Genomic DNA, 57,671 nt, shown 5'->3' with positions numbered 1-57,671 from the left:
GCAGCCTTCCATGATGGAGACGAAGGCGGTCGGGCCATCGGCTCGCGGCTCCGGCAGACGGTCAAATTTTTCGATTTCCGGGAAGCTGACGTCAACGACCGGGCTACGGTTGCCACGAACCTGATTGATCATCTCAGGCAGACGGTGCAGGGTCTGAGGGCCAAAGACGATGTCCACATACGGGGCTCTCTGGCGGATCAGCTTGCCTTCCTGCGACGCGACGCAGCCGCCCACGCCGATGATCAGGTCCGGATTTTTTCGTTTGAGAAGTTTCCAGCGGCCTAACACATGAAAGACTTTTTCCTGCGCTTTTTCACGAATTGAACAGGTGTTCAGCAGCAGCACATCGGCTTCTTTCGCATTTTCAGTCAGCTGGTATCCGTGGGTGGTATCCAGCAGATCGGCCATCTTGGATGAATCGTATTCGTTCATCTGACAGCCCCAGGTTTTTATATGGAGTTTTTTAGTCATCGACTTGCTCAGCTCAGGATTGCAAGCCGCGTATTGTAATGCTTTGGTGGGGTTGTGACCAGTATGAAGGTTATGTGTCTCAGGACCGCAAAAATCCGGTAAACTTAAGGGATTCTCCAATAAGGAAAATTGACCATGACACTCCAACACACCGAAGTTGCCGTTGTCGGCGGCGGTATGGTCGGCGGCGCGCTGGCGCTGGGGCTGGCACAGCAGGGATTTGAGGTAACGGTAATCGAACAGGCGGCTCCGCCAGCCTACGATCCCACCAGCAAACCGGACGTGCGCATTTCTGCGATCAGCGCGGCATCCGTCGATCTGCTGCGCGGGCTGGGCGTCTGGGAGGCAGTGCAGGCGATGCGCGCGCACCCTTACAGCCGCCTCGAAACCTGGGAGTGGGAAAATGCCCACGTCGCGTTTGATGCCGCAGAGCTGAAGCTGCCGCGCCTGGGGTATATGGTGGAAAACAACGTGCTCCAGCGGGCGCTCTGGCAGGCGCTGGAGGCGCATCCGAAGGTGACGCTGCGCGTGCCTGCGTCGCTTAAGGCGCTGCATCCTCACGAGCGTGGCTATCTACTGACGCTCGACAATGGCGATGAGCTGGCCGTGAAGCTGGTCATCGGGGCGGACGGCGCTAACTCGCAGGTCAGACAGATGGCGGGGATCGGGGTTCATGCCTGGCAGTATGAACAGTCCTGTATGCTGATTACCGCCGAGTGTGAGAATGCGCCGGGCGAAAGCACTTGGCAGCACTTTACGCCGAACGGCCCGCATGCCTTTTTACCGCTGTTTGATAACTGGGCGTCGCTGGTGTGGTACGACAAACCGGCGCGCATTCGTCAGCTGCAGGGGATGAACATGGAACAGCTGCAGCGCGAGATCCTGCTGCACTTCCCGAGCCGTCTGGGGCACGTCACGCCGGTCGCCGCCGGGGCGTTCCCACTCACGCGTCGTCATGCGTTGCAGTATGCCCGCGCAGGCTTAGCGCTGGTGGGGGATGCGGCACACACCATTCATCCGCTGGCCGGGCAGGGCGTGAACCTGGGATATCGTGACGTCGATGCCCTGCTGGATGTGCTGGGCAACGCCCGCGGACACGCGGAAAACTGGGCCAGCCATCAGGTGCTGAAGCGTTATCAGACGCGGCGTATGGCGGATAACTTCATCATGCAGTCGGGGATGGATCTGTTCTATGCCGGGTTTAGCAATAACGTAGCGCCAGTGCGTATTCTGCGTAACATAGGCCTGATGGCCGCGGAACGTGCCGGTGGCCTGAAGCGTCAGGCCCTGAAGTACGCTCTCGGACTCTAAACTTTTTTCCCTCTCCCCGTGGGAGAGGGCCAGGGTGAGGGCATCAGGCCGCACAATTCTGTACAAAAACAAAAAAGCCCGCAGAGCGGGCTTGTTTGTTTTAAGTGGCTGGGGTGCAGGGATTCGAACCCCGGAATGCTGGTATCAGAAACCAGAGCCTTACCGCTTGGCGACACCCCAATTGCGTTAAACAAGCTGCTTAACGACTTTGTAAATTGGCTGGGGTACGAGGATTCGAACCTCGGAATGCCGGAATCAGAATCCGGTGCCTTACCGCTTGGCGATACCCCAACAATTTTTTCTCATTACCGAAATCGATCGATAATCTCAATTTGGTGGCTACGACGGGATTCGAACCTGTGACCCCATCATTATGAGTGATGTGCTCTAACCAACTGAGCTACGTAGCCAGTACTGCAATCTTCGATGGCTGGGGTACCTGGATTCGAACCAGGGAATGCCGGTATCAAAAACCGGTGCCTTACCGCTTGGCGATACCCCAATACCGCGGAGAACCGCAAAATCGAAGAAATATGGCTGGGGTACCTGGATTCGAACCAGGGAATGCCGGTATCAAAAACCGGTGCCTTACCGCTTGGCGATACCCCATCCGTGCAACGCTTACCCGGGAATGGTGCGGGAGGCGAGACTTGAACTCGCACACCTTGCGGCGCCAGAACCTAAATCTGGTGCGTCTACCAATTTCGCCACTCCCGCAAAAAAAGATGGTGGCTACGACGGGATTCGAACCTGTGACCCCATCATTATGAGTGATGTGCTCTAACCAACTGAGCTACGTAGCCATCTTTTTTTCGCGTTACCTTATCGGCGTTGCGGGGCGCATTATGCGTATAGACCCTTGCAGCGTCAACACCTTTTTCAACGAAAATAGCCGGAATGTGACTGTTTGGTTAGGTTGCGAACAGCGTGACCGATTATTCGGCAATTATTGGTTATTAATCGGTTTTAGCTGTGCAAAAGCGGGGCAAAAAAAATCAGGCCCCGCAGGGCCTGAGATGAAATGCGTGATTATTTGTAGGCTGACTGGTGAACGCCTACCGCACGTCCTGACGGATCGTTCATGGATTTGAACGATTCATCCCATTCAATCGCTTTGGCAGACGAGCAGGCGACGGATGGACCACCCGGCACACACTCTGCAGCGCTCGGTACCGGGAACAGTTCTTCAAAAATTTCACGGTAGAGGTACGCTTCTTTCGAGCCCGGCGTGTTGTACGGGAAGCGGAAGCTTGCGGTTTCCAGCTGTTGGTCAGAAACCTGTTTCGCCGCCACCTCTTTCAGGGTGTCGATCCAGCTGTAGCCTACGCCGTCAGAGAACTGCTCTTTCTGACGCCATGCCACGCTCGCCGGCAGGTAGGATTCAAAACATTCGCGCAGGATATGTTTTTCCATCTTGCCGTTGCCGCACATTTTATCCTGCGGGTTGATGCGCATCGCCACGTCGAGGAATTTCTTATCCAGGAACGGTACACGCGCTTCGACACCCCATGCCGACATCGCTTTGTTGGCACGCGCGCAGTCAAACATATGCAGCGCCTGGAGTTTACGCACGGTCTCTTCGTGTAGCTCTTTGGCATTTGGCGCTTTGTGGAAGTACAGGTAGCCGCCAAACACTTCGTCAGAACCTTCACCGGAGAGCACCATTTTGATGCCCATCGCCTTGATCTTACGCGACATCAGGTACATCGGCGTGGAGGCGCGAATTGTCGTTACGTCATAGGTTTCAATGTGATAGATCACATCGCGGATCGCATCCAGGCCTTCCTGCACGGTGAAGTGAATTTCATGGTGCACGGTGCCGAGGTGGTTTGCCACTTCCTGCGCGGCTTTCAGATCCGGCGCGCCTTCCAGGCCCACGGCAAAGGAGTGCAGCTGTGGCCACCAGGCTTCTGAGCGCTCCTGATCTTCCACGCGACGCGCCGCAAATTTCTTGGTGATGGCAGAGATCACGGAGGAGTCCAGACCGCCGGAGAGCAGCACGCCGTAAGGTACGTCTGACATCAGGTGGCTTTTCACGGAATCTTCCAGCGCCTGACGCAGCTCGGCTTTGTCCGTCACGTTGTCTTTTACCGCGTCGTAGTCGAACCAGTCGCGCTGGTAGTACGGACGGATCTCGCCGTCTTTGCTCCACAGGTAACTGCCTGCCGGGAACTCTTTGATGGTGCGGCAGACCGGCACCAGGGCTTTCATTTCAGACGCAACGTAGAAGTTGCCGTGTTCATCGTGGCCCATGTACAGCGGGATAATACCGATGTGGTCGCGGCCAATCAGGTAGGCGTCTTTTTCGCTGTCGTACAGGGCGAAGGCAAACATACCCTGCAGGTCGTCCAGAAACTCGGGACCTTTCTCCTGATACAGCGCCAGGATCACTTCACAGTCGGACCCGGTCTGGAACGCGTAGCGGTCGCCGTACTCGGCGCGCAGCGCCTGGTGGTTGTAGATCTCACCGTTGACAGCCAGCGCGTGCGTTTTTTTCTCGTTATACAGCGGCTGTGCACCGGCGTTGACGTCAACAATAGACAGACGTTCGTGAGCCAGAATTGCTTTGTCACTGGCGTAAACGCCTGACCAGTCCGGGCCGCGATGGCGCATCAGGCGGGACAGTTCGAGTGCCTTTTTACGCAGTTCGCCCGCGTCAGTTTTAATATCCAGTACGCCAAAAATTGAACACATAACCTTCTCCGTTAACCCTGTTGCTTTGTAATGTTGCTTGCTTATGAAAATGCCGCAAAGGGGCAGGGCGCGCAAGCGTTTTACGGGCGAAAACGGAAATAGTGCAATGGTGGTTGCAGATCGGTGAAAAACGCGTATGCCATGACCACTTTTATTGAAGATTATGCAATGAAAGTGCTTTTTCGTTAGATGTGGTCGTGTTTTGCAGGTGAGAAAATAAAAAACCACGCCCTGAGGCGTGGTTCGGTATCAGATGATGTCAATTTCATCGACGGAGGGATAAATCCAGCTTGGGCGGAACGGCATTGAGTCAATGTCATCAAGCTGAGAGACCCCAGAGAGCACCAGAATCGTCTCCAGACCGGCCTGGAAACCGGCCAGAATATCGGTGCGCAGGTTGTCGCCGACAATCACGGTCTCTTCAGAGTGGGCCTGCATCTTGTTGAGCGCGGCGCGAATGATCCACGGGCTGGGCTTGCCGACATAGAACGGCTTGCGCCCGGAGATCTTCTCGATACCGGCACACAGCGCGCCGCAGGCCGGATAAAAACCGCGACCGTGGGTATCCGGGTTGGTCGCAATAAAGCGCGCGCCGTTAGCCACAAAGAAGGATGCCTTATGCATCATCTCCCAGTTGTAGGAACGCGTTTCACCTACAATCACAAAGTCCGGGTTGACGTCGGTGATGGTAAAGCCCGCTTTATACAGCTCATGGATCAGCGCGCCTTCACCGACCACATAGGCTTTTTTTCCTTCCTGACGCTTCAGAAAATCCGCCGTGGCCATCGCCGAGGTATAAAACACGCTGTCCGGGACGTCGACCCCCGCCGTGGCAAAGCGGTTTGCCAGATCCTGACCGGTCTGAGAAGGGTAGTTCGTGAGAAGAACCAGAGGCATTCCCTTGTCGATGATGCGGTGAAGAAACTCCGCAGCACCCGGCACGGCAACGTTGTCGTGCATCAGCACGCCGTCGATATCACAAATTACATTCTTAATGGTCATGGACAGTCCGACATTAAAAAAAAGAAGGCGTTACTATAAGGTCCGATCAACTTTCCAGCAAATGCTGCAGCAGAATTCCGTTGAGCATGGCGCGTTTGACCAGCGCGAACGCGCCAATCGCCGAACGATGGTCAAGCTTTGAACGAACCACCGGAAGATTCTGGCGGAATGCTTTCAGCGCCTGGGTGTTAATACAGCCTTCAATCGCGGGGAGCAGCACCTTTTCCGCCTCCACAATTTCACCGGCGATCACCACTTTTTGTGGGTTAAACAGGTTAATGGCGATGGCGATGGTTTTCCCCAGATGGCGCCCCACCTGCTCGATCACTTCACAGGCCAGCGCGTCGCCTTTATTAGCAGCTTTGCAGATGGTGCCTATCTTGCAGTCATCCAGCGTCACGCGGCTTTGGTAACCCTGTTCAAGCAGATGGCGAACGCGCTGCTCGATGGCGGTGTTGGCGGCAATGGTTTCAAGGCAGCCAAAGTTGCCGCAGTGGCAGCGCTCCCCGAGCGGTTCAACCTGAATGTGGCCGATCTCACCGACGTTACCGTTGCGACCAATAAAAATTCGGCCGTTAGAGATAATGCCTGCGCCCGTACCGCGGTGAACGCGCACCAGAATAGAGTCTTCACAGTCCTGGCTCGCACCAAAGTAGTGCTCTGCCAGCGCCAGAGAGCGAATGTCATGGCCCACAAAGCAGGTCACTTTAAAGCGCTTTTCCAGCGCGTCGACCAGCCCCCAGTTTTCAACCTGAATGTGCGGCATATAGCGGATCACGCCGCTTTCCGGGTCGACCAGACCGGGCAGAATCACCGAGATGGCGATGAGTTCGCGGATCTTGCGCTGACAGCTTTCAATAAACTGCGCGATGGTATTCAGCAGCGCATGCTCCAGCGTCTCCTGGGTGCGTTCCGGAAGGGGATAGTGCTCTTCCGCAATGGCTTTGCTGCTCAGATCGTACAGCGTGAGCGTGGTGTCATGACGGCCCAGACGGACGCCAATTGCCTGAAAATTGCGGGTTTCGGTAATAATGGAGATAGCGCGGCGGCCCCCGGTGGAGGCCTGCTGATCGACTTCTTTGATCAAACCGCGCTCAATGAGCTGGCGGGTAATTTTTGTCACGCTGGCGGGAGCAAGCTGGCTTTGTTCGGCTATCTGAATACGTGAGATTGGCCCGTGTTGGTCAATCAGGCGATATACCGCCGCGCTGTTAAGCTGTTTAACGAGATCGACATTACCGATTTGAGCTTGTCCGCCAGGTGTCATACTTTTACTTACTCAGTGACGACCTCGTTACCATTAACGATGGTCTTAATAATTTTATAATCGTGTGTGAATGCCGTCAGGTTTGCAACCATACCTGGTGCAATTCCGCCAAGCTGTTTATCCACGCCGATAGCGCGCGCAGGATAAAGGGTGGCCATGCGCAGGACTTCATCAAGCGCAATTCCGCAATGCTCAACCAGGTTACGCACCCCTTCAATCATGGTCAAAGAGGAACCGCTCAGCGTACCGTTTTCATCCACACACAGTCCATTGCGGTAGTATATTGTTTTACCGGCAAAAATGAACTGCTCAATATTTGCACCTGCCGGTGCGGTAGCGTCCGTTACCAGGCAGAGCTTGTCACCTTTCAGCCGCTTGGCGTTGCGAATGTTGGTGTAATCAACGTGTAAGCCGTCCGCGATAATGCCGCAGTAAACGTCTGGCTCATCCAGAATCGCGCCAACCAGACCCGGTTCACGACCTGTGATGTATGGCATGGCGTTATACAGGTGCGTCGCAAAGGTAATGCCCGCACGGAAACCGGCTTTCGCTTCTTTCAGCGTGGCATTTGAGTGGCCCGCTGAAACCACAATTCCGGCGGCGGCCAGCTTGCTGATGACGTCCGTGCCGGTCATTTCCGGTGCCAGCGTCACCTTGGTGATCACATCGGCGTTGGCACACATGTAGTCAACCAGCTCCGCATCAGGTTTACGCACGTAGTCCGGGTTATGCGTTCCTTTCTTGACCATGTTCAGCCATGGCCCTTCCAGGTGCAGACCGAGCGCCTGATTCGGATGTTTGGCCAGGTATTCGCGCATCACGCGGATACCCTGCTTCATCAGGTCATCACTGCTGGTGATGAGCGTTGGCAGATAGCTGGTGCAGCCCGATTTCTCGTTTGCTTTCTGCATGATCTCCAGCGTTTCGACCGTTACCGCATCGGCGGTATCATTGAATTGCACACCGCCGCAGCCGTTGAGCTGTACGTCGATGAAACCGGGGGAGATTACTGCTCCATTGAGTGAGCGCTGTTCAATCTCCGGCGGCAGTTCTGCCAGCGGGCAAACACGTTCAATCAGGCCATTCGCGATAACAATCGCGTGGTCATCCAGAATTTCATGGCCGGTATAAATCCGACCGTGGGTTAAAGCGTACATAACGACCCCCGGTTAAAAAAAGCGGCCGCCTCTTGAGAAAGAGGCGGTTATTCAATTACAGACCTTTGATGTTCTCGGCTTCTAACTCGTTGAAGTATTTCAGCGTTTTAACCTTCAGCTCCATCGTGGACGGTTCGTCACAGACGATGACGGATTTAGGATGCAGCTGCAGACAGCTGATGGTCCACATATGGTTAACGTTGCCTTCAACAGCAGCCTGGAGCGCCTGCGCTTTCACGCCGCCCAGCACCAGAATCATCACTTCTTCAGCATCCAGCAGGGTGCCTACGCCTACGGTCAGGGCGTATTTTGGAACCTGGTTAACGTCACCGTCAAAGAAGCGGGAGTTCGCCACGCGCGTGTCATGGGTCAGCGTTTTAATACGGGTACGGGAAGCCAGAGAGGACGCCGGTTCGTTAAACGCGATATGACCATCATTACCTACACCACCCATGAACAGGTGGATTTTACCGTAGGAACGGATTTTTTCTTCATACTGACGGCATTCTGCGTCAATATCCGGCGCGTTTCCATTCAGCAGGTTAATATTTTCAGCTGGGATATCAACGTGATCAAAGAAATTGCGGTGCATAAAGCTATGGTAGCTTTCCGGGTGGTCTTTCGGTAAGCCAACGTATTCATCCATATTGAAGGTCACAACATGTTTGAAGCTAACCTGGCCTGCTTTATGCATCTCAACCAGCGCCTTGTAAGCGGTCAGCGGTGTGCCGCCGGTTGGAAGGCCCAGAACGAAAGGACGATCGGCGGTCGGTTTGAACGCGTTAATGCGGTTTACGATATGGCGAGCGGCCCATTTACCAACTTGTTCTGCAGTTGCCAGGGGAATCAGTCTCATTGTTCACCTCAAAGTTTAAGTAGAAGAGTGGGCGGATGGCTTCGGAACCTGATACTAAAGCGTAACCTGGAAACTTTCAGGCCGGATCAATCCGTCTTGATTTTTTGAATGATAAAATAAGTTTTCACTGTTAGCCAGTGTAAGGGAGGGCTGAATACGATATTTGGTGACAAAAATCACAAAAAATAGGTGTTTAATTTGCGATACGAATTAATTTTTCACACACTCAGACTGCCAGTGAATTATCAACGGTATCTATCGTTCGTGACACAATAAAAACATAGTTTATGCGCGAGCCTGAAAATGGGTCTCGTAGGGGGAATAGGATGAATATTTTAGGTTTTTTCCAGCGCCTCGGTAGGGCTTTGCAGCTCCCTATCGCCGTGCTACCGGTTGCAGCGCTGCTGCTGCGATTCGGGCAACCCGATCTTCTTAACGTACCGTTTATTGCTCAGGCTGGCGGTGCCATTTTTGACAACCTGGCGCTGATTTTCGCCATCGGTGTTGCCTCTAGCTGGTCAAAAGACAGCGCGGGTGCCGCAGCGCTGGCAGGGGCAGTCGGTTATTTCATCCTGACGAAAGCGATGGTAACCATTAACCCAGAAATCAACATGGGCGTGCTGGCAGGTATCATTACCGGTCTGGTCGGTGGTGCTGTGTACAACCGCTGGGCAAACATTAAGCTGCCAGACTTCCTGAGTTTCTTTGGCGGCAAACGTTTCGTGCCGATCGCGACAGGTTTCTTCTGTCTGGTTCTGGCTGCTATCTTTGGCTACGTCTGGCCACCGGTACAGCATGCGATCCATGCGGGTGGTGAGTGGATTGTTTCAGCGGGTGCACTTGGCTCAGGTATCTTTGGTTTTATCAACCGTCTGCTGATCCCAACCGGTCTGCATCAGGTGCTGAACACTATCGCATGGTTCCAGATTGGTGAGTTCACCAATGCTGCGGGCACCGTATTCCACGGCGACATCAACCGCTTCTACGCGGGTGACGGCACCGCAGGCATGTTCATGTCTGGCTTCTTCCCAATCATGATGTTTGGTCTGCCGGGCGCTGCGCTGGCAATGTACCTGGCTGCGCCAAAAGCGCGTCGCCCAATGGTTGGCGGCATGCTGCTGTCCGTTGCGATTACCGCGTTCCTGACCGGTGTAACCGAGCCGCTGGAATTCCTGTTCATGTTCCTGGCGCCGGTGCTGTACCTCATGCATGCGGTCCTGACCGGTATCAGCCTGTTTGTGGCGACCCTGCTGGGTATCCATGCTGGCTTCTCCTTCTCTGCAGGCGCGATCGACTACGTGTTGATGTACAACCTGCCGGCGGCAAGCAAGAACGTCTGGATGCTGGTGGTAATGGGTCTGGTCTTCTTCGTCATCTACTTCGTGCTGTTCACTGCGGTTATTCGTATGTTTAACCTCAAAACGCCGGGCCGCGAAGACACCAAAGATGAAGTGGTCACCAACGAAGCCAACAGCAACACCGAAGAGGGTCTGACCCAGCTGGCGACCAGCTATATCGCTGCCGTCGGGGGGACTGACAACCTGAAAGCCATTGATGCCTGTATCACCCGTCTGCGTCTGACGGTAGGTGACTCTGCGCGCGTCAGCGACGCAATGTGTAAACGCCTTGGTGCATCGGGCGTGGTTAAACTGAACAAACAAACTATCCAGGTTATCGTGGGTGCCAAAGCGGAATCCATCGGTGACGAAATGAAGAAAGTGGTTGCCCGCGGTCCGGTTGCGGCAGCATCAGCCGACAGCGCACCTGCGTCGACGGCTGCCCCGGTAGCGAAGCCGCAGGCCGTGCCTAACGCCGTGACGGTGGCCGCGCTGGTCTCTCCGGTAACGGGTGATGTCGTTGACCTTGAGCAGGTACCTGATGAAGCGTTCGCCAGCAAAGCGGTCGGTGACGGTGTGGCGGTGAAACCAACGGATAAAACCGTGGTGTCTCCTGCTGCCGGTACCATCGTGAAAATCTTCAACACCAATCACGCGTTCTGCCTCGAAACCGAAAAGGGCGCGGAGATCGTTGTCCACATGGGTATCGATACCGTTGCGCTGAATGGTCAGGGCTTTACTCGCCTGGTGGAAGAGGGCGCTGAAGTGGTGGCCGGGCAGCCGATTCTGGAAATGGATCTGGACTTCCTGAATGCCAACGCGCGTTCCATGATTAGCCCGGTGGTTTGCAGCAACATTGACGACTTCAGCGGTCTGGTCATCCAGGCGAAAGGTCAGGTTGTTGCGGGTCAAACCCCACTGTATGAGATTAAAGGCAAGTAATCGCTCCTGAGTAGAGTCATGCCTTAAGCGGCGGGGGATATCCTCCGCCGCTTTTTTTTGCAGCAAATGCCCCCATTATTTTCATCTGATACGTATTTTCCGTAACTAAGGGTTGTCACTACGTCCGGCTTATAAGATCATATGCCGTTATACGTTGTTTACGCTTTGAGGAATCCACGATGAGTGAGGCAGAAGCCCGCCCGAGTAACTTTATTCGTCAGATCATCGATGAAGATCTGGCCAGTGGTAAGCACACCACAATTCATACCCGTTTCCCGCCGGAGCCGAATGGCTACCTGCATATCGGGCATGCGAAGTCCATCTGCCTGAACTTTGGCATTGCGCAAGACTACCAGGGACAGTGCAACCTGCGTTTCGATGACACCAACCCAGTAAAAGAAGACATCGAATACGTTGAGTCCATCAAAAATGACGTGCAATGGCTGGGCTTCAACTGGTCTGGCGATATCTGCTACTCCTCTGACTATTTTGATCAGCTGTATGCCTACGCGGTAGAGCTCATCAACAAAGGTCTGGCGTATGTAGACGAACTGTCTGCAGATGAGATCCGTGAGTACCGCGGTACGCTGACCGCACCGGGTAAAAACAGCCCGTTCCGCGATCGCAGCGTGGAAGAGAACCTGGCGCTGTTTGAAAAAATGCGTGCCGGTGGCTTCGAAGAGGGCAAAGCGTGCCTGCGTGCCAAAATCGATATGGCGTCTCCGTTCATCGTGATGCGCGACCCGGTGCTGTATCGCATTAAATTTGCGGAACACCACCAGACCGGCAACAAGTGGTGCATCTACCCGATGTACGACTTCACCCACTGCATTAGCGATGCGCTGGAAGGCATTACGCACTCCCTGTGTACGCTGGAGTTCCAGGACAACCGTCGTCTGTACGACTGGGTGCTGGATAACATCACCATTCCTGTGCATCCGCGTCAGTACGAGTTCTCTCGTCTGAATCTGGAATACACCGTGATGTCCAAGCGTAAGCTGAACCTGCTGGTCACCGACAAGCACGTTGAGGGCTGGGACGACCCGCGTATGCCAACCATCTCCGGGCTGCGCCGCCGTGGCTACACCGCGGCGTCAATCCGTGAGTTCTGCAAGCGTATCGGCGTGACCAAGCAGGACAACACCATTGAGATGGCGTCTCTGGAATCCTGCATTCGTGAAGACCTCAATGAAAATGCCCCGCGCGCGATGGCCGTTATCGACCCGGTGAAGCTGGTTATCGAAAACTATCCGCAGGGCGAGAGCGAGCTGGTCTCCATGCCTAACCATCCGAACAAACCGGAAATGGGAAGCCGTGACGTGCCGTTCAGCGGCGAGATCTGGATTGACCGCGCTGACTTCCGTGAAGAAGCCAACAAGCAGTACAAGCGTCTGGTGCTGGGTAAAGAAGTGCGTCTGCGTAATGCTTACGTCATCAAAGCCGAGCGCGTTGAAAAAGATGCGGAAGGGAATATCACCACCATCTTCTGTTCTTATGACGCTGAGACGCTGAGTAAAGATCCGGCGGATGGCCGCAAGGTGAAAGGCGTTATCCACTGGGTGAGCGCATCCCACGCGCTGCCGGTAGAGATTCGTCTGTACGATCGCCTGTTCAGCGTGCCTAACCCAGGTGCGGCGGAAGACTTCCTGGCGACCATTAACCCGGAATCTTTGGTGATCAAGCAGGGTTATGCGGAGCCTTCTCTGAAAGCGGCTGAAGCAGGCAAAGCGTTCCAGTTCGAACGTGAAGGGTACTTCTGCCTGGACAGCCGTCACAGCACGGCGGAAAAACCGGTATTTAACCGTACCGTGGGTCTGCGTGATACCTGGACGAAGATCGGCGAATAATATTGCTGCTCTGGTCAATGAGAAACAAACGCCGCATTATGCGGCGTTTTTTTATTTAACGATCAGAGTATTAAGCCAGGGGTTAAAGTGGCGTCATGAAAATAACAGGTCAATGAGGTGCTACTTATTTTTTAAAAAAAAGTTTGTGCCATTACGAAATTCAAAAGGGTTATAAAAAAGGAAACCGATCTTACGCCTGGACACTGAAATAGCTGAGAATTTCCCGTCATTCCTCGCCTTCCTGTAAATGTTACAAAGCACTACCAATTATGTGCACTTCGTCATAATCCTGACTTTTGCCCGCTGAAAAGCATTGATAATTCGCGTCGCGAAAAATAACCTAAAGACGGTAGTTAATTCGAGGGTATTTAACACTACCCCTGACCATTTGGTCTTTTTTATTTACGCCGTTTCAGGCGTTTTAATTCGTCAAAGAGGAATAATCTATGCGTACGTTCAGTGGCAAACGTAGTGCGCTGGCGCTGGCTATTGCCGGTGTGACAGCAATGTCGGGCCTGGTGATTGCGCCAGAGGCAAAAGCAGCGGGTTTCATCGAAGATTCTACCCTCACGGGCGGTATTTATTACTGGCAGCGTGAGCGTGACCGTAAAGACGTCACTGAAGATAAATACAAAACCAACCTCTCGCACTCCACCTGGAACGCCAACCTGGACTTCCAGTCAGGCTACGCCGCGGATATGTTCGGTCTGGATATCGCCGCGTTCACCGCGATCGAAATGGCGGAAAACGGCGACAGCGGCCACCCGAACGAAATCGCCTTCTCCTCCAGCAACAAAGCCTATGATGAAGACTGGTCCGGGGATAAGAGCGGTATCAGCCTCTACAAAGCCGCAGCGAAATTCAAATACGGCCCGGTCTGGGCGCGTGGGGGTTATATTCAGCCAACCGGCCAGACGCTGTTAGCCCCACACTGGAGCTTTATGCCGGGTACCTATCAGGGTGCAGAAGCCGGGGCTAACTTTGACTACGGTGACGCAGGTGCGCTGAGCTTCTCCTATATGTGGACCAACGAGTACAAAGCACCGTGGCACATTGAAATGGACAAGTTCTACCAGAACGATAAGAAAACCAAAGTCGATTACCTCCACTCGCTGGGTGCGAAATACGACTTCAAAAACGATCTGGTTCTCGAAGCGGCATTCGGCCAGGCGCAAGGGTATATCGATCAATACTTTGCCAAGGCCAGCTATAAGTTTGATATTGCGGGTAGCCCGCTGAGTACCAGCTACCAGTTCTACGGTACGCGCGACAAAGTCAGTAACGGTGGCGTCAATGATATCTACGACGGCACCGCGTGGCTGCAGGCGTTAACCTTCGGCTACAAGGTCGGTCAGGTTGATTTGCGTCTGGAAGGCACATGGGTGAAAGCGGAAGGGCAGCAGGGCTACTTCCTGCAGCGTATGACCCCGACCTATGCTTCCTCCAACGGTCGTCTTGATATCTGGTGGGATAACCGCTCCGACTTCAACGCCGACGGTGAGAAAGCAGTCTTCTTCGGCGCGATGTATGACCTGAAAAACTGGAACCTGCCGGGCTGGGCCGTGGGCGCTTCTTACGCTTACGCCTGGGATGCAAAACCTGCCGACATGGCAACACCGGATGCTTACTACGATCCAAACTATCGCCTGAAAGAGTCTTCCTACAGCCTGGATGCTATCTATACCCTGCAGGATGGCCGCGCGAAAGGCACGATGTTCAAACTGCACTTCACCCAGTACGACAACCACTCCGATATCCCGAGCTACGCGGGCGGTTACGGCAACATCTTCCAGGATGAACGTGACGTGAAATTCATGGTTATCGCACCGTTCACCATCTTCTGATGAATCGTCCGGCGGGTTAGATCCCGCCGGACCGGAGACTGCAAATGATGAAAAAAATCGTAATCGTCGCGCTGTTGGCATCGGGGCTGGTGGCGTGTGCCCAGACTCAGGCACCGAAAGAGGACTCCCGCCTCAAGGAGGCCTACAGCGCCTGTATTAATACAGCGGAAGGTTCGCCGGAGAAAATTGAAGCCTGCCAGAGCGTGCTGAACGTGCTGAAGAAAGAGAAAGCGCACGAGCAGTTCGCGACGCAGGAGAATGTCCGCGTGATGGATTACCAGGCCTGTATCCAGGCACGTAAAACCGGTAACGATCAGGAAGTGGCGAAGCGTTGCGATAAGATCTGGAACGAGATACGCAATAACAATAAATAAGTTGCTTTACGCCCGGTGGCACAGTACCACCGGGCTTTTTTCTGGCAAAAAAAAGCCAACCTTACGGCTGGCTCAGAGTATGAACACTCACTTATTTTGCGTCATGCGCATGTTCATTTTCGCGGCAATCGCCTTCAGCGCAGTGACCATAAAGGTACAGGCTGTGGTTGGTCAGACGGATGCCGTGACGCGCGGCGATTTCACGCTGGCGCGCTTCGATAGAGTCATCGCTAAATTCAATGACCTTGCCACAGTCGAGGCAGATCAGGTGATCGTGGTGCTGCTGCTGGGTCAGTTCGAAGACAGATTTACCACCTTCGAAATTATGACGGGTGACAATGCCCGCGTCATCAAACTGGTTCAGCACGCGATAGACGGTAGCCAGCCCAATCTCTTCACCCATGTCGATAAGACGTTTATAAAGGTCTTCCGCACTGACATGGTGATTGTCTGGACCCTGAAGCACTTCGAGGATTTTTAACCGAGGAAGCGTAACTTTCAGGCCAGCCTTCTTTAATGCGGTATTGTTGTCAGTCATGCGGAATCTGTCCTGTTGCTAAACGATTCACTTCTGTAGGAAGTGACAGAAAATGCACCCGGGATAATGCGTCTCATTATAGAACTGCCATGGCTAAATGAAAACTGCAAGTCTCAGGCAAAATATGCTTATAAAAATGGGGTATCACCAACAAACTTGCTCGGTGGAAAACCACATTTTATCAGGGAGACATTGTACAGGTCTGGGCGAAAAAGTTAAAAGATTGTAGCAATTAATTTAATCGGTTTGACCTGGTGCGCGGGCGCAACCGCCGTTGCGCCGCGATAAAAATCAGGCGTTGAGAATATCGTCCAGGTGCAGTTCTTCACGGATCTGCTTAACCCATTTCTCGACGCGCTCTGCAGTCAGTTCTGGCTGACGGTCTTCGTCGATGGCCAGACCCACGAAATGATCGTCATCGGCCAGGCCTTTGGACGCTTCGAAGTGGTAACCGGCGGTTGGCCAGTGGCCGACGATTACAGCGCCATTCGGCTCAATGATGTCGCGGATGGTACCCAGCGCGTCACAGAAGTACTCGGCGTAGTCTTCCTGGTCGCCACAGCCAAACAGGGCAACCAGCTTACCGTTGAAGTCCACTTCTTCCAGCGTCGGGAAGAAATCATCCCAGTCGCACTGGGCTTCGCCGTAGTACCAGGTCGGAATACCCAGCAGCAGAATGTCATAGCCTTCGAGATCTTCTTTGCTGCTCTTGGCGATGTCATGCACATCAGCAACGTCTTTACCGAGCTGTTTTTGAATGTTTTTCGCGATATTTTCGGTATTGCCGGTATCACTGCCAAAGAAAATGCCGATGATTGCCATGAGTAAAATAACCTCTTGAAACTTAATAGTATGGTGGCGCAATTCGGCCACGGATAAGGGCAATAATAGCAGAACTGGCAACCCTGCGGAAACAGCTATCGCGCAGGACTGCACTCTGTGCTACATGAAAAGGGTAATTAAGGGAATTTTCAGACTTATGCCTGGCTGCGCAGCATCTCAAGCTGGGCGATCAACATCTCTTCAATGAGCTCGCTGCGGCTAATATTTCGCGCGTCGGCCAGCTCGTTAAGCGCATCGACCGCGTCGGCGTTGAGCTTCAGTTCGACACGCTTAAGCCCACGATTTTTATCGCGTTTAAGCTGATTGCGTTTATTGATACGCAGCTGTTCATCGCGCGAAAGCGGATTCGTCTTCGGTCGTCCCGGGCGACGCTCATTCGCGAACAGATCTAGTGTCGTACGGTCCGTTTGTTCTTTGGCCATGATTCTGAGACTTCGGGGGAAACACGCCGCCCTGCTAATGCCCGGGCGATAAGCGCGCCATCATACATCACCAAAAACGGCGCGCCAACGACTGGAAGCCCGCAGCCTTCCAGTCGCTCTCTTTTTAATCAATTTGCAGTATCAGCAAGATAGCGGCGAATGGCGCGCAGCACGGCGTCAGGTTTTTCCGCATGCACCCAGTGTCCGGCTCCGGCAATGACGTGGGCACGAGCCTGCGGGAATTGCGCCAGTATGGCGTCGCGGTACGCGTCGGTAACGTAAGGGGAATTGCCGCCGCGAATAAAGAGGGTAGGGTGTGGCCAGGCGGGTACGGTTTGCCAGCCCACAATATTGTTGTACTGGTTCCAGAGCACCGGCACGTTAAAACGCCATTGCCCGTCAACAAACGACTTCAGCAGGAACTGGACGACGCCTTCTTCATCAAGATGCTCACGCATGACGGCAGCCGCCTGCTGACGCGTCGCGACACCCGCTTCGGTGACCGCATTGATGGCGGCAAAAATTTCGTCGTGACGGCGGACGTCGTAATCCACGGGCGCAACATCAATCACCACCAGGCCGTTAATACGCTCCGGGGCCAGCGCCGTCAGGGCCATCACCGCTTTACCGCCCATTGAATGCCCGATGAGGGTCACCTTTTGCAAGTCGTTGGCATCCAGCGTATCCCGCAGATCCTGCGCCATCGCGGCGTAGGTCATCTCGTCGGAACGGCCGGAAAGACCATGATTGCGCATATCGACCTGAAGAATATCGTGGTCGGTAACCAGATCGCGCGCCAGCACGCCCAGGTTATCCAGGCTGCCAAAAAGCCCGTGAACCAGTACGATGGGAGAATTATTGTTCGGCGATTGTGCAGTTTGCGCTCGGGTATTCAATTTCATGGCAAAGTTCTTTTTTTACGTATGTCAGGTTAGGGTATCATGTTGACCATTCTGCCGCCCGGCTGCAAGGTTCCAGTTTAATCTGACTTTTGCCGCCAACCTGGTTTGACGCTATCCGCTGTTGGGATTTGACCTTATAATCCCAATGACTTGTATTCAGATAAGATATCGCACTGGATTAAGATGAAAACAATCGAAGTTGATGACGAACTCTATCAGTATATTGCCAGCCAGACGCGGCATATCGGGGAGAGCGCGTCCGACATTTTACGGCGCATGCTTAAAATTTCCGCCGCTTCACAGCCTGCTACCCCAGTCACCAAAGATGTCGTGTCTCAGCCAAGCGTTGTTGCACAAGCAAAACCTGCCGTGACACCGGCAAAAGATAAAGTGCGCGCGATGCGCGAGCTGCTGCTCTCCGATGAATATGCGGAGCAAAAAAAGGCGGTTAACCGCTTTATGCTGGTACTGTCTACACTTTATTCACTGGATAACAAAGCGTTTGCTGAAGCGACCGAGTCGCTGCACGGTCGTACTCGCGTCTACTTCGCGGGCGACGAGCAGACGCTGCTGCAAAATGGCAATCAAACCAAACCCAAACATGTTCCTGGCACCCCGTACTGGGTGATCACCAATACCAATACGGGCCGCAAGTGCAGCATGATTGAACATATCATGCAGTCCATGCAGTTCCCGGCGGAATTGATTGAGAAGGTTTGCGGTACAATTTAACCCTTGCATCAGAAGGACCCGGTAATGGCAAATCACAGCCGTGCAGGCCAACCTGCACAACAAAGCGATTTGATTAACGTCGCTCAGCTGACCGCGCAGTATTACGTGCTGAAGCCGGTCGTGGGCAACGCAGAACACGCAGTGAAGTTTGGTACATCTGGTCACCGCGGCAGCGCGGCGCGCCACAGCTTTAACGAACCGCACATTCTGGCCATTGCTCAGGCCATTGCGGAAGAGCGCGCTAAAAATGGCGTTACCGGTCCTTGCTACGTGGGGAAAGATACCCATGCGCTGTCTGAACCGGCCTTTATCTCCGTGCTGGAAGTTCTGACTGCGAACGGCGTTGATGTGATTGTTCAGGAGAACAACGGCTTCACCCCAACGCCTGCGGTCTCTAACGCCATCCTGGTGCACAACAAAAAAGGTGGCGCGCTGGCTGACGGTATCGTGATCACGCCATCCCACAACCCGCCGGAAGACGGCGGCATCAAATACAACCCGCCTAACGGTGGCCCGGCAGACACTAACGTCACCAAAGTGGTGGAAGATCGTGCGAACGCCCTGCTGGCTGACGGCCTGAAAGGCGTGAAGCGTATTTCTCTGGATGCGGCCATGGCGTCCGGCCACGTGACGGAGCAGGATCTGGTTCAGCCGTTCGTGGAAGGGCTGGCGGAGATCGTCGATATGGCGGCTATCCAGAAAGCCGGCCTGAAGCTGGGCGTGGATCCGCTGGGCGGCTCCGGTATTGAATACTGGAAACGTATCGCCGAGTACTACAAGCTGGATCTGACCATCGTAAACGATCACGTCGATCAGACCTTCCGCTTTATGCACCTGGACAAAGACGGCGCGATCCGCATGGACTGCTCCTCCGAGTGCGCGATGGCGGGCCTGCTGGCGCTGCGTGATAAATTCGATCTGGCGTTTGCGAACGACCCGGATTACGACCGTCACGGTATCGTCACTCCTGCCGGGCTGATGAACCCGAACCACTATCTGGCTGTTGCGATCAACTACCTGTTCCAGCACCGTCCGCAGTGGGGCAAAGAGGTGGCTGTCGGTAAAACGCTGGTGTCCTCCGCGATGATCGACCGCGTGGTCGAGGCGCTGGGCCGCAAGCTGGTGGAAGTACCTGTGGGCTTCAAATGGTTTGTTGACGGTCTGCACGACGGCAGCTTTGGCTTCGGTGGTGAAGAGAGCGCGGGGGCCTCTTTCCTGCGCTTCGACGGCACGCCGTGGTCAACCGATAAAGACGGCATCATCATGTGCCTGCTGGCGGCGGAAATCACCGCGGTCACCGGTAAAAACCCGCAGGAACATTACAACGACCTGGCAGCACGCTTTGGTGCGCCAAGCTATAACCGTATTCAGGCCAGCGCAACGTCTGCCCAGAAAGCGGCCCTGTCCAAACTCTCTCCGGAGATGGTCAGTGCAAGCACCCTGGCGGGCGATCCGATCACCGCGCGTCTGACGGCGGCACCGGGTAACGGTGCGTCTATTGGTGGTCTGAAAGTGATGACCGAAAACGGCTGGTTCGCTGCGCGTCCATCCGGTACGGAAGATGCGTATAAAATCTATTGCGAAAGCTTCCTCGGCGCTGAGCATCGTCAGCAGATTGAGAAAGAAGCGGTAGAGATTGTCAGCGAAGTGCTGAAAAACGCGTAAGTGCGGTTTGTGTGCCGGGCGGCACTGCGTTTGCCCGGCCTACAACAACGATCGTAGGCCCGGTAAGCGCTAGCGCCACCGGGCTTTTTTTCAACTGTGCTTATTCTTCAATTCAAACCGCGGCGACACCAGACCGTACAGCGTCCAGCCCATAAAGGTCACCATCGCACCATACAGCATCGCTTCCTGGCCGGAGGAATAGAGCGCATAGAAGCTGTAGATTGCGCCAATCAGCGCCACGATATTGGCCGCACGCGCCTTGCGCGGATCCACCTTCGCAACCTTCTGAATAATCACCAGCGCCGCCATCGACAGAATATACGGAATGATGTTCGTCACCACCGCCAGGTTGACCAGCACGTTGAACTGGCTGTTCAGCGACGGGCTAATGGTCATCAGCGACAATCCGCTCTGGAAGATAACAATCGCCAGCATGCCCTGCACCGGCGCATCGGCTTTGGTCACACGGGAGAAGATTTTGGGGAAGTAACCTTCATCAGCCGAAGATTTAAATACCTGTGCGATGGTGAACTGCCAGCCAAGCAGTGAACCGCAGCATGACATGACCATCAGACCCATAATCACTTTCCCGACTTCCGGCGTGAACATCTGCGCGAAGGCCAGCCCGAACGGCGCCGTGGAGTTGGCCAGATCCATGTTCGGAACGATGCCCGCGATGACGTTTGTCGAGACGATATAGATCACCGCGGCGCCCAGCGTACCGCCGAGGACCGCAATCGGCACGTTCTTTTCAGGGTTATCAACCACTTCTGCGTTGGCGCAGGCGGATTCCAGGCCCAGGAAGGCCCAGAGCGTCATGGCGATAGAAGAGCCGACTGCGCTGAAGAACGGCACATGGTGCGGGTTCCAGGAGTTGGCGTACAGGGTCGGGCTGAACCAGAACCAGCCGATGATGCACAGGCCGACAACCGGAATAATCACGCCCCAGACGGTGATGCTGGAGAGCTGTCCGGTGATACGCGCCCCGCCAAAGTTAGCCACGGTGCAGATCCACAGCACGCCGATGGTGGCCAGGCCAATCTGTACCGGGCTAAGCGTTGCGCCAAATAGCTCCGTACCGTAGCCCACGGCGGAGATGGCAATCGCCACGTTGGCGATCAGCAGTGACACCCCGTAGGTATAGTTGGCCATAAAGTTGCCCGACTTGCCAAAGGCATACTCGGCGTAGCCCCCCATGCCGCCTGACTTGCGGCTGAACATCCCGCACTTGGCAAATGCCCACGCCAGCGCCATCGAGCCGACGGCGGTCACCAGCCAGGAGATAATTGAAATGGTTCCTACTTCGGCAAGCTTGGTGGGCAGCATGATGATGCCGGAGCCCATCATGTTCACCATGGTGAGGATGGTCAGCTGCACCACGCCCATCTTATTGGACTTACTCATAATTTCTCTCCTTTCAGCAGCGCGGGCTGAGCGGCGGGTTGTTTGATGACGTTACAGCGAACCTGTTTGCGGCCCTCGCACTCTTCGACGTACACACCCTGCAGCTCCGGCGCGAAGCCCGGCAGCAGGTTGATGCCTTCTTCCAGCGCGGCGAAGTAGCGCAGCACGGAGCCGCCCCAGACCTCCCCTGGAACCACGCACAATACCCCCGGTGGATAAGGGAGGGCGCCTTCCGCGGCGATGCGGCCTTCCGCGTCGCGCAGGGAGACCAGTTCCACTTCTCCGCGCAGATAGGCGTAGTTCGCGTCCTGCGGGTTCATCATCACGCGCGGGAAGTGAGACTTGCGGAACATCTCTTTCTGCAGCTGTTTCACGTTGTGACGGGCGTACAGGTCATGCATCTCCTGGCAGATCTGGCGCAGGGTGTAATCCGCGTAACGTTCCGGATGTTGTCTGCAGATGGAAGGCAGCACCTCTTTTAATGGAGCATCGCTCTCGAGCAGTTTTTCGAAACGCACCAGCTGCGCCACCAGCTGCTGCAGCTTGCCCATATCTTCCGCAGGCGTGAGCAGGAACAGGATCGAGTTGAGATCGCATTTCTCCGGCACGATGCCGTTTTCACGCAGGAAGTTGGCGAGGATGGTGGCAGGCACGCCGAAGCCGTCATACTCCCCGGTGCGGGCGTTAATGCCCGGCGTGGTCAGCAGGAGCTTGCACGGGTCGATAAAATACTGATGCTCGGCGTAGCCTTCAAAAGCGTGCCAGTTTTCACCCGGTACGAAGTGGAAGAAGCGCAGATCGGTCGCAATCTCCGCCGTGTCCCAGCTTTCCCACGGACGGCCATCCACCGTCTCCGGCACGAAGGGGCGCAGATACTGGCAGTTCTCCAGGATTAATTTTCGCGCCTCAATCCCGTTCACCACGCAGTCCATCCACATGTTGCGGCCGCTCTGGCCTTCATGCATACGGGCGTTGATGTCCAGCGCGGCAAACAGCGGATAAAACGGGCTGGTGGAGGCGTGCATCATAAAGGCATTATTCAGCCGCTTATGCGGGACATAGCGCTGCTGACCTTTGATGTGGCTGTCTTTCTTGTGAATTTGCGAGGTCTGGGAGAAGCCGGCCTGCTGTTTATGCACCGACTGGGTAACCAAAATCCCCGGGTCGTTTTCGTTCAGCTCCAGCAGCAGCGGCGAGCAGTCGGCCATCATTGGAATAAACTGCTCGTAACCCACCCAGGCCGAGTCAAACAGGATGTAATCACACAGGTGCCCAATCTTATCCACCACCTGGCGGGCGTTGTAGATGGTTCCATCGTAGGTGCCCAGCTGGATCACCGCCAGACGGAACGGACGCGCATCGCGTGCACGGCCGGGTGCGACTTCTGCCACCAGCTCGCGAAGATAGCTTTCTTCAAAACAGTGGGCGTCAATGCCGCCGATAAAGCCGTACGGGTTGCGCGCGGTTTCCAGATAGACCGGCGTTGCGCCTGCCTGGAGGAGGGCACCGTGATGGTTGGATTTGTGGTTATTACGGTCGAACAGCACCAGGTCGCCCGGGGTGAGCAGGGCGTTCAGCACCACTTTGTTGGATGACGAGGTACCGTTGAGCACGAAATAGGTCTTATCGGCATTAAAGACCTTCGCCGCATGCTGCTGTGCGATGCACGGCGCGCCCTCGTGGATCAGCAGATCGCCCATTGCCACGTCGGCGTTGCACAGATCGGCGCGGAAAAGCGTCTCGCCAAAGAAATCAACGAACTGATTACCGGCAGGATGGCGGCGGAAGAACTGGCCGCCCTGATGCCCCGGGCAGTCAAACGCGCTGTTGCCCTGTTTTACATAGTCGACAAGGGCGCGGAAAAACGGCGGGCGCAGCTGGGTTTCATACTTCAGGGCAGCCGCCTCCAGCTGGCGTCCATAAAAGTCGTTGCTGGTGTCTGAATACTCAAATACGCCATGAATGCGCGATAAATAATCTGCCGGAATGAATTCTTCTTTATGCGTCGCGACAAAAACAGGAATGCCAAATCCGGTGGCTTCTATTTCTTCCAGTATGCCGTCGGTAATATCACTGACCGCCAGCACAATAGCGGCAACGTCGATATAATCCGAGGCCCGGACATCCACCAGTTCACGCTGGGTGGTAAAGCAATCCGGACAGGCGCGGCTGGCTGCGATTTTTAAACTTTTCATCTTTCTCTCTTTATTTTAGGTAATAAGCGTCCCTCGATTTCTTGCAAAAAAGAAATCGATAATTTTCCGGAAAAAAAGCAAAGGGTGGCCGCTGATTAAAATCAGTACATTGCTTTTTGATGATTGAAATTCAGTCCGCCCGGTGCGGATGGGTCTGAATCAAAATGAATGAGCGCACGCGTTCACAGGCAATGGCCTCTAAAATAAGATGTTTCAGGGTAACCTGTAAGCGAATGCGCCAGAAGTCGAAGGACTACCGGGCATTAAAGAGATGAAAGTCAAAGCAGTTTCGGTGGGCAAACATCATGATATGTGTTGTCCGCCTTATATGGGGCATTAAACGATTGTTGTTTTCCATGATTTATTTTCCTTTCAGTAATTGAAAGCACGGTCATTTTATCCAGGAAAACGCGATTAACTGTGAAGGAGATCACCGTTAACCGATCATTTTAGAAATAAATAGTCGTTTTTGATGAATATCGCAGATCAAAATTCTGATTTGTTGATATCGGGTTAACAGAATGTATTGCAAATGTTTTGAATGGGCATAAATAACCCAAAAAATATCGAGTGGATTATTTATGAAATATTTTCTGAGAGGTTTTTATTTTATTTAAAAATAAACTGAATAGTTATTCAGAGCATAAACCGATAACCGATACCGGTTTCAGTTAATAAATGGCGAGGGCGAGCGGGGTCGACTTCGAGTTTCTGACGAAGGTGCCCCATATATATGCGTAAATAGTGACTATGTTCCACGGCGTTGGGCCCCCACACCTGACTTAACAGCTGGCGCTGGGTGAGAACCTTGCCGTGATTGTTGAGCAGCACGGCGAGCAGGCGAAATTCGATGGGCGTGAGGTGAATTTCCTCTTCGCCGCGCACAATGCGCCGCGCGGCCAGGTCAACCCGGATATCCCCAAACGTGTAGGTTGGATCGGCAGGCGTGGTGGCGCTGTGGCGACGCAGCGCCACGCGCAGGCGAGCCTGTAGCTCGCCGATGCCAAACGGTTTAATCAGGTAGTCATCCGCCCCGGCATCCAGCGCGGCGATTTTATCCGTCTCTTCAGTACGGGCGGAGAGCACGAGGATCGGCATCTGGCTCCACTGACGGACTTCACGAATAAAATCGATGCCGTCACCGTCCGGGAGACCCAGATCGAGGATCACCAGGTCCGGCTTGCGGGTGGCGGCTTCAATTAACCCCCGCTGAAGCGTACCTGCATCATGGACGCGCAGACCGTCTCCTTCCAGCGCAGCGCGCAGAAAACGGCTAATGGCGATCTCATCTTCAACAATCAGAACGTTGATCACAAATCCTCTGGTAATTCATTAAGTTCTGGCGGGGTTTCCAGAGGAAGTGTAACACAAAAACGCGCACCGCCTTCCGGACGATTCTCCGCGGAAATGGAGCCGCCATGCACGTCAATGATCGCCTGGCAAATGGCCAGCCCCAGCCCCACGCCCGGAATGGCCGACTCCTTATTGCCGCGCGCGAATTTCTCGAAAATAGCCAACTCCTGCCCGGCAGGAATGCCCGGGCCGGTATCCCAGACGTTAAGGCGAAGCGCGCCGTCGTCCACCGTTGCATCCACCCCAATCTGCGCGCTGGCGCCCGCATATTTGGCGGCATTTTCCAACAGGTTGATCAGCACCCGTTCAAACAGCGGACCATCAACGTGAATTAAGGTCAGGGGTTCGGGCATGTTCAGCGCAATATGTCGCCCGCCCAGGCCGGGCTCGAGCATTTTCAGCGCGCTGCCCACCACCTCTTCAAGCGTGAGCCACTCTTTTTTGAGGTTAAAACCGCCCGACTGGATACGCGCCATGTCGAGCAGGTTATTCACCAGGCGCGTGGTATTCAGCACGTGCTGGCGGATCTCGCTGGCCTGAAGGGCATGCTTCGAGCCTTCCGCCGCCAGGTCCAGCGTCAGAATTTCTGACTGACCAAACAGGACGGTGAGCGGGGTACGCAGATCGTGAGACAGCGCCGCCAGCAGCGAGTTACGAATGCTTTCACGCTCGCTTGCCAGCCGGGCCTGTTCCTCGCTGGCGGTGAGGGCCAGTCGTTCCAGCGCGCTGGCAACCAGCAGCGTAAACGTCTCCAGTAAACGCTGCTGTTCGGGGATCATCAGCTGGCGCAGGTTGGAAGGCTCCACGATGACCAGCCCCTGATTTTTATCGGCGCTGCGCAGGGGCAGAATTTGGTAGGGCACGCCGGGGAGGGTGTCGGTCCCTGCGCCCGCCGGTAAGCCTTTGTCAAAGCTCCAGCGCGCGATGGCTTCGTCCCAGGGCGTCATGCCTGTGGCGGAGGTCAGCGGGCGCAGCTTGCCGTGTTCGTCCGGGAGTAAAATCAGGTTGCTGGCATGAAACGTCGAGCGGATAAACTGCTCGCTGGTCTGCACGATATCCAGCGGCGTGCGGCCCACCGCCAGCGATTTCGACATCTCATAGAGATGGCGCGTGCGCTGTTCGCGATAGCGGGCGATGCGCGCCTGATAGCGCACGCCCGCCGTCAGATTGCCGATCACCAGCCCGACGGTGAGCATGACGGCAAAGGTGAGGATGTACTGTACGTCCGAGACGGCCAGCGTCCCGCGGGGGGCAATAAAGAACAGATCGAAGCTGATGACGTTGATCACCGTCGCCAGGACCGACGGCCAGCGCCCGTAGAAGAGCGCCACCACCACCACGCCCAAAAGGTAGATCATCACCAGGTTGGCGGCATCAAACGCAATCAGCCACTGGCTGGCAATCACGGTAATCAGGGCGCAGAGCACGACGGCGACAAGACAGCCGCGAAGCTGAATACGCCATTTATCGCTGAAGGTACGGCTGTCCGGCGCGCGATTGGGTAAGGGGGTAGGTTTGTCGTCCAGCGCCACGATCACCAGATCCAGATCCGGCGCGCGACGGGCCAGCTTGTCGGCAAAGGATTCTCGGCTAAACCAGCGCCGATGCTGACGACGGCCAATGACGATTTTCCCCAGGTTATGCTCGCGCGCGTAGCGCAGAATGGCTTTATCTTCCTGCGGATCGGAAAGGGTGGCGGTTTCCGCGCCCAGCTCCTGCGCCAGGCGCAGCGAACTCAGGATCGCACGACGCTGGTTTTCGGGCAGCGCGTGCAGCTGCGGCGTTTCAACATACACCGCATGCCAGACGCTGCCAAATTTGGCCGCCAGGCGCGCGGCGGTGCGGACAAGCTTTTCATTGCCGCTGCCGTGGCCCACGCACAGCAGGATGGCATCCCGCGTGTGCCAGACGCGTTCCTGGCCCTGCAGGTCGCGCCAGGCGCGCATCTGATCGTCCACCCGGTCGGCGGTTCGGCGCAGGGCCAGCTCGCGCAGGGCAATCAGGTTGCCTTTACGGAAGAAATGTTCGATGGCGCGCTCGGCCTGGCCGGCGATATAGACTTTGCCTTCGTGCAGGCGCTGGCGCAAATCATCGGGCGGCAGGTCGACCAGCACCACTTCATCCGCGGAATCGAAGAAGGGATCGGGCACCGTCTCGCGTACCTGAATGCCGGTCACGCCGCTGACCACGTCGTTCAGGCTTTCGAGATGCTGAACGTTAACCGTGGTGAACACATCGATACCGGCTTCAAGTAATTCTTCAACGTCCTGCCAGCGTTTGGGGTGGCGCGAGCCTGGCGCATTGCTGTGCGCCAGCTCGTCCATCAGGATTAGCGCGGGGCGGCGGGCGAGGGCGGCATCGAGATCGAATTCGGTGACTAACCGACCGCGGTGGCTGATGCGGCGAGGCGGCTGGGTAGCCAGCCCCTTCAGCAGTGATGCCGTCTCTTTGCGTCCGTGGGTTTCAACCACGCCGATCAGAATATCGAGCCCCTGCGCCCGAAGCCGCTGGGCTTCCGTCAGCATGGCGAAGGTTTTCCCGACGCCCGCGCAGGCGCCAAAGAAAATTTTCAGTTTGCCGCGATGGGCTTCAGCCGTCTGTTCAAGCAGCCTGTCCGGATCCGGGCGCATGGGCTCGTCGGTCATTTAGTTTTTCCTTAGCGCGTCCAGCGCCAGATTCAGCTCAACAATATTTACCACGGGCGTGCCGATGAAGCTGACCAGCGGCTTTTGCGTGTGCTCTGCCACAAGCCTGCTCACCTGTTCGTCGGTCAGCTGACGGGCAGCGGCGACGCGCGGGATCTGCCAGGCCACCGCTGCCGGCGTCAGGCTGTAGTCCAGCCCGCTGGCCGAGGCGGTTACCAGCTCCACGGGAACGTCACGGCTGGCCTGCGGATTCGCGGCGCGCAGGGCTGTTACGCGCTCAGCGACGGCTTTGTCCAGCTCGGGGTTGCTGCCCGCCAGGTTGCTGCCGCCGGATGCCATCGGATTATACGGGCTTTCGGCAGTGGCGGAAGGGCGTCCCTGGAAGTAGCGGGCATCCGTAAAGGTCTGACCAATCAGGCGAGAGCCGCGGTTTTCACCATTTTGCAGTATCAGCGAGCCGTTAGCCTGATCCTTAAACCACCACTGGCCCAGCGCGGTGGTCACCAGCGGGTACAGCCCGCCGGTAATGAGAGACAGCAGAATAAACAGAAGTATAGCGGGGCGTAACATGGTCATTTGATTCACCTTTTAAACCAGGCCGAACAGCGTCAACAGCAGGTCGATAACCTTGATACCGACGAAGGGCACCACCAGCCCGCCCAGGCCGTAAATCCACAGGTTGCGGCGCAGCATGGCGGCCGCCGTGAGCGGCTTATAGCTCACGCCCTTCAGCGCCAGCGGGATCAGGAAGACAATAATCAGGGCGTTAAAAATCACTGCGCTCAGAATGGCCGAGGCCGGAGAGTGCAGGTGCATCACGTTCAGGGCGTTTAATTGCGGATAGGTCGCAGCAAACGCGGCCGGAATGATGGCGAAATACTTCGCCACGTCGTTGGCGATACTGAACGTGGTCAGCGAACCGCGCGTCATCAGCATCTGTTTGCCGATGTGCACCACTTCAATCAGCTTGGTCGGGTTAGAGTCGAGGTCGACCATGTTGCCCGCCTCTTTTGCGGCCTGGGTACCGGAGTTCATCGCCACCGCCACGTCGGCCTGCGCGAGGGCAGGAGCATCGTTGGTCCCGTCACCGGTCATTGCCACCAGACGGCCTTCCGCCTGATACTGACGAATCAGTGCCAGCTTGGCTTCCGGTGTGGCTTCGGAAAGGAAATCATCCACGCCCGCTTCGGCAGCAATCGCCGCGGCGGTAAGACGGTTATCCCCGGTGATCATCACCGTTTTGATCCCCATTTTACGCAGCTGGGCAAAGCGCTCTTTGATGCCGCCTTTGACGATGTCCTTCAGGGCAATGACCCCGAGCACGCGCGCGCCTTCGGCCACCACCAGCGGCGTCGCCCCCTGACGGGCCACGCTTTCGACCAGGCTGTCCACTTCCGGCGGGAAATGACCGTTGTTGGCCTCAATGTGGCGGCGAATCGCGTCAACCGAGCCTTTACGGATCATGCGATCCTGAATGTTAATTCCGCTCATGCGGGTTTGCGCCGTGAAGGGCACGAAGGTGGCGTGCAGGCTCTGAACGTCGCGCTGGCGCAGGTTAAAGCGCTGCTTGGCGAGGATCACGATACTGCGGCCTTCCGGGGTTTCATCGGCAAGGGATGAGAGCTGCGCGGCATCCGCCAGCGTTTTTTCATCCACGCCCGGGGCGGGTAAGAAATCCGACGCCTGACGGTTGCCGAGGGTAATGGTCCCGGTTTTATCCAGCAGCAAGACATCCACGTCACCGGCGGCTTCCACCGCACGCCCGCTGGTGGCGATGACGTTGGCACCGAGCATACGGCTCATGCCGGCCACGCCGATGGCCGACAGCAGGCCGCCGATGGTGGTGGGGATCAGACAAACCAGCAGCGCCACCAGCACCGTGACGGTGACCGCGGTACCGCCATAGGCGGAGAACGGCCACAGCGTCGCGGTTGCCAGCAGGAAGACAATGGTCAGGGCCACCAGCAGGATGGTCAGGGCAATCTCGTTTGGCGTTTTACGGCGCTGTGCGCCTTCTACCATGGCGATCATCCGGTCGAGGAAGGTTTCACCCGGGTTAACGCTGCACTGGATCACCAGCCAGTCGGAGAGAATGCGCGTCCCGCCCGTCACGGAGGCGAAATCGCCGCCGGACTCACGGATCACCGGCGCGGATTCGCCGGTAATAGCGCTCTCATCCACCGATGCGCCCCCTTCAATAACTTCGCCGTCGCAAGGGATGATGTCACCGGCTTCCACCAGCACCACATCGCCTTTACGCAGTTCATCTGCCGGAACGTGGTCCATCTGCGCGCCGTACTTCGGCTCACGTAGCTTGCGTGCGAAGGCGGTCTTTTTCACCCCTTTCAGGCTGTTGGCCTGGGCTTTGCTCCGGCCTTCCGCCAGCGCTTCTGCAAAGTTGGCGAACAGCACGGTAAACCACAGCCACAGGCTGATGGCGCCGGTAAACATCGCATTTCCCGGCATATGGCCCGTTCCCATGGCAATCGCCAGGGCGGTGGTCAGGACGCTTCCCGCCCAGACGATAAACATCACCGGGTTGTGCCACTGCACGCGCGGGCTCAGCTTTTTCACCGCATCCATGAGCGCCTGGCGAACTAATGACGGTTCGAACAGGGCCAGTTGTTTACGACTCATGACAATTTCTCCGCAAAATCAGCGTAAAGAGAGGTATTCCGCGACCGGGCCTAACGCGAGGGCGGGGATAAAGGTCAGGGCGCCGACCAGCAACACGGTGCCCGTCAGCAGGCCGATAAACAGCGCGCCGTGGGTCGGTAACGTTCCGGTGGTGGTCGGTTGGATTTTTTTGTTCACCAGCGATCCGGCTATCGCCATAACCGGCACAATGATCCCGAAGCGGCCCACAAACATGCAGAACGCCAGCAGACAGTTCCAGAACGGAGAGTTGGCGCTTAAGCCTGCAAAGGCGCTGCCGTTGTTGTTGGCGGCAGAGGAGACGGCATACAGCACTTCGCTAAAGCCGTGAATGCCGGGGTTAAAGATGCCGCTGCGTCCAGCCTCGGTCATCAACGCCAGCGCGGTGCCGAGCAGCACGAGAGCCGGGGTGACCAGAATCGCCAGTGCGGTTAACTTCATCTCGCGAACGTCGATCTTTTTACCCAGATACTCCGGGGTGCGGCCAATCATCAGACCGGCAATAAACACCGCCAGCAGCACGAACAGCAGCATGCCGTAAAGACCGGAGCCCACGCCGCCAAACACCACCTCACCAATCTGCATCAGCCACATCGGGATCATGCCGCCCAGTGCCGTAAAGGAATCATGCATGGCATTGACGGCCCCGCACGACGCTGCCGTGGTGATCACCGCATACAGGCTGCTGGCGAGAATGCCAAAGCGGCTCTCTTTACCTTCCATGTTGATTGCGCTATCTGCACCCAGTGAGAGGAAGTGCGGATTACCCTGCCATTCGGCCCACATCACCAGCGCAACACAGACCACAAAGATCAGCGACATGGTCCAGAGCAGGGTACGCCCCTGACGGCGATCGTTGACCACGTCGCCAAAGGCAAAGCAGAGCGCGGCGGGGATCAGGAAAATCGCCAGCATCTGCACAAAATTGGTCAGGGCGGTCGGGTTTTCAAACGGATGCGAGGAGTTGGCGTTGAAGAAGCCGCCGCCGTTCGTTCCGAGCATTTTGATGGCTTCCTGCGACGCCACTGGCCCCATCGGCAGGAGCTGTTTTGCGCCTTCCAGCGAGGTATAAGGTGCGTAAGGCAGCAGGTTTTGCAGGCTGCCCTGCTGAATGAAGAACAGCGCGATCAGCAGCGCAATCGGCAGCAGGATCCACAGGGTAATGCGCGTCAGATCCACCCACGCGTTACCCAGCGTGCTCACTTTCTGGCGCGCAAACGCACGCGTTAGCGCGAAGATCACCGCAATACCGCTCGCGGCAGAGAGGAAGTTCTGCACGGTTAACCCGACCATCTGGCTGAAGTAGCTGAGCGTGGTTTCACCGGCATAGGACTGCCAGTTGGTGTTGGTGACAAAACTGACCGCCGTGTTTAGCGCGAGATGCCAGGACAGGCCCGGTAACTGCTGCGGATTCAAAGGCAGGACACCCTGCAACATCAGCATGGCAAAAAGCGCAATGAGTCCGACAATGTTCAGCAGCAGAATGGCGATCAGATAGTCACGCCAGTTCATCTCCCGATCGTCTATACCCAGTACGCGCCAGATCCCTTTTTCAACGCTTCCCGTGCCGGGCAGGGGAACGTTATTGATCAGCCGTGCCAGCCCCGAGCCCAGTGGCCTTGCCAGGACGAACAACACCACTAAGAAACTGGCAATAAGCAAAAACGCCTGAGCAGCCATCAGAATGCCTCCGCATTAATCAGGGCATAAACCAGATAACCCAATAACAGGAACACCAGCACGATGCCGGCAATAAGACCTGCACTCACAATCCACCTCCGGGTGACTTTTGTTGTTGTGCTAACGGTAGGATTTATGGCGCAAAGATTTCGCAAAAATGAGAAGGGCGGGTGTAAAAAAAGTATAAAAATGGCAAAGCCCACAATTTAACTATTGATAAGTAAATCGTTAACTTTTTTGTAACTTAATTACGGCGTGAATGTAAATTTTGGCTAAACGGACGAAAATAAGTGGTCGGATGAGTAGTAAAATTACAAACAAAGCGATATTATTTTAGCCAGGTCACAGATTTTGAATTTTCCGGATGACGTTTCCGGCCAACTATAGGGGAGAAAAATATGGATCTTTATAAAGAGTTTCCGGCTCATATCGTGTTCATGCGCCGCGCTTTCGCCGTAGTGGCTGGCGTGCTGGCTCTGCCGGTGATGCTGTTCTGGAAAGATCGTGCACGTTTTTATAGCTATCTGCACCGCGTCTGGGCGAAAACCAGCGAGAAGCCGGTGTGGATGGATCAGGCCGAGAAAGCGACCTGCGATTTTTACTGATACTAAGACGACACCCAGAAAAAAACGCCGGGGGAGCGATAGCCCCTCGTCAGGGTTTACAGGCACATAATAGTCGTCTTTCTTGCCGGGTGACGCTGCGCTTACCCGGCCTACACAGGGCAAAGAGATCAATGCATTGCATGTTTCATTGTAGGCCCTTGCAAGCGTAGCGCCGCCGGGCGAAATGCACAGCATGCACCTTGTCATCAGTCCGTAAGGCCGCCTTGGGCGGCCTTTTTTATTTCATCCCGTCTACACTTCATGGCAAAGTAGTTCAATGCATGCTTTTTCCTTTTACGGCATGCCCTTACGGACATAATGGATATTTGCCTGGAGTTTTATGCCCACCCATCTGGTTTGGTTTCGCGCGGACCTGCGCGTACATGACAACTTCGCACTCGCGGCAGCCTGCCGTTCCGATGACGCCAGCGTGCTGGCGCTGTTTATCGCTACGCCTGAACAGTGGCAGCAGCATGATATGGCCCCGCGGCAGGCGGCTTACCTCAAATCGCATCTGAACGATCTGCAACACTCACTGGCTGAAAAAGGTATCCCGCTGATCTACAAAGAGGTCAGTGACTTTGCCGCGCAGCTTAAGATGTTGCGGGAGGTATGTCAGCAGAACGGCGTCACGCATCTTTTTTATAACTACCAGTACGAGCTGAACGAACGGCTGCGGGATCGCCAACTGGAGAACATTCTGGGCGAGGTGGTTTGTGAAGGATTTGATGACAGCGTAATGCTGGCACCGGGCAGCGTCATGACCGGCGGCCATGAAATGTATAAAGTGTTCACGCCGTTTAAAAATGCTTTTGTTAAACGTCTGAAAGAGGCGCTGCCGGAGTGCGTACCCGCACCCGCAGCCAGAGGGGAAGCTATAACCACGCTGCCTGAATTAACGTTTAACTATCCCCAACAGACATTCGATGAGCTTCTGTTCCCCGCAAACGAGAAGGCAGCAATTGCGAAGCTGCGCCAGTTTTGCAAACAGGGCGCGGGAGAGTACGACGCGCGCAGGGATTTCCCGGCGATTGAAGGGACAAGCCGCTTATCGGCAAGCCTGGCGCTGGGCGTACTCTCTCCTCGCCAGTGTTTACATCGTCTTCTGGCCGAGCAGCCGCAGGCGATGGACGGTGGGGCGGGTTCGGTGTGGCTGAACGAACTCATCTGGCGTGAATTCTATCGCCATCTGATGACGTATCATCCCGATCTTTGTAAGCATCGTCCGTTCATCCCCTGGACCGACAACGTAAAATGGCAGCACGATGCGGCACGTTTACAGGCCTGGCAAAAAGGGGAAACGGGCTATCCGATTGTTGATGCCGCCATGCGCCAGCTGAATGAAACCGGGTGGATGCACAACCGCCTGCGAATGATTACCGCCAGCTTTCTGGTGAAGGATCTGCTTATCGACTGGCGTATCGGAGAGCGCTATTTTATCTCTCAGCTGATCGACGGCGATCTCGCTGCGAATAACGGCGGCTGGCAGTGGGCGGCCTCTACCGGCACCGATGCGGCTCCCTATTTCAGGATTTTTAATCCGACCACTCAGGGGCAAAAATTTGATGCCAACGGCGACTTTATCCGCCGCTGGTTGCCCGCGCTCAGGAACGTTCCTGCAAAAGCGATCCACGACCCGTGGGCATGGGCGGATAAACAGGGCGTAAAGCTCGATTATCCCCGCCCGATTGTTGACCATAAACAGGCGCGCACCGCCACGCTGGCGGCGTACGAAGCCGCCCGAAAAGTTTGAGAGCATAAAGATGAAAAACAGTGAACTGGAACGCCTGATTAACGAAAAACTCAATACCGCCTCCTTCAGCGACTACGGCCCAAATGGCCTGCAGGTAGAAGGGCGCGAAACGGTGCAGAAAATTATCACCGGCGTCACGGCAAGCCAGGCGCTGCTGGACGAGGCTGTCCGTCAGGAAGCCGATGCGGTGATTGTCCATCACGGCTACTTCTGGAAAAACGAATCACCGATTATTCGCGGCATGAAGCGCAACCGCCTGAAAACGTTGCTGGCAAATGACATCAACCTGTACGGTTACCACCTGCCGCTGGACGCACACCCGGAACTGGGCAACAACGTTCAGCTTGCGCAGCTGTTGGGGATAACCGTAATGGGCGAAATCGAGCCGCTGGTGCCGTGGGGCGAGCTGGCGATGCCGGTTCCCGGACTGGAGCTGGCCTCGTGGATTGAAGCGCGCCTGGGGCGTCGCCCGCTGTGGTGCGGCGATACGGGCGCGGACCAGGTAAAACGCGTTGCCTGGTGCACCGGGGGCGGGCAGGGCTTTATCGACAGCGCCGCGCGCTTCGGTGTTGATGCCTTTATCACCGGCGAGGTTTCCGAGCAGACCATTCACTCGGCGCGTGAACAGGGGCTGCATTTCTACGCGGCCGGTCATCATGCCACCGAGCGCGGCGGCATTCGGGCCCTCAGCGAGTGGCTGACGGAAAATACCGATCTGGATGTAACCTTTATTGATATCCCTAATCCGGCCTGATGAGAGGTGCCTGAGTGCAGCGAGCGCGTTGTTATCTTCTGGGAGAAACGGCAGTGGTTCTGGAGCTCGAGCCGCCGGTGACCCTTGCCACGCAAAAGCGTATCTGGCGGCTAACCCAGCGTCTGGTCGATCTGCCGGACGTGGTTGAAGCCATTCCGGGGATGAATAACATCACGGTGGTGCTGCGTAGTCCGCATACGCTGGCGCTGGATGCCATCGAGCGTTTACAGCGCTGGTGGGAAGAGAGCGAGGCGCTGGAGCCGGAATCGCGTGCCATTGAGATCCCGGTCGTTTATGGCGGTACGGGGGGACCGGATCTTGGTGTGGTCGCAGACCATTGCGGGCTCACCGAAAAGCAGGTGGTTGAACTGCACAGTTCGGTGGATTACGTCGTCTGGTTCCTGGGATTCCAGCCCGGATTCCCGTATCTGGGGGGATTATCTCCCCGGCTGCATACGCCGCGCCGCGCTGAACCGCGCCTGAGCGTACCGGCGGGGACGGTCGCGATTGGTGGCGAGCAGACCGGCGTCTATCCGCTGGCTTCGCCCGGTGGTTGGCAGCTTATTGGGCATACCTCCACCCCGTTATTTGACCCCGCGCTGGCGTCGCCAATACTCCTGCGCCCGGGCGACACCCTTCGCTTTATCCCGCAGAAGGAGGGGGTATGTTAACGCTTATTCGCGCCGGGCTTTACACCTCCGTACAGGATGCCGGGCGCTTTGGCATGCGCCAGTCCGGCGTGAGCTATTGTGGCGCGCTGGACCGTCCTGCGCTGGAAATCGCTAACGTGCTGGTGGGCAACCCCGGCAGCACGGCGGCGCTCGAAATTACGCTCGGCCAGTGTGTCATTGAGTTTGGTCAGGAGACCTGGTTCGCGCTCACCGGCGCCGGCTGTGATGCCACGCTGGACGGCAAAGCGGTGTGGACCGGCTGGCGTCTGCGGGCGAAAGCCGGGCAGCGTCTGACCTTAAAGCGTCCTCTGCACGGCGTGCGTAGCTATCTCGCGGTGGCTGGCGGCATTGATGTGCCTGAGGTGCTGGGCTCATCCAGTACCGATCAGAAAGCCGGGATAGGCGGTCACGAAGGACGTCTGTTGCGCGACGGCGATCGCCTGGCGATTAAGCCCTCTTCGCGTCACTTCTCGACGGCTCAGGGGGTGAAACAACTTCTCTGGGGAAACCAGATCCGCGCCTTACCGGGGCCGGAATATCATGAGTTCGACGAGGCCTCAAAAGAGTCTTTCTGGCGCGCGCCGTGGAAGCTTAGTCCGCAGAGTAACCGAATGGGCTATCGTCTGCAGGGGCAGCCGCTGATCCGGACCACCGACCGGGAACTGCTCTCCCACGGTTTGTTGCCCGGCGTGATTCAGGTTCCAGGTAACGGGCAACCGATCGTCTTAATGAACGACGCGCAGACGACGGGGGGCTATCCGCGAATTGCCTGCATTATTGAAGCCGATCGCTACCATCTGGCGCAAATTCCCCTCGGACAGCCGATTCACTTCGTGCAGTGTTCGCTGGAGGAAGCGCTAAAGGCGCGGCAGGATCAGCAGCGCTATCTCGAACAGCTGGCGTGGAGGCTAGATGGTAAAGATTGATTTGAATGCCGATCTGGGCGAGGGCGGCAGCGCCGACGCGGCGCTGATGACGCTGGTCTCCTCGGTCAATATCGCCTGCGGCTTCCACGCGGGCGATGCGCAAACCATGCTGGAGAGCGTGCGTCATGCTATCAAAAATGGCGTGGCGATTGGCGCTCATCCGAGCTTCCCTGACCGGGAAAACTTTGGCCGCACCGCGATGGATCTGCCGCCTGAGACGGTCTACGCGCAGGTGCTCTACCAGATTGGCGCGCTGGAGGCGATGGTTCGCGCCGGGAAGGGCGTACTGCGTCACGTGAAGCCGCACGGTATGCTCTATAACCAGGCGGCAAAAGACCCGGTACTGGCGGCGGCGATTGCCCGTGCGGTGCGGGACTGTAATCCGCAGCTGATTCTGGTCGGCCTGGCGGGCAGTGAGCTTATTCGTGCCGGAGAACGGCTGGGGCTGACCACGCGGCAGGAGGTGTTTGCCGATCGGGGATACATGCCGGACGGCAGTCTGGTTCCGCGCACGCAAGCCGGTGCGCTGATTACCGATGAAGCGAAAGCGCTGGCGCAGACGCTGGAGATGGTGCGCTACGGGCGAGTGACCGCCGTGGATGGCACAACGGCGCACGTTCAGGCTGATACGGTATGTTTACACGGCGATGGCGAGCATGCGCTCCAGTTCGCGCGCCGCCTGCGGGCCGCGTTCGCTGAAGAGGGCATTCTTGTCAGCGCAGATTAATCATAAAAGGACAGAAAAATGCCAGAAGGCCCGGAGATCCGCCGCGCGGCGGATAGCCTCGAGGCGGCGATAAAGGGCAAACCGCTGACGGAGGTCTGGTTTGCTTTTCCTCAACTGAAACCGTTTGAATCGCAGCTGGTGGGGCAGTCGGTAACGCATATTGAAACGCGCGGCAAAGCGTTGCTCACGCACTTTTCCCATAACCTGACGTTATATAGCCACAACCAGCTTTACGGCGTGTGGCGCGTGGTGGAGGCGGGTGAACAGCCGCAAACGACCCGCGTGCTGCGCGTCAGGCTGCAAACGGCGGATAAGGCGATCCTGCTCTATAGCGCTTCTGATATCGAAATGTTAACGCCTGAGCAGTTGCTCACGCACCCGTTCTTACAGCGGGTTGGGCCGGACGTGCTGGATATGCGCCTGACGGCGAGCGATGTGAAGGCCCGGCTGCTATCGCCCACATTCCGCAACCGGCAGTTTTCCGGCCTGTTCCTTGACCAGGCCTTTCTCGCCGGGCTTGGCAACTACCTGCGGGTGGAGATCCTCTGGGAAGTCGGGCTGGCACCGCAGCACAAAGCTTCTCAGCTGAGCGATGAACAGCTGGAGGTGCTGTCCCACGCGCTGCTGGACATCCCGCGGCTGTCGTACAACACGCGTGGCATCGTAGATGAAAACAAGCACCACGGGGCGCTGTTCCGGTTCAAGGTGTTTCATCGGGCGGGGAAGAAGTGCGAGCGGTGCGGCGGGATTATCGACAGGATTATGCTCTCTTCGAGACCCTTTTACTGGTGTCCACATTGTCAAAAATAAAAAAGCCGGGTGGCGGCTACGCCTTACCCGGCCTACGTTTCGCATTTGTAGGCCCGGTAAGCGTTAGCGCCACCGGGCTTAACTTTTAGCGCTTCAGGTCAGACTTAAAATCACGCTGCTCGTAGCCGGTATACAGCTGACGAGGACGGGCGATCTTCATGCCTTCGCTGTGCATTTCGTTCCAGTGCGCAATCCAGCCTACGGTACGCGCCATGGCGAAGATCACGGTGAACATGGAAGACGGAATGCCCATCGCTTTCAGAATAATGCCAGAGTAGAAATCGACGTTCGGGTAGAGTTTCTTCTCAATGAAGTACGGGTCGTTCAGCGCGATGTGTTCCAGCTCCATCGCCACTTCCAGCAGGTCATCTTTGGTACCCAGCTCTTTCAGCACTTCGTGGCAGGTTTCACGCATCACGGTGGCGCGCGGGTCATAGTTTTTGTAAACACGGTGACCGAAGCCCATCAGGCGGAAGGAGTCATTCTTGTCTTTCGCGCGACGCACAAACTCAGGAATGTGCTCAACGGTGCTGATCTCTTCCAGCATCTTCAGTGCCGCTTCGTTCGCGCCGCCGTGCGCCGGTCCCCACAGGGAGGCGATGCCCGCAGCGATACAGGCGAACGGGTTCGCGCCTGAAGAGCCTGCGGTACGAACGGTTGAGGTCGAGGCGTTCTGTTCGTGGTCAGCATGCAGGATGAGAATACGGTCCATCGCGCGTTCCAGAACCGGGTTCACTTCGTACTCTTCGCACGGCGTGGAGAACATCATGCGCAGGAAGTTGCCCGCGTAGGAGAGGTCGTTACGCGGATACACAAACGGCTGGCCGATGGAGTATTTGTAACACATCGCCGCCATGGTCGGCATTTTGGACAGCAGACGGTAAGCGGCGATTTCACGGTGACGCGGGTTATTCACGTCAAGGGAGTCGTGGTAGAACGCGGCCAGCGCACCGGTAATCCCGCACATCACCGCCATTGGGTGAGAGTCACGACGGAACGCATGGAACAGACGGGTAATCTGCTCATGGATCATGGTGTGACGGGTCACGGTGGTTTTAAATTCATCGAACTGTGCCTGCGTCGGTTTTTCGCCGTTCAGCAGGATGTAGCACACTTCCAGATAGTTGGATTCGGTGGCTAACTGATCGATAGGGAAGCCGCGATGGAGCAGGATACCTTCGTCACCGTCGATAAAGGTGATTTTGGATTCGCAAGATGCGGTAGAGGTAAATCCAGGGTCAAAGGTGAATACCCCTTTGGAACCCAGCGTACGGATATCAATAACATCCTGACCGAGCGTGCCTTTTAGCACATCCAGTTCAATAGCAGTGTCACCATTTAGGGTGAGCGTTGCCTTTGTATCAGCCATTTACGGTCTCCTTAGCGCCTTATGCTTAAGACTGCGCTTTACCGGATTTGCTTTCAGCTGTTAATCACCGTTACCAGATTGTTATTTGGCTTACCGCTCAGCTCACGAGGACAAACCAGGGTACAGAGCTATGGCGCCTTGCAGGTAAACGAATGAAATATCAGTGAAACAACAGCAAATCAGCGTTTTTGCAGTCCGAATTATTCAAACCTGTATATCACTAATAACTGTCCTGATAACTTCGGTCAATACCATCACACTGTTACATAACTATTTGTCAGGTGAAAGAGAGACCTCATAACTTTTGCGCATTATATGCCTTTTCTGATGACGTTTGTAACAATATTGTTTAACATTTGTCAAATCAGATGATTAAAAATTAAAAAGATGTTGTTATCGTGACCCTGATCACTGTTCCAGAGAAAACCCGACAAACTGTATGTAGGTTAATTGTAATGATTTTGTGAACGGCCTATACTGCCGCCAGGTCTCCGGAACACCCTGCAATCCCGAGCCACCCAGCGTTGTAATGTGTCGTTTAAGCATCTGGAAGCACTGTTTTGCATGACGCGCAGTTATAGAAAAGGAACGCTGTCTGACCCGCATCGCAGTCCGGAGGAAGGAAACAATAAGAACAGCATGTGGGCGTTATTCATGATAAGAAATGTGAAAAAACAAAGACCTGTCAATCTGGATCTCAAAACGATCCGGTTCCCCGTAACAGCAATAGCGTCCATTCTGCACCGTGTTTCTGGTGTGATTACGTTTGTGGCGGTCGGTATTCTGCTGTGGTTACTGGGCACCAGCCTCTCTTCCCCTGAAGGATTCCTCCAGGCCTCTGCCATCATGAACACCTTCTTCGTGAAATTCATCATGTGGGGCATTCTGACCGCACTGGCGTACCACGTTGTGGTGGGTGTTCGCCATATGCTGATGGACTTTGGCTATCTGGAAGAGACCTTCGAAGCCGGGAAGCGCTCCGCTAACATTTCATTTGTGATTACAGTCGTGCTTTCACTTCTCGCAGGAGTTCTCGTATGGTAAGCAACGCCTCCGCATTAGGACGCAACGGCGTACATGACTTCATTCTGGTCCGTGCTACCGCCATCGTTCTCACCCTCTACATCATCTATATGATCGGTTTCTTCGCGACCAGCGGCACGCTGACGTGGGAAATCTGGAGTGGGTTCTTCGGATCCGCCTTCACCAAAGTGTTCACCCTGCTGGCCCTTTTCTCCATCCTTATTCATGCCTGGATTGGCATGTGGCAGGTGTTGACCGATTACGTTAAACCGCTGGCGATTCGCCTTCCACTGCAGTTGGCCATTGTGGTTGCACTGGTGGTTTACGTTATTTATGGATTCGTTGTGGTGTGGGGTGTGTAATGAAACTGCCAGTCAGAGAATTTGATGCTGTTGTGATTGGTGCCGGTGGCGCAGGTATGCGTGCCGCACTGCAAATTTCCCAGAGTGGCCAGAGCTGTGCGCTGCTCTCTAAAGTCTTCCCAACCCGTTCCCATACTGTGTCTGCGCAGGGCGGTATTACCGTTGCGCTGGGTAACTCCCATGAAGATAACTGGGAATGGCACATGTATGACACGGTAAAAGGTTCCGATTACATTGGCGACCAGGATGCCATCGAATATATGTGTAAAACTGGCCCGGAAGCGATTCTGGAGCTGGACCACATGGGTCTGCCGTTCTCCCGTCTGGAAAATGGCACCATCTATCAGCGTCCGTTTGGCGGCCAGTCGAAAAACTTCGGCGGCGAGCAGGCGGCACGCACCGCGGCGGCGGCTGACCGTACCGGTCACGCGCTGCTGCACACCCTGTATCAGCAGAACCTGAAAAACCACACCACCATCTTCTCCGAATGGTATGCGCTGGATCTGGTGAAAAACGCCGATGGCGCCATCGTTGGTTGTACCGCGCTGTGCATCGAAACCGGTGAAGTGGTCTACTTCAAAGCCCGTGCAACCGTGCTGGCGACCGGCGGTGCAGGCCGTATTTACCAGTCCACTACCAACGCCCACATCAACACCGGTGACGGTGTCGGTATGGCTATCCGCGCGGGCGTGCCGGTGCAGGATATGGAGATGTGGCAGTTCCACCCAACCGGTATCGCCGGTGCAGGCGTGCTGGTAACAGAAGGCTGCCGTGGTGAAGGTGGCTACCTGCTGAATAAACACGGCGAGCGCTTCATGGAGCGTTATGCCCCGAATGCGAAAGACCTGGCGGGTCGTGACGTGGTGGCGCGTTCCATCATGATCGAAATTCGTGAAGGCCGCGGCTGTGACGGCCCTTGGGGTCCACACGCCAAGCTGAAGCTCGACCACCTGGGTAAAGAAGTGCTGGAGTCCCGTCTGCCGGGCATCCTGGAACTGTCCCGCACCTTCGCGCACGTCGATCCGGTGAAAGAGCCGATTCCGGTTATCCCAACCTGCCACTACATGATGGGCGGTATTCCGACCAAAGTGACCGGTCAGGCGCTGACCGTGAACGAGCAGGGCGAAGACGTGGTCATTCCTGGCCTGTTCGCGGTGGGCGAAATTGCCTGCGTATCCGTACACGGCGCAAACCGTCTGGGCGGCAACTCGCTGCTGGATCTGGTGGTGTTTGGTCGCGCAGTGGGTCTGCATCTGCAGGAATCCATTGCCGAGCAGGGCGCGCTGCGTGATGCGACCGACGACGAAATTGATGCCTCTCTTGAGCGCCTCAACCGCTGGAACGGCAACCGTAACGGCGAAGATCCGGTGGAAATCCGTAAAGCGCTGCAGGAATGCATGCAGCACAACTTCTCGGTATTCCGCGAAGGCGACGCGATGGCCAAAGGTCTTGAGCAGCTGAAAGCGATCCGCGAGCGTCTGAAAAATGCCCGTCTGGACGACACCTCCAGCGAGTTCAACACCCAGCGCGTTGAGTGCCTGGAGCTGGATAACCTGATGGAAACCGCGTTCGCGACCGCGATGTCGGCAAACTTCCGTACCGAAAGCCGTGGCGCGCATAGCCGCTTCGACTTCCCGGAGCGTGATGACGAAAACTGGCTGTGCCATTCCCTGTATCTGCCAGAGTCGGAAACCATGACGCGTCGTAGCGTCAACATGGAACCGAAACTGCGTCCGGCGTTCCCGCCGAAGATTCGTACTTACTAATGCGGAGACAGGATAATGAAACTCGAATTCTCAGTTTATCGTTATAACCCGGATGTAGACGACGCTCCGCGCATGCAGGATTACACGCTTGAAGCGGAAGAAGGTCGCGACATGATGCTGCTGGATGCCTTAATCCAGCTGAAAGAAAAAGATCCAACCCTGTCGTTCCGCCGCTCCTGCCGTGAAGGGGTGTGTGGCTCTGACGGTGTGAACATGAACGGCAAAAATGGCCTGGCCTGCATCACGCCAATTTCAGCGTTGCAGCGTCCTGGTCAGAAAATTGTTATCCGTCCTCTGCCAGGCCTGCCGGTCGTGCGTGATTTGGTGGTAGACATGGGGCAATTCTATGCACAATATGAGAAGATTAAGCCTTACTTATTGAATAATGGGCAAAATCCACCGGCTCGTGAGCACTTACAGTCTCCTGAGCAGCGTGAAAAACTCGATGGTCTGTACGAGTGTATTCTCTGCGCATGCTGTTCTACGTCCTGCCCGTCGTTCTGGTGGAACCCGGACAAGTTTATCGGCCCGGCCGGTCTGCTGGCTGCCTATCGCTTCCTGATCGATAGCCGCGACACCGAAACCGACAGCCGTCTGGAAGGACTGAGTGACGCTTTCAGCGTATTCCGCTGCCATAGCATCATGAACTGCGTCAGTGTGTGTCCGAAGGGGCTGAACCCGACGCGCGCCATCGGCCATATTAAGTCGATGCTGCTGCAGCGCAGTGCGTAAGTAACTTTGCCGGATGGCGCTGCGCTTATCCGGCCTACGAAACTGTAGGCCCGGTAAGCGTAGCGCCACCGGGCAAAATGCAGAAACCTTTAAAAACTGCCCTGTACTACCCTGAAGTCCAGACAGTTTCTAAAGGTTCCTTCGCGGGCCAAATGAAAAGAGCTCGCAGGTGAACCCCGGCACGTACACGTGGTGTGCGTGGTAGTTTCTACGGCGAAAGTAAGCATAAAAATGCTTAAGGGATCACGATGCAGAACGGCGCAATGAAAGCCTGGCTGGACTCTTCTTACCTCTCTGGTGCCAACCAGAGCTGGATAGAACAGCTCTATGAAGACTTCTTAACCGATCCTGACTCAGTGGACGCAAACTGGCGTTCCATGTTCCAGCAGTTGCCTGGTACAGGGGTCAAACCGGATCAATTCCATTCCAAAACACGTGATTATTTCCGTCGTCTGGCGAAGGATGCCTCACGTTACTCTTCTGCGATTTCCGACCCTGACACCAATGCGAAGCAGGTTAAAGTCCTGCAGCTTATCAACGCTTATCGCTTCCGTGGTCACCAGCATGCGAATCTCGATCCGCTGGGACTGTGGAAACAAGACCGTGTGGCCGATCTCGATCCGGCGTATCACGATCTGACCGAGGCCGATTTCCAGGAAAGCTTTAACGTAGGTTCCTTTGCCATCGGCAAAGACACGATGAAGCTGGGCGATCTGATTGACGCGCTCAAGCAAACCTACTGCGGCTCCATCGGCGCGGAATACATGCACATTACCTCTACCGAAGAGAAGCGCTGGATCCAGCAGCGCATCGAATCCGTAGCGGGCCACGCGACCTTCTCGGCTGATGAGAAAAAACGCTTCCTCAGCGAACTGACTGCAGCAGAAGGCCTTGAGCGCTATCTGGGCGCGAAGTTCCCGGGCGCAAAACGCTTCTCGCTGGAAGGCGGTGACGCCCTGGTGCCGATGCTGAAAGAGCTGATTCGTCACGCAGGCAAGAGCGGCACCCGTGAAGTGGTGCTGGGCATGGCACACCGTGGTCGTCTGAACGTACTGGTCAACGTGCTGGGTAAAAAACCGCAGGACCTGTTCGACGAATTCGCGGGCAAACATAAAGAACATCTCGGTACCGGTGACGTGAAGTACCACATGGGCTTCTCGTCAGATATCGAAACCGAAGGCGGTCTGGTTCACCTGGCGCTGGCGTTTAACCCGTCGCACCTCGAGATCGTCAGCCCGGTGGTTATCGGTTCCGTGCGCGCGCGTCTGGATCGTCTGGACGAGCCGAGCAGCAACAAAGTTCTGCCAATCACCATCCACGGTGATGCGGCGGTGACAGGGCAGGGCGTGGTGCAGGAAACCCTGAACATGTCCAAAGCGCGTGGTTATGAAGTGGGCGGTACCGTTCGCATCGTGATCAACAACCAGGTGGGCTTCACCACCTCTAACCCGCTTGACGCACGTTCTACCCCGTACTGCACCGACATCGGTAAGATGGTTCAGGCGCCGATCTTCCACGTTAACGCGGATGACCCGGAAGCCGTGGCTTTCGTGACCCGCCTGGCGCTGGACTTCCGTAATACCTTCAAACGTGATGTGTTCATTGACCTCTTCTGCTACCGCCGTCACGGCCACAACGAAGCGGATGAGCCAAGTGCAACCCAGCCGCTGATGTACCAGAAAATCAAAAAACACCCGACGCCGCGCAAAATCTATGCTGACAAGCTGGAAAGCGACAAAGTGGCGACGCTGGAAGATGCGACCGAAATGGTCAACCTCTACCGCGACGCGCTGGACGCGGGTGAATGCGTAGTGAAAGAGCTGCGCCCGATGAACATGCACTCCTTTACCTGGTCGCCGTACCTCAATCACGAGTGGGATGAGAGCTACCCGAACAAGGTGGAGATGAAGCGCCTGCAGGAGCTGGCTAAACGCATCAGCACCGTGCCGGACGCTATCGAGATGCAGTCTCGCGTGGCGAAAATTTATGCTGACCGTCAGGCCATGGCGGCAGGCGAGAAGCTGTTCGACTGGGGCGGCGCGGAAACGCTGGCTTACGCGACGCTGGTTGACGAAGGCATTCCTGTTCGTCTGTCCGGTGAAGATGCGGGCCGTGGCACCTTCTTCCACCGTCACGCGGTGGTTCACAACCAGTCTAACGGTTCAACCTACACCCCGCTGCAGCACGTGCACAACGGTCAGGGCCAGTTCAAGGTCTGGGACTCCGTGCTGTCTGAAGAAGCGGTACTGGCTTTCGAATACGGTTACGCCACGGCAGAACCGCGCACCCTGACCATCTGGGAAGCGCAGTTCGGCGACTTCGCCAACGGTGCGCAGGTGGTGATCGACCAGTTCATCTCCTCCGGCGAACAGAAATGGGGCCGTATGTGTGGCCTGGTGATGCTGCTGCCGCACGGCTATGAAGGCCAGGGGCCGGAGCACTCCTCCGCGCGTCTGGAACGTTATCTGCAGCTCTGCGCCGAGCAGAACATGCAGGTTTGCGTGCCGTCGACCCCGGCGCAGGTTTACCACATGCTGCGTCGTCAGGCGCTGCGCGGTATGCGTCGTCCGCTGGTGGTCATGTCGCCGAAATCCCTGCTGCGTCACCCGCTGGCGGTGTCCAGCCTGGAAGAGCTGGCCAACGGTACCTTCCTGCCGGCCATCGGTGAAATTGACGAGCTGGATCCACAGGCCGTGAAGCGTGTGGTGATGTGTTCTGGTAAGGTTTATTACGACCTGCTGGAACAGCGCCGTAAGAACGATCAGAAAGATGTCGCCATCGTGCGTATCGAACAGCTTTATCCGTTCCCGCACCAGGCGGTGCAGGAAGCGCTGAAACCGTACGCTCACGTTCATGATTTTGTCTGGTGCCAGGAAGAGCCGCTCAACCAGGGCGCATGGTACTGCAGCCAGCATCATTTCCGTGAAGTGATTCCATTTGGGTCAGCCCTGCGCTATGCAGGTCGCCCGGCCTCCGCCTCTCCGGCGGTAGGGTATATGTCCGTTCACCAGAAGCAGCAACAAGATCTGGTCAATGACGCGCTGAACGTCGATTAATTAAAGGATACATAATGAGTAGCGTAGATATTCTTGTTCCCGACCTGCCTGAATCTGTAGCAGATGCGACCGTCGCTACCTGGCACAAAAAACCAGGCGATGCCGTTAAGCGCGATGAAGTGCTGGTAGAAATCGAAACTGACAAAGTGGTACTGGAAGTACCGGCTTCGGCGGATGGCGTTCTGGACGCGGTGCTGGAAGACGAAGGCACCACCGTCACCTCTCGTCAGATCCTGGGTCGCCTGCGTGAAGGCAACAGCGCGGGCAAAGAGTCCAGCGCGAAGTCTGAAGAGAAAGCGTCTACGCCAGCGCAGCGCCAGCAGGCCTCTCTGGAAGAGCAGTCTAACGATGCCCTCAGCCCGGCGATCCGTCGCCTGCTGGCGGAACACAGCCTTGACCCGGCAGCCATTAAAGGCACCGGTGTGGGCGGTCGTCTGACCCGTGAAGACATCGACAAGCATCTGGCGAAAGCGCCTGCTCAGGCGGAAGCGAAAGCCCCTGCGGCAGCACCGGCAGCACAGCCTGCTCTGGGCGCTCGCAGCGAAAAACGCGTGCCGATGACTCGCCTGCGTAAGCGCGTGGCCGAGCGTCTGCTGGAAGCGAAAAACTCTACCGCGATGCTGACTACCTTCAACGAAGTGAACATGAAGCCAATCATGGACCTGCGTAAGCAGTACGGTGACGCGTTTGAAAAACGTCACGGTATCCGTCTGGGCTTTATGTCCTTCTACGTGAAGGCGGTGGTTGAAGCGCTGAAACGCTACCCGGAAGTGAACGCGTCCATTGATGGCGATGACGTGGTTTACCACAACTACTTCGACGTCAGCATGGCGGTTTCGACCCCACGTGGCCTGGTGACCCCGGTTCTGCGTGATGTGGATACCCTGGGTATGGCCGACATCGAGAAAAACATTAAAGAGCTGGCGGTGAAAGGCCGCGACGGCAAGCTGACCGTAGACGACCTGACCGGCGGTAACTTCACCATTACCAACGGCGGCGTCTTCGGATCGCTGATGTCTACCCCGATCATTAACCCGCCGCAGAGCGCGATCCTGGGTATGCATGCCATCAAAGATCGTCCTATGGCGGTAGACGGTAAAGTTGAGATCCTGCCGATGATGTACCTGGCGCTCTCTTACGACCACCGCCTGATCGACGGCCGCGAGTCCGTGGGCTTCCTGGTAGCCATTAAAGAGCTGCTCGAAGATCCAACGCGTCTGCTGCTGGACGTCTAGTCACGATTTAGCATCACCTGCCCCGTAGACCGGCACACGCTGCGCCGGTCTACAGGTTTGAAGATAACGATTACCCTGAAGGATGGATAGAACACATGAACTTACATGAATATCAGGCCAAACAGCTGTTTGCCCGGTATGGCTTACCGGCTCCGGTGGGTTATGCCTGTACTACCCCGCGTGAAGCAGAAGAAGCCGCATCTAAAATCGGTTCCGGCCCGTGGGTAGTTAAGTGTCAGGTTCACGCTGGTGGCCGTGGTAAAGCGGGCGGTGTGAAGGTTGTTAAGAGCAAAGAAGAGATTCGTGCGTTTGCTGAACATTGGCTCGGCAAGCGTCTGGTAACGTACCAGACAGACGCGAACGGCCAGCCGGTTAACCAGATCCTGGTTGAAGCGGCAACCGACATCGCGAAAGAGCTGTACCTGGGCGCGGTGGTTGACCGTAGCTCCCGTCGCGTGGTGTTCATGGCATCTACCGAAGGCGGCGTGGAAATCGAAAAAGTGGCGGAAGAGACCCCGCACCTGATCCACAAAGTGGCTATCGATCCGCTGGCAGGCCCAATGCCCTACCAGGGTCGCGAGCTGGCGTTCAAACTGGGTCTGGAAGGCAAGCTGGTTCAGCAGTTCACCAAGATTTTCATGGGCCTGGCGACCATTTTCCTGGAGCGCGATCTGGCGCTGATCGAGATCAACCCGCTGGTGATCACGACCCAGGGCGATCTGATCTGCCTCGACGGCAAGCTGGGCGCTGACGGCAACGCGCTGTTCCGCCAGCCGGATCTGCGCGAAATGCGCGACCAGTCTCAGGAAGACCCGCGTGAAGCACAGGCTGCTCAGTGGGAACTGAACTACGTGGCGCTGGACGGTAACATCGGCTGCATGGTTAACGGTGCGGGCCTGGCGATGGGCACCATGGACATCGTTAAGCTGCACGGCGGTGAGCCAGCGAACTTCCTCGACGTGGGCGGTGGCGCAACCAAAGAGCGCGTAACCGAAGCGTTCAAAATCATTCTCTCCGACGACAACGTGAAGGCCGTTCTGGTTAACATCTTCGGCGGCATCGTCCGTTGCGACCTGATCGCCGACGGTATCATCGGTGCGGTAGAAGAAGTGGGTGTTAACGTTCCGGTGGTTGTGCGTCTGGAAGGTAACAACGCTGAACTCGGCGCGAAAAAACTGGCTGACAGCGGCCTGAATATTATTGCAGCGAAAAGTCTGACGGATGCAGCTCAGCAGGTTGTTGCCGCAGTGGAGGGGAAATAATGTCAGTTTTAATTAATAAAGATACCAAGGTTATCTGCCAGGGCTTCACCGGTAGCCAGGGGACTTTCCACTCCGAACAGGCGATTGCCTACGGCACGCAGATGGTTGGCGGCGTAACGCCAGGTAAAGGCGGCACCACCCACCTGGGCCTGCCGGTGTTCAACACCGTGCGTGAAGCCGTAGAAGCGACGGGCGCAACCGCAACCGTGATCTACGTTCCGGCGCCGTTCTGCAAAGATTCTATTCTGGAAGCGATCGACGCAGGCATCAAACTGATCATCACCATCACAGAAGGCATCCCGACGCTGGATATGCTGACCGTGAAGGTGAAGCTGGATGAAGCTGGCGTGCGTATGATCGGCCCGAACTGCCCAGGCGTGATCACCCCGGGCGAATGCAAAATCGGCATCATGCCGGGCCACATTCACAAGCCGGGTAAAGTGGGCATCGTGTCCCGTTCCGGTACCCTGACCTATGAAGCGGTTAAGCAGACCACCGACTACGGCTTCGGCCAGTCCACCTGCGTGGGCATCGGCGGTGACCCAATCCCGGGTTCTAACTTTATCGACATCCTGAAGCTGTTCCAGGAAGATCCACAGACCGAAGCGATCGTGATGATCGGTGAGATCGGTGGTAGCGCGGAAGAAGAAGCAGCTGCTTACATCAAAGAACACGTGACCAAGCCAGTTGTGGGTTACATCGCGGGTGTGACCGCGCCGAAAGGGAAGCGTATGGGTCACGCAGGCGCGATCATAGCCGGTGGTAAAGGTACGGCTGATGAGAAATTCGCAGCGCTGGAAGCCGCAGGCGTGAAGACCGTTCGCAGCCTGGCGGATATCGGCGAAGCACTGAAATCCATCATTAAGTAAGTCCTCTCTGCTCCCCGAAAGGGGGGCGTTGCAGTATAAAAATGTCCGTTTCGACATGGTTGGCCGCTGTAAAGCGGCCTTTTTTATTGCCTGCGTCTGGCGACTAGCGTGAACTTGTAATCATCGGTACTGAACACGTTGCGGCTGTATTCAAATACCCGCCCGTCCTTCAGTAACCCGCGGGAGACTTTTTCCAGGATCGGCTTTGCCGGATCGAGCGACAGCGCGGCGATCGCCTCCTCTGACGGCATGATCGGCACCAGCTCCTGCTCGCTGCGATCGATAACCAGCTTTTTGATCTGCTCAACGTAGTGGTATTTCGAATTCTCCATCACTTCCCAGGTGAGGTCGGGGAACAGGGCCAGCGGCATCCACGTTTCTTCCAGATTTACCGGTTTTTGTTTGATAAAGCGGACGCGTTTAACGTGCCAGACTTTATCGTCATGAGAGAGATTCAGCTTTTCGGCAAGTTTTGCATCGGCTTTCAGCACTTCGAAAATGCTCACCTCACTGTGGGTATCCACGTTCCGGTCCGCCAGTTTTTCGTAAAACCCGGTGAGCTGGTAAATGTCGTAATTGACGCGCTCTTCTTTTACGTAGGTGCCGCTGCCCTGAATGCTCTCGACGATCTGCTCTTCCGTAAGCAGCTTCAGCGCCTGTCTCACCGTGACGCGACTCACGTTGAATGCCTCCTGAAGGCTGGATTCCGTCGGTAACGCATCGCCAGGCTTTAACTCTCCCGCACTGATTTTTTCGCGAAGCGCATCGGCTATTTGCCGGTACATCGGTTTGTTACCCATCGAATCTGCCTTTCTAATACCTTTTCATGGAATTATGCCTCCCGCTTAAAATTTGTAAATAATACAACTCAAATACAAATTTTCGTTGTTAGTGAAAATGATCACATAAATGTATTGTGTGGCCTGTCACAATTGCCGCCAGACAATAACAACGTATGTGTGAGGATCTTATGAACCTGACGACTCTGACCCACACCAGTGCTGTCTGCGTGCAGGCGCACTATGCCAGCCGTGATGAGGCCATTCGCCAGCTTACAATGCGGCTGGTGGCGCTGGGCAAAATCACAGATGGCGAGGCATTTTTGGCGGAGGTCTACCGTCGCGAATCGCAGGGGCCAACCGCCCTGGGTGAAGGGCTGGCTGTCCCGCATGGTAAATCGAACGCGGTGAACGAAGCGGCTTTTGCGGTTGCTACGCTGCGCGAACCGCTGGAGTGGGAGGGGGTGGACGGCCCTGAACAGGTAGAGCTGATCGTCCTGCTTGCCATCCCGCCAGCTGAAGCGGGATCCACGCATATCCAGGTGCTGACGGCGCTGACGTCTCGCCTGGCCGATGATGTCCTCCGGGAACGCGTTATGGCTGCAGAGACGGCTGAGGATCTGCTTGATGCGCTGAACGGTGTCTCGAAGGAAGACGAGGCTGATACGCCGGTGAATGCACCAACCGTCGTCTGTGTCACCGCCTGTCCGGCGGGGATCGCGCATACCTATATGGCCGCAGAGTACCTGGAGAAAGCGGGACGTAAGCTCGGCGTCAACGTGGTGGTTGAAAAGCAGGGGGCGAACGGCATCGAAGGGCGCATTACTGCCCAGCAGTTGCAGGAGGCGAAAGCGTGTATTTTTGCCGCTGAAGTGGCGATCAAAGAGAGCGAGCGCTTTCAGGGGATCCCCGCCATTTCCGTGCCCGTTGCGGAACCCCTGCGTCATGCTGAAGCGTTGATTGAGCGCGCGCTGGCGCTAAAGCCTTCTACCGATGCGCGCCATGCGCAGGTCGATACCGAAACGAAAAAGCGCGTTAAAACTGAACTCAAGCAGGCGCTTCTCAGCGGCATCTCTTTTGCGGTGCCGCTGATCGTCGCCGGCGGTACGGTGCTGGCCGTATCGGTACTGCTGGCGCAAATCCTTGGCCTGCAGCACCTGTTTGACCAGGAAAACTCGTGGCTGTGGATGTACCGCAAGCTTGGCGGCGGCATGCTCGGCATTTTGATGGTGCCTGTCCTGTCGGCCTACACCGCCTACTCGCTGGCGGATAAACCCGCGCTGACGCCGGGCTTTGCGGCCGGTCTGGCTGCCAACATGATCGGCTCTGGTTTTCTCGGCGCTATCGTCGGTGGGCTGATCGCGGGCTATCTGATGCGCTGGGTGAAAAACCACATGCGGCTCAGTAGCCGCTACAACGGCTTTCTGACTTTTTATCTCTATCCGGTGATTGGCGTGCTGGGCGCGGGCAGCCTGATGCTGTTTGTGATTGGCGAACCGGTGGCCTGGCTTAATAACACGCTCACCGTCTGGCTTAACGGTCTCTCCGGCGCGAATGCGCTGCTTCTGGGGGCAATCCTCGGGTTTATGTGCTCATTCGATTTGGGCGGCCCGGTCAACAAAGCCTCTTACGCGTTTTGCCTGGGGGCGATGGCGAACGGGGTATACGGTCCCTATGCGATCTTTGCTTCCGTCAAAATGGTCTCAGCCTTCACCGTCACGGCGTCAACGATGCTGGCACCGAAGCTGTTTAAGTCGTTTGAAATTGAAACCGGTAAATCGACCTGGCTGCTCGGCCTCGCGGGCATTACCGAAGGGGCGATTCCGATGGCGATTGAAGATCCGCTTCGCGTCATTGGCTCATTTGTACTCGGATCCATGGTGACGGGCGCGGCTGTCGGTGCGATGGGGATCGGGTTGTCTACGCCGGGGGCCGGGATTTTCTCTCTCTTTTTACTTCACGATGCCGGGTTGGGCGGTGTGGTTGCCGCGGCGGGCTGGTTTGGCGCGGCGCTGGTGGGTACCGCTATCTCCACCCTGGTTCTGCTGCTCTGGCGACGCCAGGCGGTAAAAAAGGGCAACTACGTCACTGAAGACGCCTTATCGTAAAAACGCACAAACAGGAAACGAAGATGAAAGCTGTATCTCGCGTTCATATCACGCCGCATATGCACTGGGACCGTGAGTGGTACTTCACCACCGAAGAGTCGCGTATTCTTCTGGTCAATAATATGGAAGAGATTCTGACCCGGCTGGAGCAGGATGATGAGTACAAATACTATGTTCTCGATGGACAGACGGCTGTTCTGGAGGATTATTTTGCCGTTGTGCCCGAAAACCGCTCTCGCGTAAAGGCGCTTGTCGAGCGTGGAAAGCTGATTATCGGCCCCTGGTATACCCAGACCGATACCACGATCGTGAGCGGCGAGTCGATTGTCCGCAACCTGATGTACGGCATCCGGGATTGTATGGCCTTCGGCGAGCCGATGAAGATCGGCTATCTGCCGGATTCGTTTGGCATGTCCGGCCAGCTTCCGCATATCTATAACGGGTTTGGCATTACCCGCACGATGTTCTGGCGCGGTTGTTCTGAACGCCACGGGACCGATAAAACCGAATTTCTCTGGCAGAGCCAGGACGGCAGTGAAGTGACGGCACAGGTGCTGCCGCTGGGCTACGCGATTGGTAAGTACTTACCGGAGGACGAAGCGGGGCTGCGAAAACGGCTCGACAGCTATTTCGAGGTTCTGGAAAAGGCGTCCGTCACCAAAGCGATTTTGCTGCCCAACGGACACGACCAGATGCCGCTGCAGCAGAACATTTTCGCGGTGATGGAGAAGCTGCGTGAAATCTATCCGCAGCGTCAATTTGTGATGAGCCGGTTTGAGGAGGTCTTTGATCGCATCGACGCGCACCGCGATGACCTGGCGACGTTAAAAGGTGAGTTTATCGACGGGAAATACATGCGCGTGCACCGGACCATCGGCTCCACGCGCATGGATATCAAAATCGCCCATGCGCGTATTGAGAACAAAATTGTCAATATCCTTGAGCCGCTGGCGACGCTTGCCTGGACGCTGGGCTTCGACTACCACCACGGCTTGCTGGAGAAAATGTGGAAAGAGATCCTCAAAAACCACGCTCACGACAGCATCGGCTGCTGCTGCAGCGACAAGGTGCATCGCGAGATTGTCTCCCGCTTCGAGCTGGCTGAGGACATGGCAGACAACCTGGCGCGTTTCTATATGCGCAAGATTGTCGACAACATGCCGCAAAGCGATGCCGATAAGCTGGTGATGTTCAACCTGATGCCCTGGCCGCGTGAAGAGGTGATGAACACCACGATTCGACTGCGCGCCAGCCAGTTCCGTCTGTTGGATGACAAAGGCAACGTGATCCCGTATTTCATCCGCAGCGCGCGCGAGCTCGACCCTGGCCTCATTGACCGACAAATTGTTCACTACGGCAATTACGAACCGTTTATGGAGTTTGATATTCAGCTCAGCCAGATATTGCCGTCGATGGGCTACCGTACGCTGTTTATCGAACCTAACGTGGCCGGGAAGGTGCTCTCTCCGGGGGAAAATACCGCCTCCCTACTTGAAAACGCCTTCTGGCAGATTGACGTAAATGACGACGGTTCGCTGCGCCTGCGCGACAAAGAAACCGGGCTTATTTATGACCGCGTGCTGGAAATCGAAGAGAGCTCGGATGATGGCGATGAGTACGACTACTCGCCTTCGCGGCAAGAGTGGAGACTCACTTCCGCGCAGGGCGAGCATGAATTTGAGGTTACGCATGAAGGCTGGCAGAGCAGGGCAGTTATCCGCCATCGAATCGCCGTTCCGGCGAACCTGGCGGAACGCGCGGCGCGCCAGCGAAACGGCTACCTCGACGCTGAATTTGAAATTACGCTAAGCCGCAACAGCAGACGCATTGACGTGGCGGTGCGCCTGGATAATCAGGCCGACGACCACCGCGTTCGCGTGCTCATCCCAACGCCGTTTGCGACCCGGGAGGTGTTAGCGGATACGCAGTTTGGCACGATCTCTCGTCCGGTGCAGGACGCGGCGATGCAAAACTGGCAGGAGGAGGGGTGGAAAGAAGCGCCGGTTCCCGTCTGGAATTTACTCAACTACGCCGTCCTGCAGGAAAAACGAAACGGGCTTGCGCTATTTACCGAGGGGCTGCGTGAATTTGAAGTCGTGGGCGATGAACAAAAGGCATTTGCTCTGACCTTGCTGCGCGGCGTGGGGGTACTCGGCAAAGAAGATCTGCTCCTGCGCCCCGGCAGACCATCCGGTATCAAAATGCCGGTACCGGACGCTCAGGTGCGTGGTCCGCTAAGCTGTCGCTTTAGCCTCTTCAGCTTCAGCGGCACGCCGGAAAACGCGGGTGTCGCGCAGCAGGCTCAATCGTGGTTAACGCCGGTGCAGTGTTATAACAAGATCCCCTGGGATGCAATGAAGCTGAATCGCGCGTCGTTGACCACGCCGGAAAGTTACAGCCTGTTAGCGCTTTCGCCAACGGGATGCGTACTCAGTGCGATCAAAAAAGCGGAAGATCGTGATGAGCTCATTCTTCGTCTGTTCAACCCTTCACAGTCCAGCGCATGTGACGCGACGCTATCCGTCAATCCGGCGGTGAAGCGGTGCTGCGAAACGGACATGAATGAACGGCTGATGGACCACGGTGAAGACGAAGGCATTGTCGGGGCGTTCAGACCGGGACAGTCGCGAACCTTTAGCCTTCTTCTTGCCTGAGAATCGCTGATATCATTAAAAGGCTGCACTGTTTGCGGCCTTTTTCATTAAATAGTCACGCCGTGGTGTTAAGTTATGGGGTGACAAAAGTAAAATAAATGTAATTACGAAGGGGTGCATAAATACCATGGAAAAATAACCCGGCCCGACTATGCTTTATTGTTTGCCGCGCATCGAAATGAGGCTTTTGTTTCGCGTTAATTAAAATCACTTCTGTTTATATTTTTTTTCGTCTTCGATAACCAATCACATCTTTACATGCACATATCATTAACATGGTTTTTACCATTCTCACCACGATTAAACATAGTTAACATCAAGGTTTGTTTTTGATTTAAATCAAAGTTTAATCCTTGGAAAAAGGTGCTGAAAAGCGCTAAATTGTTCCCGATCAAAATGGCCGAAAAGTGGTAATTTTGCTATAAATTGATCACCGTCGAAAAACGTAAATGTGATTCAATAAAAACCTGTTTATTGTAAGGGTTTTGCAGCGTATTATATTTGCGGTATCAATTTGAGTTTTTTATTAACGTATTTGTAACCTCACGTCATCGTTTTTATCCTCCTTCAGGGTAATAACGACGACAAGGATGCGAATAATTTGTATTGGGGCATGCGTGTGGATCTCTTTCTGACGGGGTTCACTCTCGGAGTCTTCATGCGATGAGCAAGGAGTCATGATGTTAGATATAGTCGAACTGTCGCGCTTACAGTTTGCCTTGACCGCGATGTACCACTTCCTGTTTGTGCCACTGACGCTCGGTATGGCGTTCCTGCTGGCCATCATGGAAACGGTATACGTTCTCTCCGGCAAACAGATTTATAAAGATATGACCAAGTTCTGGGGCAAGTTGTTTGGTATCAACTTCGCACTGGGCGTGGCAACCGGTCTGACCATGGAGTTCCAGTTCGGGACTAACTGGTCTTACTATTCCCACTATGTAGGGGATATCTTCGGTGCGCCGCTGGCCATTGAAGGTCTGATGGCATTCTTCCTTGAATCCACCTTTGTAGGTCTGTTCTTCTTCGGTTGGGACCGTCTGGGTAAAGTCCAGCATATGGCGGTGACCTGGCTGGTGGCATTAGGTTCGAACCTGTCCGCGCTGTGGATCCTGGTCGCGAACGGCTGGATGCAGAACCCTATCGCGTCTGATTTCAACTTCGAAACCATGCGTATGGAGATGGTCAGCTTTGCCGAGCTGGTCCTGAACCCGGTTGCTCAGGTTAAATTCGTTCACACCGTCGCTTCTGGCTATGTGTGCGGCGCGATGTTTGTACTGGGTATCAGTTCTTACTACATGCTCCGCGGTCGTGACTTCGCGTTCGCCAAGCGCTCCTTTGCTATCGCTGCAAGCTTCGGTATGGCTGCGATTCTCTCTGTTATTGTTCTGGGTGATGAATCCGGTTACGAAATGGGCGACGTGCAGAAAACCAAACTGGCCGCTATCGAAGCCGAATGGGAAACCCAGCCGGCACCTGCTGCCTTTACGCTATTCGGTATTCCCGATCAGGACGCGCAGGAAAACCGCTTCGCTATTCAAATCCCTTACGCGCTGGGTATCATCGCCACCCGTTCTGTTGATAAGCAGGTGACGGGTCTGAAAGAGCTGATGGTGCAGCACGAAGAGCGTATCCGTAACGGTATGAAAGCCTACTCGCTGCTGGAACAGCTGCGTGCCGGTTCTACCGACCAGGCCGTTCGCGATCAGTTTAACGACGTGAAGAAAGATCTGGGTTACGGTCTGCTGCTGAAGCGTTATACCCCGAACGTTTCTGATGCGACGGAAGCGCAGATCCAGATGGCAACCAAAGACTCAATTCCACGCGTTGCGCCACTGTACTTCGCATTCCGTATCATGGTGGGCTGCGGCATCATCATGCTGCTGATCATTGCGGCGTCCTTCTGGTCCGTGATTCGCAACCGCATCGGCGAGAAAAAATGGCTGCTGCGCACCGCGCTGTACGGTATTCCACTGCCGTGGATCGCGATTGAGTCCGGCTGGTTTGTGGCGGAATATGGCCGTCAGCCATGGGCGATCGGTGAGGTGCTGCCAACGGCGGTAGCGAACTCGTC

Annotated in this window: 46 protein-coding genes and 7 tRNA genes (2 of these 53 cut by a window edge); 25 read left to right on the top strand and 28 right to left on the bottom strand. The window is 55.8% G+C overall.

The window, feature by feature from the left end:
- Nucleotides 1-471, bottom strand: partial view of a tRNA (N6-isopentenyl adenosine(37)-C2)-methylthiotransferase MiaB gene (gene miaB / locus ACHH0Z_RS05405; protein WP_395149501.1) — the 5' portion only. Its footprint begins 954 nt before the window's first position; 471 of the gene's 1,425 nt are visible here — the first part of the coding sequence; it begins with the start codon at nt 469-471; the stop codon falls past the left edge of the window.
- Between the two features lie 135 nt (nt 472-606).
- On the opposite strand from miaB, the gene ubiF reads away from it, so the two are divergent.
- Nucleotides 607-1,782: a 3-demethoxyubiquinol 3-hydroxylase gene (ubiF, locus tag ACHH0Z_RS05400; protein ID WP_045407793.1), complete on the top strand. Its 1,176-nt coding sequence runs from the start codon at nt 607-609 to the stop codon at nt 1,780-1,782.
- A gap of 105 nt (nt 1,783-1,887) precedes the next feature.
- On the opposite strand, the gene ACHH0Z_RS05395 is transcribed toward ubiF, so the two are convergent.
- From ACHH0Z_RS05395 to nagB, 12 genes are all read right to left on the bottom strand, one after another.
- Nucleotides 1,888-1,962 (bottom strand) — tRNA-Gln (locus tag ACHH0Z_RS05395).
- Nucleotides 1,963-1,998: 36 nt separating this feature from the next.
- Nucleotides 1,999-2,073, bottom strand: a tRNA-Gln gene (locus ACHH0Z_RS05390).
- 42 nt (nt 2,074-2,115) lie between these two features.
- Nucleotides 2,116-2,192 (bottom strand) — tRNA-Met (locus ACHH0Z_RS05385).
- 17 nt (nt 2,193-2,209) lie between these two features.
- A tRNA-Gln gene (locus tag ACHH0Z_RS05380) sits at nt 2,210-2,284 on the bottom strand.
- Nucleotides 2,285-2,316: 32 nt separating this feature from the next.
- Nucleotides 2,317-2,391: transfer RNA gene (locus ACHH0Z_RS05375), tRNA-Gln, on the bottom strand.
- A 23-nt stretch (nt 2,392-2,414) separates the two neighbouring features.
- Nucleotides 2,415-2,499 (bottom strand) — tRNA-Leu (locus ACHH0Z_RS05370).
- 9 nt (nt 2,500-2,508) lie between these two features.
- Nucleotides 2,509-2,585, bottom strand: a tRNA-Met gene (locus tag ACHH0Z_RS05365).
- Nucleotides 2,586-2,811: 226 nt separating this feature from the next.
- Complete coding sequence (gene asnB / locus ACHH0Z_RS05360; protein ID WP_021242994.1) at nt 2,812-4,476, bottom strand: asparagine synthase B; 1,665 nt, start codon at nt 4,474-4,476, stop codon at nt 2,812-2,814.
- A 249-nt stretch (nt 4,477-4,725) separates the two neighbouring features.
- Complete coding sequence (gene nagD / locus ACHH0Z_RS05355) at nt 4,726-5,478, bottom strand: ribonucleotide monophosphatase NagD (protein ID WP_008501057.1); 753 nt, start codon at nt 5,476-5,478, stop codon at nt 4,726-4,728.
- Nucleotides 5,479-5,524: 46 nt separating this feature from the next.
- Nucleotides 5,525-6,745: an N-acetylglucosamine repressor gene (locus ACHH0Z_RS05350; RefSeq protein ID WP_021242995.1), complete on the bottom strand. Its 1,221-nt coding sequence runs from the start codon at nt 6,743-6,745 to the stop codon at nt 5,525-5,527.
- Nucleotides 6,746-6,753: 8 nt separating this feature from the next.
- Nucleotides 6,754-7,902 carry an N-acetylglucosamine-6-phosphate deacetylase gene (gene nagA, locus ACHH0Z_RS05345; RefSeq protein WP_008501059.1) on the bottom strand — a complete coding sequence of 383 codons (1,149 nt, stop codon included), beginning with the start codon at nt 7,900-7,902 and terminating at the stop codon, nt 6,754-6,756.
- A 55-nt stretch (nt 7,903-7,957) separates the two neighbouring features.
- Complete coding sequence (gene nagB, locus ACHH0Z_RS05340) at nt 7,958-8,758, bottom strand: glucosamine-6-phosphate deaminase (RefSeq protein ID WP_008501061.1); 801 nt, start codon at nt 8,756-8,758, stop codon at nt 7,958-7,960.
- A 326-nt stretch (nt 8,759-9,084) separates the two neighbouring features.
- Here nagB and nagE point away from each other — a divergent pair, with 326 nt between their 5' ends.
- The 4 genes from nagE (at nt 9,085) to chiQ (ending at nt 15,102) form a co-directional block, all read left to right on the top strand.
- On the top strand, nt 9,085-11,037 hold the full coding sequence (nagE, locus tag ACHH0Z_RS05335; RefSeq protein WP_032663960.1) for a PTS N-acetyl glucosamine transporter subunit IIABC: 1,953 nt from the start codon (nt 9,085-9,087) through the stop codon (nt 11,035-11,037).
- Between the two features lie 179 nt (nt 11,038-11,216).
- The gene (gene glnS / locus ACHH0Z_RS05330; protein WP_021242997.1) at nt 11,217-12,884 is read left to right on the top strand and encodes a glutamine--tRNA ligase; all 1,668 of its coding nucleotides are present in this window, start codon (nt 11,217-11,219) and stop codon (nt 12,882-12,884) included.
- A gap of 446 nt (nt 12,885-13,330) precedes the next feature.
- A complete protein-coding gene (gene chiP, locus ACHH0Z_RS05325; protein ID WP_023293022.1) occupies nt 13,331-14,728 on the top strand; it encodes a chitoporin in 1,398 nt (465 codons plus the stop codon).
- Between the two features lie 47 nt (nt 14,729-14,775).
- Nucleotides 14,776-15,102 carry a ChiQ/YbfN family lipoprotein gene (gene chiQ, locus ACHH0Z_RS05320; RefSeq protein WP_025912725.1) on the top strand — a complete coding sequence of 109 codons (327 nt, stop codon included), beginning with the start codon at nt 14,776-14,778 and terminating at the stop codon, nt 15,100-15,102.
- Between the two features lie 91 nt (nt 15,103-15,193).
- Here the strand turns inward: chiQ and fur are convergent, their stop codons facing one another.
- From fur to ybfF, 4 genes are all read right to left on the bottom strand, one after another.
- Nucleotides 15,194-15,640, bottom strand: coding sequence for a ferric iron uptake transcriptional regulator (gene fur / locus ACHH0Z_RS05315; protein ID WP_008501066.1), 447 nt, complete (start codon nt 15,638-15,640; stop codon nt 15,194-15,196).
- A gap of 291 nt (nt 15,641-15,931) precedes the next feature.
- Nucleotides 15,932-16,462 carry a flavodoxin FldA gene (gene fldA / locus ACHH0Z_RS05310; protein ID WP_008501067.1) on the bottom strand — a complete coding sequence of 177 codons (531 nt, stop codon included), beginning with the start codon at nt 16,460-16,462 and terminating at the stop codon, nt 15,932-15,934.
- Nucleotides 16,463-16,617: 155 nt separating this feature from the next.
- Nucleotides 16,618-16,905: a LexA regulated protein gene (gene ybfE / locus ACHH0Z_RS05305; RefSeq protein WP_008501068.1), complete on the bottom strand. Its 288-nt coding sequence runs from the start codon at nt 16,903-16,905 to the stop codon at nt 16,618-16,620.
- 128 nt (nt 16,906-17,033) lie between these two features.
- On the bottom strand, nt 17,034-17,807 hold the full coding sequence (gene ybfF / locus ACHH0Z_RS05300) for an esterase (RefSeq protein WP_045407790.1): 774 nt from the start codon (nt 17,805-17,807) through the stop codon (nt 17,034-17,036).
- Nucleotides 17,808-17,990: 183 nt separating this feature from the next.
- Here ybfF and seqA point away from each other — a divergent pair, with 183 nt between their 5' ends.
- Together seqA and pgm are read left to right on the top strand one after the other, a co-directional pair.
- A complete protein-coding gene (gene seqA / locus ACHH0Z_RS05295) occupies nt 17,991-18,539 on the top strand; it encodes a replication initiation negative regulator SeqA (RefSeq protein WP_008501070.1) in 549 nt (182 codons plus the stop codon).
- 24 nt (nt 18,540-18,563) lie between these two features.
- Complete coding sequence (gene pgm / locus ACHH0Z_RS05290; RefSeq protein ID WP_045407788.1) at nt 18,564-20,204, top strand: phosphoglucomutase (alpha-D-glucose-1,6-bisphosphate-dependent); 1,641 nt, start codon at nt 18,564-18,566, stop codon at nt 20,202-20,204.
- A gap of 90 nt (nt 20,205-20,294) precedes the next feature.
- Here pgm and potE read toward each other — a convergent pair whose 3' ends face one another.
- From potE to kdpF, 9 genes are all read right to left on the bottom strand, one after another.
- Nucleotides 20,295-21,608: a putrescine-ornithine antiporter gene (gene potE / locus ACHH0Z_RS05285; RefSeq protein ID WP_008501072.1), complete on the bottom strand. Its 1,314-nt coding sequence runs from the start codon at nt 21,606-21,608 to the stop codon at nt 20,295-20,297.
- Nucleotides 21,605-23,803: an ornithine decarboxylase SpeF gene (speF, locus tag ACHH0Z_RS05280; RefSeq protein WP_032674369.1), complete on the bottom strand. Its 2,199-nt coding sequence runs from the start codon at nt 23,801-23,803 to the stop codon at nt 21,605-21,607. The genes potE and speF overlap by 4 nt, the downstream gene beginning before the upstream one ends.
- Before the next feature lie 253 nt (nt 23,804-24,056).
- Nucleotides 24,057-24,161 (bottom strand): leader peptide SpeFL, encoded by a 105-nt coding sequence (speFL, locus tag ACHH0Z_RS05275; RefSeq protein WP_003858645.1) that lies wholly within the window; start codon nt 24,159-24,161, stop codon nt 24,057-24,059.
- 278 nt (nt 24,162-24,439) lie between these two features.
- Nucleotides 24,440-25,117: a two-component system response regulator KdpE gene (kdpE, locus tag ACHH0Z_RS05270; protein WP_008501074.1), complete on the bottom strand. Its 678-nt coding sequence runs from the start codon at nt 25,115-25,117 to the stop codon at nt 24,440-24,442.
- On the bottom strand, nt 25,114-27,801 hold the full coding sequence (gene kdpD, locus ACHH0Z_RS05265) for a two-component system sensor histidine kinase KdpD (protein ID WP_008501075.1): 2,688 nt from the start codon (nt 27,799-27,801) through the stop codon (nt 25,114-25,116). The genes kdpE and kdpD overlap by 4 nt, the downstream gene beginning before the upstream one ends.
- Complete coding sequence (gene kdpC, locus ACHH0Z_RS05260) at nt 27,802-28,377, bottom strand: potassium-transporting ATPase subunit KdpC (RefSeq protein ID WP_045407786.1); 576 nt, start codon at nt 28,375-28,377, stop codon at nt 27,802-27,804. It lies immediately after the preceding gene.
- A gap of 12 nt (nt 28,378-28,389) precedes the next feature.
- Nucleotides 28,390-30,438 (bottom strand): potassium-transporting ATPase subunit KdpB, encoded by a 2,049-nt coding sequence (gene kdpB / locus ACHH0Z_RS05255; protein WP_008501077.1) that lies wholly within the window; start codon nt 30,436-30,438, stop codon nt 28,390-28,392.
- A gap of 18 nt (nt 30,439-30,456) precedes the next feature.
- On the bottom strand, nt 30,457-32,136 hold the full coding sequence (gene kdpA, locus ACHH0Z_RS05250) for a potassium-transporting ATPase subunit KdpA (protein WP_045407784.1): 1,680 nt from the start codon (nt 32,134-32,136) through the stop codon (nt 30,457-30,459).
- Entirely contained in the window at nt 32,136-32,225 is a 90-nt protein-coding gene (gene kdpF, locus ACHH0Z_RS05245) for a K(+)-transporting ATPase subunit F (RefSeq protein WP_014069365.1), read from the bottom strand. Before kdpF ends, kdpA begins: the two co-directional genes overlap by 1 nt.
- Nucleotides 32,226-32,534: 309 nt before the next feature.
- On the opposite strand from kdpF, the gene ACHH0Z_RS05240 reads away from it, so the two are divergent.
- From ACHH0Z_RS05240 to nei, 7 genes are all read left to right on the top strand, one after another.
- Nucleotides 32,535-32,741: a YbfA family protein gene (locus tag ACHH0Z_RS05240; protein WP_008501079.1), complete on the top strand. Its 207-nt coding sequence runs from the start codon at nt 32,535-32,537 to the stop codon at nt 32,739-32,741.
- Between the two features lie 340 nt (nt 32,742-33,081).
- On the top strand, nt 33,082-34,494 hold the full coding sequence (phrB, locus tag ACHH0Z_RS05235; RefSeq protein ID WP_045407782.1) for a deoxyribodipyrimidine photo-lyase: 1,413 nt from the start codon (nt 33,082-33,084) through the stop codon (nt 34,492-34,494).
- Between the two features lie 10 nt (nt 34,495-34,504).
- The gene (locus ACHH0Z_RS05230) at nt 34,505-35,248 is read left to right on the top strand and encodes a type 2 GTP cyclohydrolase I (RefSeq protein ID WP_045407780.1); all 744 of its coding nucleotides are present in this window, start codon (nt 34,505-34,507) and stop codon (nt 35,246-35,248) included.
- A 14-nt stretch (nt 35,249-35,262) separates the two neighbouring features.
- Nucleotides 35,263-35,919 carry a 5-oxoprolinase subunit PxpB gene (pxpB, locus tag ACHH0Z_RS05225; protein ID WP_045407779.1) on the top strand — a complete coding sequence of 219 codons (657 nt, stop codon included), beginning with the start codon at nt 35,263-35,265 and terminating at the stop codon, nt 35,917-35,919.
- Complete coding sequence (gene pxpC / locus ACHH0Z_RS05220; protein ID WP_021241019.1) at nt 35,913-36,845, top strand: 5-oxoprolinase subunit PxpC; 933 nt, start codon at nt 35,913-35,915, stop codon at nt 36,843-36,845. The genes pxpB and pxpC overlap by 7 nt, the downstream gene beginning before the upstream one ends.
- Nucleotides 36,832-37,572 carry a 5-oxoprolinase subunit PxpA gene (gene pxpA / locus ACHH0Z_RS05215; RefSeq protein WP_023293012.1) on the top strand — a complete coding sequence of 247 codons (741 nt, stop codon included), beginning with the start codon at nt 36,832-36,834 and terminating at the stop codon, nt 37,570-37,572. The genes pxpC and pxpA overlap by 14 nt, the downstream gene beginning before the upstream one ends.
- 18 nt (nt 37,573-37,590) lie before the next feature.
- A complete protein-coding gene (gene nei, locus ACHH0Z_RS05210; protein WP_045371902.1) occupies nt 37,591-38,382 on the top strand; it encodes an endonuclease VIII in 792 nt (263 codons plus the stop codon).
- 85 nt (nt 38,383-38,467) lie between these two features.
- Here nei and ACHH0Z_RS05205 read toward each other — a convergent pair whose 3' ends face one another.
- Nucleotides 38,468-39,751, bottom strand: a complete 1,284-nt coding sequence (locus ACHH0Z_RS05205; protein WP_008501086.1) for a citrate synthase — start codon at nt 39,749-39,751, stop codon at nt 38,468-38,470.
- Between the two features lie 639 nt (nt 39,752-40,390).
- On the opposite strand from ACHH0Z_RS05205, the gene sdhC reads away from it, so the two are divergent.
- The 8 genes from sdhC to sucD all read left to right on the top strand — a co-directional run bounded on the left by sdhC (nt 40,391) and on the right by sucD (nt 50,056).
- On the top strand, nt 40,391-40,795 hold the full coding sequence (sdhC, locus tag ACHH0Z_RS05200; RefSeq protein WP_045408083.1) for a succinate dehydrogenase cytochrome b556 subunit: 405 nt from the start codon (nt 40,391-40,393) through the stop codon (nt 40,793-40,795).
- The gene (sdhD, locus tag ACHH0Z_RS05195) at nt 40,789-41,136 is read left to right on the top strand and encodes a succinate dehydrogenase membrane anchor subunit (RefSeq protein WP_008501088.1); all 348 of its coding nucleotides are present in this window, start codon (nt 40,789-40,791) and stop codon (nt 41,134-41,136) included. Before sdhC ends, sdhD begins: the two co-directional genes overlap by 7 nt.
- A complete protein-coding gene (gene sdhA, locus ACHH0Z_RS05190) occupies nt 41,136-42,902 on the top strand; it encodes a succinate dehydrogenase flavoprotein subunit (RefSeq protein WP_008501089.1) in 1,767 nt (588 codons plus the stop codon). The genes sdhD and sdhA overlap by 1 nt, the downstream gene beginning before the upstream one ends.
- A 15-nt stretch (nt 42,903-42,917) precedes the next feature.
- Nucleotides 42,918-43,634 (top strand): succinate dehydrogenase iron-sulfur subunit SdhB, encoded by a 717-nt coding sequence (gene sdhB / locus ACHH0Z_RS05185; protein WP_008501090.1) that lies wholly within the window; start codon nt 42,918-42,920, stop codon nt 43,632-43,634.
- Between the two features lie 248 nt (nt 43,635-43,882).
- Nucleotides 43,883-46,690 (top strand): 2-oxoglutarate dehydrogenase E1 component, encoded by a 2,808-nt coding sequence (gene sucA / locus ACHH0Z_RS05180; RefSeq protein ID WP_008501092.1) that lies wholly within the window; start codon nt 43,883-43,885, stop codon nt 46,688-46,690.
- A 14-nt stretch (nt 46,691-46,704) separates the two neighbouring features.
- Nucleotides 46,705-47,925 carry a 2-oxoglutarate dehydrogenase complex dihydrolipoyllysine-residue succinyltransferase gene (gene odhB / locus ACHH0Z_RS05175; protein ID WP_008501093.1) on the top strand — a complete coding sequence of 407 codons (1,221 nt, stop codon included), beginning with the start codon at nt 46,705-46,707 and terminating at the stop codon, nt 47,923-47,925.
- A gap of 95 nt (nt 47,926-48,020) precedes the next feature.
- Nucleotides 48,021-49,187: an ADP-forming succinate--CoA ligase subunit beta gene (gene sucC, locus ACHH0Z_RS05170; RefSeq protein WP_006809579.1), complete on the top strand. Its 1,167-nt coding sequence runs from the start codon at nt 48,021-48,023 to the stop codon at nt 49,185-49,187.
- Nucleotides 49,187-50,056 (top strand): succinate--CoA ligase subunit alpha, encoded by an 870-nt coding sequence (gene sucD, locus ACHH0Z_RS05165; protein WP_008501094.1) that lies wholly within the window; start codon nt 49,187-49,189, stop codon nt 50,054-50,056. Before sucC ends, sucD begins: the two co-directional genes overlap by 1 nt.
- Nucleotides 50,057-50,139: 83 nt before the next feature.
- On the opposite strand, the gene ACHH0Z_RS05160 is transcribed toward sucD, so the two are convergent.
- Entirely contained in the window at nt 50,140-50,856 is a 717-nt protein-coding gene (locus tag ACHH0Z_RS05160; RefSeq protein ID WP_045407777.1) for a GntR family transcriptional regulator, read from the bottom strand.
- Between the two features lie 170 nt (nt 50,857-51,026).
- Between ACHH0Z_RS05160 and mngA the strand changes: the two genes are divergently transcribed.
- From mngA to cydA, 3 genes are all read left to right on the top strand, one after another.
- A complete protein-coding gene (gene mngA / locus ACHH0Z_RS05155) occupies nt 51,027-52,943 on the top strand; it encodes a PTS 2-O-a-mannosyl-D-glycerate transporter subunit IIABC (protein WP_045407774.1) in 1,917 nt (638 codons plus the stop codon).
- 23 nt (nt 52,944-52,966) lie between these two features.
- Entirely contained in the window at nt 52,967-55,597 is a 2,631-nt protein-coding gene (mngB, locus tag ACHH0Z_RS05150) for a mannosylglycerate hydrolase (protein ID WP_045407772.1), read from the top strand.
- A gap of 680 nt (nt 55,598-56,277) precedes the next feature.
- Nucleotides 56,278-57,671, top strand: the 5' portion of a protein-coding gene (gene cydA / locus ACHH0Z_RS05145) for a cytochrome ubiquinol oxidase subunit I (protein ID WP_008501098.1). Its footprint extends 175 nt past the window's final position; the window shows 1,394 of its 1,569 coding nt (coding positions 1-1,394); it begins with the start codon at nt 56,278-56,280; the stop codon falls past the right edge of the window.

Source organism: Enterobacter cloacae complex sp. 2024EL-00227, from assembly GCF_043945315.1.
Classification (GTDB): domain Bacteria; phylum Pseudomonadota; class Gammaproteobacteria; order Enterobacterales; family Enterobacteriaceae; genus Enterobacter; species Enterobacter roggenkampii.
The sequence above is the reverse complement of the archived record's forward strand: the minus strand, read 5'-3'. Positions and strand labels throughout refer to the sequence as shown.

What these genes read in the sequence shown, in the direction of transcription:
- sucA (WP_008501092.1), top strand. Translation starts at nt 43,883, where the DNA reads ATGCAGAACGGCGCAATGAAAGCCTGGCTGGACTCTTCTTACCTCTCT.
- odhB (WP_008501093.1), top strand. Translation starts at nt 46,705, where the DNA reads ATGAGTAGCGTAGATATTCTTGTTCCCGACCTGCCTGAATCTGTAGCA.
- sdhC (WP_045408083.1), top strand. Translation starts at nt 40,391, where the DNA reads ATGTGGGCGTTATTCATGATAAGAAATGTGAAAAAACAAAGACCTGTC.
- chiQ (WP_025912725.1), top strand. Translation starts at nt 14,776, where the DNA reads ATGAAAAAAATCGTAATCGTCGCGCTGTTGGCATCGGGGCTGGTGGCG.
- sdhB (WP_008501090.1), top strand. Translation starts at nt 42,918, where the DNA reads ATGAAACTCGAATTCTCAGTTTATCGTTATAACCCGGATGTAGACGAC.
- asnB (WP_021242994.1), bottom strand. Translation starts at nt 4,476, where the DNA reads ATGTGTTCAATTTTTGGCGTACTGGATATTAAAACTGACGCGGGCGAA.
- ACHH0Z_RS05350 (WP_021242995.1), bottom strand. Translation starts at nt 6,745, where the DNA reads ATGACACCTGGCGGACAAGCTCAAATCGGTAATGTCGATCTCGTTAAA.
- ubiF (WP_045407793.1), top strand. Translation starts at nt 607, where the DNA reads ATGACACTCCAACACACCGAAGTTGCCGTTGTCGGCGGCGGTATGGTC.
- ACHH0Z_RS05160 (WP_045407777.1), bottom strand. Translation starts at nt 50,856, where the DNA reads ATGGGTAACAAACCGATGTACCGGCAAATAGCCGATGCGCTTCGCGAA.
- mngA (WP_045407774.1), top strand. Translation starts at nt 51,027, where the DNA reads ATGAACCTGACGACTCTGACCCACACCAGTGCTGTCTGCGTGCAGGCG.
- nei (WP_045371902.1), top strand. Translation starts at nt 37,591, where the DNA reads ATGCCAGAAGGCCCGGAGATCCGCCGCGCGGCGGATAGCCTCGAGGCG.
- speF (WP_032674369.1), bottom strand. Translation starts at nt 23,803, where the DNA reads ATGAAAAGTTTAAAAATCGCAGCCAGCCGCGCCTGTCCGGATTGCTTT.
- fldA (WP_008501067.1), bottom strand. Translation starts at nt 16,462, where the DNA reads ATGGCAATCATCGGCATTTTCTTTGGCAGTGATACCGGCAATACCGAA.
- kdpD (WP_008501075.1), bottom strand. Translation starts at nt 27,801, where the DNA reads ATGACCGACGAGCCCATGCGCCCGGATCCGGACAGGCTGCTTGAACAG.
- ybfE (WP_008501068.1), bottom strand. Translation starts at nt 16,905, where the DNA reads ATGGCCAAAGAACAAACGGACCGTACGACACTAGATCTGTTCGCGAAT.
- kdpC (WP_045407786.1), bottom strand. Translation starts at nt 28,377, where the DNA reads ATGACCATGTTACGCCCCGCTATACTTCTGTTTATTCTGCTGTCTCTC.
- ACHH0Z_RS05230 (WP_045407780.1), top strand. Translation starts at nt 34,505, where the DNA reads ATGAAAAACAGTGAACTGGAACGCCTGATTAACGAAAAACTCAATACC.
- chiP (WP_023293022.1), top strand. Translation starts at nt 13,331, where the DNA reads ATGCGTACGTTCAGTGGCAAACGTAGTGCGCTGGCGCTGGCTATTGCC.
- nagE (WP_032663960.1), top strand. Translation starts at nt 9,085, where the DNA reads ATGAATATTTTAGGTTTTTTCCAGCGCCTCGGTAGGGCTTTGCAGCTC.
- sdhD (WP_008501088.1), top strand. Translation starts at nt 40,789, where the DNA reads ATGGTAAGCAACGCCTCCGCATTAGGACGCAACGGCGTACATGACTTC.
- pxpC (WP_021241019.1), top strand. Translation starts at nt 35,913, where the DNA reads ATGTTAACGCTTATTCGCGCCGGGCTTTACACCTCCGTACAGGATGCC.
- mngB (WP_045407772.1), top strand. Translation starts at nt 52,967, where the DNA reads ATGAAAGCTGTATCTCGCGTTCATATCACGCCGCATATGCACTGGGAC.
- pgm (WP_045407788.1), top strand. Translation starts at nt 18,564, where the DNA reads ATGGCAAATCACAGCCGTGCAGGCCAACCTGCACAACAAAGCGATTTG.
- sucC (WP_006809579.1), top strand. Translation starts at nt 48,021, where the DNA reads ATGAACTTACATGAATATCAGGCCAAACAGCTGTTTGCCCGGTATGGC.
- nagD (WP_008501057.1), bottom strand. Translation starts at nt 5,478, where the DNA reads ATGACCATTAAGAATGTAATTTGTGATATCGACGGCGTGCTGATGCAC.
- speFL (WP_003858645.1), bottom strand. Translation starts at nt 24,161, where the DNA reads ATGGAAAACAACAATCGTTTAATGCCCCATATAAGGCGGACAACACAT.
- sdhA (WP_008501089.1), top strand. Translation starts at nt 41,136, where the DNA reads ATGAAACTGCCAGTCAGAGAATTTGATGCTGTTGTGATTGGTGCCGGT.
- potE (WP_008501072.1), bottom strand. Translation starts at nt 21,608, where the DNA reads ATGAGTAAGTCCAATAAGATGGGCGTGGTGCAGCTGACCATCCTCACC.
- sucD (WP_008501094.1), top strand. Translation starts at nt 49,187, where the DNA reads ATGTCAGTTTTAATTAATAAAGATACCAAGGTTATCTGCCAGGGCTTC.
- kdpB (WP_008501077.1), bottom strand. Translation starts at nt 30,438, where the DNA reads ATGAGTCGTAAACAACTGGCCCTGTTCGAACCGTCATTAGTTCGCCAG.
- nagA (WP_008501059.1), bottom strand. Translation starts at nt 7,902, where the DNA reads ATGTACGCTTTAACCCACGGTCGGATTTATACCGGCCATGAAATTCTG.
- pxpA (WP_023293012.1), top strand. Translation starts at nt 36,832, where the DNA reads ATGGTAAAGATTGATTTGAATGCCGATCTGGGCGAGGGCGGCAGCGCC.
- phrB (WP_045407782.1), top strand. Translation starts at nt 33,082, where the DNA reads ATGCCCACCCATCTGGTTTGGTTTCGCGCGGACCTGCGCGTACATGAC.
- nagB (WP_008501061.1), bottom strand. Translation starts at nt 8,758, where the DNA reads ATGAGACTGATTCCCCTGGCAACTGCAGAACAAGTTGGTAAATGGGCC.
- ybfF (WP_045407790.1), bottom strand. Translation starts at nt 17,807, where the DNA reads ATGAAATTGAATACCCGAGCGCAAACTGCACAATCGCCGAACAATAAT.
- glnS (WP_021242997.1), top strand. Translation starts at nt 11,217, where the DNA reads ATGAGTGAGGCAGAAGCCCGCCCGAGTAACTTTATTCGTCAGATCATC.
- seqA (WP_008501070.1), top strand. Translation starts at nt 17,991, where the DNA reads ATGAAAACAATCGAAGTTGATGACGAACTCTATCAGTATATTGCCAGC.
- fur (WP_008501066.1), bottom strand. Translation starts at nt 15,640, where the DNA reads ATGACTGACAACAATACCGCATTAAAGAAGGCTGGCCTGAAAGTTACG.
- kdpA (WP_045407784.1), bottom strand. Translation starts at nt 32,136, where the DNA reads ATGGCTGCTCAGGCGTTTTTGCTTATTGCCAGTTTCTTAGTGGTGTTG.
- ACHH0Z_RS05205 (WP_008501086.1), bottom strand. Translation starts at nt 39,751, where the DNA reads ATGGCTGATACAAAGGCAACGCTCACCCTAAATGGTGACACTGCTATT.
- ACHH0Z_RS05240 (WP_008501079.1), top strand. Translation starts at nt 32,535, where the DNA reads ATGGATCTTTATAAAGAGTTTCCGGCTCATATCGTGTTCATGCGCCGC.